The following is a 56,895-nucleotide window of genomic DNA, read 5'->3' as shown; positions in this document are numbered from 1 at the left end:
AGGGGCCGAACACGACCGGGGCGCGTACCACCGGCGCAGGTGGCGGCGTGCGACTGGCGCAGGCGCTGAGCAGCGCTGCGAAGAAGATCAAAGTGAGGCGTGCCGACATCGTCATAAGCAGAACATCCTGATCTGGCTGCGGCTTTTTCTGCCGATGGACAGAAAACAAAACCGCCTGCGTGAGCACGCAGGCGGTTTGCCATCAATATAGATACAGGATTCTAGCGGCTACGCGGCAAACTTCAAGTAAGACTTTAACTTCACCTTGTAAAGTCTACGTCTACTCCGTTGCCGGAAGCCTGATTGTCGCCGCGAACGCAGCGACAATGGGGATTACTTGCGAGCGGTGACAACCGTCGGAGCGTTGGCCAATGCGCGTTTCGCTTCGATGAAGGTCTTGCTCCAGTAGCTGTCACCCAGGCTGTCGATGCGAACACCGCCGCTGCGACGACTGCTGGAGTGGATGAACTGGTTGTCACCGAGGTAGATCCCGGCGTGACTGACACGACCGCGACGACCGTTGGTGGCGAAAAACAGCAGATCGCCCGGCTCAAGGTTGCTGCGCGATACCAGTGGAGCATCGACGTTAATCATTTCACGCGTGGAGCGTGGCAGGTTCATGCCAGCTTCTTCACGGAACAGGTAGCCGATGAAACCGCTGCAATCGAAACCGGCTTCAGAGGTACCGCCGAAACGGTAACGGGTACCGATCAGGGACATGCCGCGTTCGAGGATGCTGTCGGCCAGAACAGGAAGCTGATAAGGCTTCTTGCCATTGAATTCGTTGAGTTCTTTTTCGGTGTCCAGCTCTTCCTGATAAATAACGGAAGACTGAGCCGTGGCAGAATTTTTAACCTGTTGAGGCTGCTCTTGAACTGGAGAATGAGCAGCACAACCGTACAACAGGGTGACGAGTGCGAGAGGCACGAGGGGTGCGAAGCGCTTTAGCATGGGCACGACCGTGGCTGATAGTTGTAAAGAAGGCGAGACTATGCCCGCTATCAGCCTCATTTGCAAATTCAATCGATCTTTTTGTGACTTCTCGGTTTCTCGTTTACATCTAAGCGCTTAAGCCCATTTGAACCGATACGCGGCTTGCACACCGTGCAGGAAAGCGGATTTTCTGGCGCCTGAAATATGCCGAAATACGCTGAAAGCCGCAGAATCAAAGGGATAGCTACCAGCCCAGCGTTTCTTTCAGGAAGGGAATGGTCAGCTTGCGCTGAGCCTGCAATGAGGCCTGATCGAGCTGTTCAAGCAAGTCAAACAGCGCACTCATGCTGCGGGTGCCGCGAGTCAAAATAAAATGCCCGACTTCATCGGTCAGGTGCAGACCGCGACGCGAGGCGCGCAATTGCAGAGCACGCAGTTTGTCTTCATCGGAGAGCGGCCGCATCTGAAAAATCAGCGCCAGGGTCAGGCGCGATTTCAAGTCAGCCAGTTTGACCGGCAGCTCACGCGGAGAGGTGGAAGCGGCAATCAGCAAGCGCCGACCGCTGTCGCGTAGACGGTTGAACAGATGAAACATCGCCTCTTCCCAGTCAGCCTTGCCGGCAATCACCTGCAAGTCGTCCAGGCAAACCAGTTCGTACTGTTCGAGGTTGTCGAGGATTTCGACACCGCGATCCATCAACTCGGCCAACGGCAAGTACACCGCCGGCTCGCCCATCTGCTCGAATCGCAGACACGCCGCTTGCAACAGATGCGTACGCCCTACGCCGTGTTTGCCCCACAGGTAGATCAGGCTTTCTGTCCAGCCGGCGTCGGCTTCGCATAGACGCTCGACATAGCCGAGTGCAGCGGCATTGGCGCCTGGGTAGTAGTTGATGAAGGTGGCGTCGTCACGCAGACGCACACCTAGGGGCAGCTGAATCGGTTTCATGCTGACTGAACAGTTCTCAAGGAACCGTTAGTGGCCTCTGTGTAAAGTTTGCGAAGTTTATACCCGTGAAGCTGAGCGCACAATGCGACAGAGTCCAAGCAAAATCAAAGGTTTGCGATAACACACTGGATTTATGACAGATTCTTTGGCACCAACGCCTGCAGGACCCGGGCCAACCCGGCGATTCGCCGGGCCGTCCCTGTGCCATTACAACTGCGGATCGTCAACGCCACTATAGATGTCGGAGTCCTTGTACAAGTCGTGCACATGGCGCACCAGCACCATGATCACCGCCGCCACCGGCAATGCCAGCAGCACGCCGGTGAAACCGAACAGTTCGCCGCCGGCCAGAATCGCGAAAATCACCGCCACCGGATGCAGACCGATACGATCGCCCACCAATAAAGGCGTCAGCACCATGCCTTCCAGCGCCTGACCAACCATGAACACCGCGACGATCCCGACCATCGGATACAGATCGCCACCGAACTGGAACAACCCGGCAATCAGCGCCGCGCCAATACCGATCACGAAGCCCATATAAGGCACGATCGCCGCCAGACCCGCAATCAGGCCGATCAACAACCCCAGCTCCAGCCCAACGATCATCAGGCCCGCTGCGTAGATCACGCCCAACGCCACCATCACCAGCAACTGACCGCGAACAAATGCGCCCAGCACCTCATGACATTCACCGGCCAGCGATACGATGGTCTCTTCCCGATCACGCGGCAGGAGGCTGCGGATCTTGGCCATCATCACGTCCCAGTCGCGCAACAAGTAAAAGCTCACCACCGGAATCAGCACCAGATTGGCCAGCCAGCCGATCAGCGCCAGACTGGAGGCCGTTGCCTGACTGAGCACCACGCCGACAATGTCGGTAGTCTGCCCCATGTGCTCGCTGATCGCGGCCTTGACCTTATCGAACTTCCAGAAACCGTCCGACAACCCCAGCTTCGACTGCGCCCACGGCACCGCCGTGTGCTGCAGCCAATCGAGCATTTGCGGCGCCAGTTCGTACAGACGTAGCAACTGCTTGGCGAGCATCGGCACCAGCACCAGCATCAGTGCGGTGACGATCAAGGTGAACAGAGCAAACACCGCGATCACGCCCCAGGTTCGCGACAAACCGAGCCGCTCCAGTCGATCCACCAGCGGATCGAACAGATAAGCCAGCAGCAGCGCCACCAGGAACGGCGTGAGGATCGGATGCAGCAACCATACAAACGCGCAAAGCAGGACTACCCCACCGAGCCAGAACCAACGCCGCGTATCGGCCATGTACCACTCCTGCTTCTATATAAGGAAAGACTTACCAGCGAAACCGCAACGACGGTGCTGCCGGGGTCGGGGCTGGCGCCGCGACTGGCGCCGCACCTGCAACCGCAGGCTGTGGCGCAGCCAACGGAGTCGGCGCCTCGGCCGGCAACTCCTGCAACTTGGCCAGCGACAACTGCGCACGCATTTGATCGGCGCTGCCATTGACCCGATAAACGATGCGATCGCCGTCAACACTTTGCAGACGCACGCCAAACGGTTCGAGTAACCGCAACAGCGCCGCGTAATGCTCCAGATTCATACCTTGCACTTCCAGAGTCTGCTGCCCCGAAGCGCCGGGCTTGGCCACAAAACGTGGCGCCAGCCGCTCAGCCACCGCCAGCATCACTGCGTCAGCGACAGCAGCCTGATCGGCGCCCTGCACACTGCCCGCCTCTTTCTGATCGCCCAGCCACAAGTGCCATTTGGCCTGCCACTGCCCGCCCTCTTCACGGGCATGCACCGCCAGCAAGGCATCAGCGTTGTAGCGCTCCGAAGCACCGCGCAGTGGCGCCGGATCCGTGCCCTCAAGCGCTGGCGCAGTGGCAACCAACTGCTCACTCAAATCAGCCAGCGGCAAACGCAATGGCAAGCCGCGATGTTGTGCAGCCGTACGCAACGGCGCGGCAGCGGCCTGACCATCACCGACCAGACTCGAACCCTCGGCCGAATCATTCAGCCACCAACTCAGGATCGACGGGCGACTGGCGCCCCACAACGACAACCCGGCACGACGCAACGCCTGCTCGGTGGTCGCCGGATCGAAATCGACCTTCAGCACCTCCGGCGGCCCGGCATCGAAACCGAACTGACTGATGATTTGCTGCGGATCCTTGCGAATCGCCGCCAACCCCGGGTTTTGCGCAGCCTTCGGATCGCCGGTCAGGCGCAACACCAATGTATCGAGCGCCGCTTGCGTGGCGCGACCACGTTCTTCCGGCGCCTGGCCATTGACCGGTTCGCGCACTTGATAAAGACCTTTGAGGTTTTCGGCATGACTCGCCAGGCTGATCAGAGACAAACAACCCACAAACAACAATTTACACAAACGCATGGAGAATTCCCGTCGACAGGAGCGGCTGGAACAGGCCGCGTGAACCGGTTAAGCAAGGCTGTGACAATCTGCCAGCACTAAACATTCACACGACAGCGGTAAAATTTTGCACAGTGATAACGATAGACGGTTAATCGCCACACTTTATACAGACGTTCATACGGCTCAATTGCAAAAAATTTCCGCTGATATGGCCCTGCCCGTCGGTGCGAGGATGGCCGCTGCCCCTCAAGCCTGATAAAATCGCGCGCCTTCGCAGACCGGCAACAGCCGGGCACCTCGAAACTCGCGTGAGGCCATCGCCCCGTCGATTTCGAAGTTCCCGCTGAACTCGGTCGTTACCCCTGAATCCCCTCCCCTAAAGGCCTGGATCATGAGCAAGCAACCCTCCCTGAGCTACAAGGACGCCGGTGTAGACATCGACGCCGGTGAAGCATTGGTCGAACGCATCAAGAGCGTCGCCAAGCGCACTGCGCGCCCGGAAGTCATGGGCGGCCTGGGCGGTTTCGGCGCCCTCTGCGAAATCCCGGCCGGCTACAAGCAGCCAGTTCTGGTTTCCGGCACCGACGGCGTCGGCACCAAGCTGCGTCTGGCGCTGAACCTGAACAAGCACGACAGCATCGGTATCGACCTGGTTGCCATGTGCGTCAACGACCTCGTGGTGTGCGGCGCCGAGCCACTGTTCTTCCTCGACTACTACGCCACCGGCAAACTCAATGTCGAGACCGCGACCCAAGTGGTTACCGGCATCGGCGCTGGCTGCGAACTGTCGGGTTGCTCGCTGGTTGGCGGCGAAACCGCTGAAATGCCAGGCATGTACGAAGGCGAAGACTACGACCTGGCCGGCTTCTGCGTCGGCGTCGTGGAAAAAGCGGAAATCATCGACGGCTCGAAAGTTGCCACCGGTGACGCACTGATCGCCCTGCCATCGTCCGGCCCACACTCGAACGGCTACTCACTGATCCGCAAGATCATCGAAGTCTCCGGTGCCGAAATCGAAAACATCCAGCTCGACGGCAAACCGCTGACCGACCTGCTGATGGCCCCGACCCGCATCTACGTGAAGCCGCTGCTCAAGCTGATCAAAGACACCGGCGCGGTCAAAGCCATGGCCCACATCACCGGTGGCGGCCTGCTCGACAACATCCCGCGCGTTCTGCCAAAAGGCGCTCAGGCGGTGGTTGATGTGGCTAGCTGGACTCGCCCGGCCGTATTCGACTGGCTGCAAGAGAAAGGCAACGTTGACGAAACAGAGATGCACCGCGTACTGAATTGCGGCGTTGGCATGGTCATCTGCGTGGCTCAGGAACACGTAGAAGTTGCCCTGAACACCCTGCGTGACGCCGGCGAACAGCCTTGGGTCATCGGTCAGATCGCTGCCGCTGCCGAAGGCGCTGCTCAGGTTGATCTGCAGAACCTTAAGGCTCATTAATGTCCGCAACCTGTGATGTCGTGGTGCTGCTGTCCGGCACCGGCAGTAACTTGCAGGCTCTGATCGACAGCACGCGGACCGGCGACAGCCCGGCCCGCATCGCTGCAGTGATTTCCAATCGCGCCGACGCCTACGGCCTGCAACGCGCCAGTGACGCAGGTATCGCTACCCGCTCGCTGGATCACAAGGCATTCGAAGGTCGCGAGGCCTTCGATGCTGCTCTGATCGAACTGATCGACGAATTCAATCCGAAACTCGTGGTGCTGGCCGGCTTCATGCGCATTCTCAGCGCTGACTTCGTTCGCCACTATCAGGGTCGCCTGCTCAACATCCACCCGTCGCTGCTGCCCAAATACAAAGGGTTACACACTCATCAGCGCGCGCTGGAGGCCGGCGATACTGAGCACGGCTGCTCCGTGCACTTCGTCACCGAGGAACTCGATGGCGGACCACTGGTCGTACAGGCAGTATTACCGGTAGAGTTGCACGACACGCCGCAGACTCTTGCGCAGCGAGTCCACGTTCAGGAACACCTGATCTACCCGATGGCTGTTCGCTGGTTTGCCGAAGGCAGGCTGGCACTTGGTGAACACGGTGCTTTACTGGATGGCCAGTTACTCGCGGCCAGCGGCCACTTGATTCGACACTAGGAGATATTATGCGTCGCGCCCTGCTCTTCGCTTGCGCTCTGCTCGCCCTGCCCTTCGCGCAGGCAGCGGAACTTCAACCGTTCTCCGCCAGCTACACCGCCGACTGGAAGCAGTTGCCCATGAGCGGCACCGCCGAGCGCAGCCTGGTCAAGGAAGCCAGCGGCGTCTGGAAGCTCAGCTTCAAGGCTTCGATGATGATCGCCAGCCTGACAGAAGAAAGCACCCTGACCCTGGACAAGGACACTTTGCTGCCGCAGTCCTACCACTTTGAACGTGGTGGCCTGGGCAAGGCGAAAAAAGCTGATCTGGATTTCGACTGGAACAGCAAGATGGTCACCGGCACCGACCGTGGCGACGCGGTGAAGATCCCGCTGAACCGTGGCATGGTCGACAAGTCCACCTATCAACTGGCGCTGCAACATGATGTGGCTGCTGGCAAAAAGACCATGAGCTATCAAGTGGTCGATGACGGCGAAGTCGATACCTATGACTTCCGCGTGCTGGGTTCGGAAAAAGTCGAAACCAAGGCTGGCAAGATCGATGCGATCAAGGTCGAGCGCGTACGCGACCCGACACAAAGCAAGCGCACCACCGTCCTCTGGTTCGCCAAGGATTGGGATTACCTGCTGGTTCGCCTGCAACAGGTTGAAACCGACGGCAAGGAGTACAACATCATGCTCCAGGACGGCACGGTCAACGGCAAAACCGTTAAAGGCAGCTGATTTGCCGCAAGAACAAAGAGCCCCGCGAAATGCGGGGCTTTTTTTGCCTGCTGGATTGGAGACTTGTGCCTGGCTCGCCCCTCACCCCAGCCCTCTCCCGAGGGAGAGGGAGCCGCCCGAGGTGTCTTTCGCCATGCATCGACCTGAAAAATCGAGTCGATTATGGATTCTCCAAAGCCAGATCAGGTCGGTGTATCTCGCCAATCTCCCACGGTCAGTCCCCTCTCCCTTGGGAGAGGGCTAGGGTGAGGGGCTTTTGAAGGCGAAACTCAAACCGAAAACTTCGCCACCATGCTGTTCAGATCCACCGCCAACCGCGACAACTCCTGACTGGCCGCACTGGTCTGATTGGCCCCCGCCGAGGTCTGCATCGCCAGATCACGAATATTCATCAGATTGCGATCAACCTCACGTGCCACAGCCGCCTGCTCCTCTGAAGCACTGGCGATCACCAGATTACGCTCGTTGATCAGCGTGAACGCCGAGGCGATCTCTTCAAGTGCAGTCCCGGCCGCCTTGGCCAACTCGAGCGTCGAACGCGCGCGCACATTGCTTTGCTGCATCGAACTGACCGCCGAATCGGTGCCCTGCTGAATGCCGCCAATCATCTGCTCGATTTCCTGAGTCGATTGCTGAGTGCGATGCGCCAAGGCCCGTACCTCATCCGCTACCACCGCAAACCCACGTCCGGCATCACCAGCCCGCGCCGCCTCGATCGCAGCATTCAAAGCGAGCAGATTGGTCTGCTCGGCAATCGAACGAATCACGTCCAGCACTTTGCTGATGCTGTAAACCTTCTGCGCCAGATCTTCCACCTGACTTGCATTGGCTGTCACATCATCGGCGAGCGATTCAATAGACAACACCGTTTGATGCACCTGTTGACGGCCATGCTGGGCAATACGATCGGATTCACGAGAGGCCTCGGACGTGGCCACGGCATTGCTTGCCACCTCCTCCACCGCAGCCGTCATCTGATTGACCGCCGTGGCCGCCTGTTCGATTTCCAGGCTCTGCTGGTGCAAACCGCGCGTAGCGTCTTCCGTGACGCAACTCAGCTCTTCCGAGGCCGAGGCCAATTGACTGGAGGACTCGGAGATTTGCCGAATCGTGTCACGCAGGTTGTGTTGCATGCTCTTGAGCGCGTGCAGCAGTCGCGCCGGTTCGTCCTTGCCGCTGATGTTGATATCGCCGGTCAGATCACCTCCTGCCACCACCTCGGCGACACCCAACGATTGCGCCAGCGGCAGCACGATGCTGCGCGTCAGCAACAGGGCCAAGCCAATGGTGATCAGCGCAGTGATACCGACCATCACGCCGACCCACACCCGCGAACTGGTAAACACCAGCCGCGCTGCTTCGGTGGCGAGATTGGCATTGTGTTTATTCAGTTCGACCAGTTCGCGCAAAAGCACTGCAATTTCATCGGCCAAGGGACTCATCTGACCGTTGAGAATGGTCGCGGCCTCCTCGACCCGATTCTGCGCAGACAACTGCATGACCTGCGCCTGAAACTCCAGGTACTGGTGCTCGGCGACCTTGAAGCGGTCAAATAGCTTGCGCTCCTCGGGCAGTACGATCAGCACGTCATAACGCTGCTGGGCCTCACTGAGCACACCGCGTAATTCATTGAGCTTGGCAACGTTCTGTTCGAGTGCCTGCGGATCTCGATTGAGCAGCAGGCGCATGGTCAATGCGCGCAGGCGCAGCATGTCCTGGCTCATCTCACCGACCGCCATCACGCTCGGCAGCCAGTTGTTATCAACCTCGTCGGACTGCGCGCGCATGTTCGACATTTGCAATAAAGCGAACGCCCCGAGGGCAAATACCATCAACGCCAACAAGCCAAAACCGAGCCCGGCGCGCGGGGCAATATTGAGACTACGGATACTCATTGCTCTGGTTCCTTCCAAAAGCGCTGCATCAAACCTGCAGCTGGTTGCTTTAGAAGGTATCGGCCCGGCGGAAAAATGCGTAAGACGAAAAGGCGATATCAAAAGGCCTTGATCCATCGAACCGTTGGCATTAACGATTCAGCGTGCTTTTGCCGGACTTGAGCACCGTTCGCGGCAAGATCGCCAGGAAGTTATCCCGAGCGACTTTTTTCGCGACGTCCTCGGGCAATGCATCGAGGAATGGCTTGAAGCTGTGCATTTCCTCACCGAGTTTGTTGAATCGCCCGACTACGTCTGAACCCAGCATGAAGCGCTCCGGGTATTTCTCGACCAGCGCCAGCCATTCCGCTCGCGGCTTGCCCTGCTCGTCCAGCAGGTACGGCGTTAGCATGCTCCATGACAAGTCGATGAACAGATTGGGATACGCCTCAAGCATGCGCGTCAGCGTGGGCAACAGGAATGTCAGTTGCGTCTGATGCCGATGGATTTCTGCGCTGGTGCCCGCGTGCGCCCAGATAAACCGTGTGTGCGGGTGATTGCGCAGCGGCTCCTCGATTTCCTTCAAGTACAGCGGATTCTTCTCACGCTTGGAGGTGATATTGGAATGCAGCATCACCGGCAAATCGTTCTCGGCGGCCAAATGATAGATCTTGGTCATCGCTTCGTTGTTGGCGCGTGGCGTGTCGCCAGAGGTCAGCGCTGTCAGGTCGTCGTGGCGGGTGAACACCTCACCGATGCCCTGCCACAGCCCCGGATACAGATCGAGCATGCGCTGGATATGTGCGGCGGAGTTCTTGTCGTTGGGATTGAAGCCCGAGAGGAACGGATGAAAGTACGGGCGCTGCTCGGCGCTCAGTTTTTGCACCGCGTCGGCGACAATCACGTCGGTCGCGCTATACCAGTAAGCATCGGCGTCATCCCCGGCGTAATAGCGCGGGCGCTTGGGTTCGTCCTCATGCCACTTCTTAGCAACCGGAATACCGGAAATCATCACATGCTCGACGGAACCGCCCTTCATCGCCGTCAGCAATTTCGCCATGCCAGCACTTTCCTGGAAAAAATCCACGTAATGCAGGTGCGCATCGCTGTAGGTGTACTCGCGGGCGCTGACGTTGCCGGCAAATACCAACAAACAGGCAAGACTCAAACGATACAGGGACACAAGTAATCTCCAGGAAGTAGGCATAGCCTAGACCCTGCCCTGACGACAAGGGTTCATCCCGCAGGAAAGTGGAACGCGTACCGGTGGGAATACTCTATAACTGCAAGGTCTTTTTTGATCGAAGCGACTTTTCCTACTGCCAGTGAGGTTCCCATGACCGTTACCGTCAATACCGTCTCCGCTGAAGGTTTTCGTCACACCGTACAAATTGATGACCACGAATTGTTTGCCGACGTGCCGAAATCGGCAGGCGGCGAAGGCTCGGCACCTGAGCCGCACGACTATTTCGATGCAGCCCTCGGCGCCTGCAAAGCACTGACCCTGAAGATGTACGCGAAGAAGAAAGACATCCCGCTGACCGGTGTCGGTGTTGACGTCAAACGCGACAATAGCGAAGAGCAGAAAGGTAAATACGTCTTGCACGTCACCCTTACTCTCAAAGGCGTCCTTACCAATGCCCAGCGCGAGGAATTGCTGCGCGTTGCCGATCGCTGCCCGATTCACAAGCTGATGACCACCAGCGAAGTGACGATCGAAACCCACGCCCCACAAGGCTTCGACAGCCAGTAATCCTCCTCATGCCAGCGGCGGGTTATGCTTCTGGCATCACCCGCTCAGCCTGGAATGCACCATGGACACGCAACCTCTGATCATCCGTCCGCGCGCCGAAGACGTCGAAGGCCAGCCGATTCTGCGCCCATTGCCGTCAGCCAAATGCCGCAGCGTCGGGCCTTTCGTGTTTTTTGATCACATGCTCGAGACGGTTTATCCGACGGGCAAAGGTATGAACATCCGACAGCATCCGCACATTGGTCTGTCGACGCTCACGTATTTGTTTGAAGGGCAGATTCAGCACAAGGACAGCCTTGGCTCGGACCAGGTGGTCAGCGCTGGAGATGTCAGCTGGATGACCGCCGGCAGCGCGATTGCACACGTCGAGCGCACGCCGGAACCGTTGTGGGACCAGAGCTTCACCATGCACGGCTTGCAGATCTGGCTGGCCTCGCCCAAGGATCATGAACAAGGTCCCGGGCATTACAGCCATCACCCGGCGGCGACATTGCCGGTCAGCGATAACCTCGGCGTACAGATCCGCATGATTGCCGGGTCAGGCTTTTGCCTGGAATCGCCGGTGCCGGTGCTCTCTCCTACGTTGTATGCGGAAGTGAACATGCAAACCGCAACCACTTTGCTGATTCCGACCGAGCATGAAGAGCGGGCGGTTTATGTGCTGAGTGGGGATGCGCAATTGAACGGCGAAGCGATTGAGCCGCATGCGCTGGTTGTGTTGCCGGCTGGGGAAGAGATGAGTTTGTTTGCCGAAAGTGATGTGCACGCGGTGGTGTTTGGCGGCGCGCCGTTGGACGGGCCTCGGCGGATCAACTGGAATTTTGTCGCGAGCGATCCGGCGGCGATTGATCAAGCGCGGCGCAAATGGGCGGCCGGGGATTGGCCGACGGTGCCGGGAGAAGTTGAGCGGATCGAGTTACCGCGCTGAAAAGTACCCTCACCCCAGCCCTCTCCCAGAGGGAGAGGGAGCCGACCGAGATGTCTCAGGTTATACGCTGACCTGAAAAGTCTTGGCGACTATGGATTCAGCACAGCCCTTTCAAGTCGGCGTAACTCCCAAGCATCCCCCATTCAGTCCCCTCTCCCTCCGGGAGAGGGTTAGGGTGAGGGGCTTTTGATTTTCAGGCTTCAGCCCTTGAACACTTCATCCAGCAAATCATGCATCGACTTGAACGCGCGCTTCGCGGTCTTCGCGTCGTACATCATCTTGCCCGGCACATTGGCATGCGGATCAGTGAACGAGTGCACCGCACCGCCATAGCTGAGCAACTGCCAATCGACATTCGCCGCGTTCATCTCGTCTTCAAACGCCGGCAACTGCTCCTTCGGCACCAACGGGTCGGAAGCACCGTGCAACACCAGCACCGAGCCCTTGATGTTCTGCGCATCCGCCGGGTTCGGCGAATCCAGCGTACCGTGGAACGACACCGCCGCCTTCACCGGCGCCCCCGTGCGAGCCAGATCCAGCGCACAGCAACCGCCAAAGCAGAAGCCGAACACTGCCAGTTTCGACGTATCAACCGCCGCCTCACCCTGCTTCTGCAACTGCTCGAACGCCGCCTGCATCCGCGTGCGCAGCAACGCACGATCGTCCTTCAACGGCATCATCGCCGCGCCCGCTTGATCAGCATTCTGCGGACGCACGGCCTGACCGTAGACGTCAGCGATCAACACCACGTAGCCCTTGGCCGCCACCGATTTAGCGATCTCTTCGGCACCAGCACTGACACCCATCCAGTTCGGCGCCATCAACAAACCCGGACGCGCGCCTTTGTGCTCGGCGTCGAACGCCAGACGACCTTCATAAGGCTGGCCGTCAATCTGATAGACCACGGAACGTACTGTGACTTGGCTCATTTCTGACTCCTGATTTGTTAAACACCAGAATGAAAAAACCCGCCGAAGCGGGTTTTTCTACAACGTGATCAAGCTGACAGTTCAACCAGCAGCTTGTTCAGGCGGCGCACGTAGGCGGCCGGATCTTTCAAGCTGTCACCCGCCGCCAGCGCAGCCTGGTCGAAGAGAATGTGCGACAGGTCGCCAAAACGCTCTTCGCTCTGCTCGCCATCGAGTTTCTCGATCAGCGGGTGGCTCGGGTTGAACTCGAAGATCGGCTTCGAATCCGGCACTTTCTGCCCGCTGGCTTCGAGGATCTGACGCATTTGCAGACCCAGATCCTGTTCGCCGATGGCGAGGATGGCAGGCGAATCGGTCAGACGATGCGATACGCGAACTTCAGCTACGGAATCGCCCAGCGCGGTTTTCAGACGCTCAACCAGACCTTCTTTGGACTTGGCGACTTCTTCTGCGGCTTTCTTGTCCTCTTCCGAGTCCAGGTTGCCCAGATCAAGATCACCACGTGCCACGTCGACGAAAGTCTTGCCGTCAAACTCGCTGAGGTAGCTCATCAGCCACTCATCGATGCGATCAGTCAGCAGCAACACTTCGATGCCTTTCTTGCGGAAGACTTCCAGGTGCGGGCTGTTCTTGACCTGCGCGTAGGTTTCACCGGTCAGGTAGTAGATCTTGTCCTGACCTTCCTTGGCGCGTGCCAGGTAGTCGGCCAGACCGACGATCTGCTCGCCGTCGTCGCCGTTGGTCGATGCAAAACGCAGCAGACCGGCGATTTTCTCTTTGTTGGCGAAGTCTTCTGCCGGGCCTTCTTTCATGACCTGACCGAAGTTCTTCCAGAAGCCCTTGTATTGCTCAGGCTCGTTCTTCGCCAGTTTTTCCAGCATGTCGAGCACGCGCTTGGTCAGCGCGGTCTTCATCGAATCGATGATCGGGTCTTTCTGCAGGATTTCACGCGACACGTTCAGCGACAGGTCGTTGGAATCGACCACACCTTTGATGAAGCGCAGGTACAGCGGCAGGAACGACTCGGCCTGATCCATGACGAACACGCGCTGAACGTACAGCTTCAGGCCTTTCGGCGCTTCACGCTGGTACAAGTCGAACGGTGCGCGGGCCGGCACGTACAGCAGCGAGCTGTATTCAAGCTTGCCTTCGACTTTGTTGTGGCTCCAGGCCAGCGGGTTTTCAAAGTCGTGAGCGATGTGCTTGTAGAACTCCTGGTATTCCTCGTCCTTCACTTCAGTGCGCGGACGGGTCCACAGGGCGCTGGCGCGGTTGACGGTTTCCCACTCAACGGCCGGAGTCTCTTCGCCTTCGGCAGCAGCCGCTTCTTTCGGCAGCTCGATCGGCAAAGCGATGTGGTCGGAGTACTTCTTGATGATGTTGCGCAGACGCCAGCCATCAGCAAACTCGTCTTCTGCAGCTTTGAGGTGCAGAACGATGCGCGTGCCACGCTCTGGTTTTTCGATGGTGGCGACTTCGAACTCGCCCTCGCCTTTCGACGACCAGTGCACGCCTTCGCTGGCCGGGGTGCCGGCGCGACGGCTGTATACGTCAACCTGGTCGGCAACGATGAAGGCAGAGTAGAAGCCCACACCGAACTGGCCGATCAGGTGGGAATCTTTCTTTTGATCGCCCGAGAGATTCTTCATGAAATCAGCGGTACCGGATTTGGCGATGGTCCCCAGGTGGGTGATCACATCATCACGGTTCATGCCGATACCGTTGTCTTCGAGAGTGACGGTTTTGGCGTCCTTGTCGAAGCTCACACGGATTTTCAGGTCAGCGCCACCTTCGAGCAACTCTGGCTTGGCCAGGGCTTCGAAGCGCAGCTTGTCGACAGCGTCAGAGGCGTTCGAGATCAATTCGCGAAGGAAAATTTCCTTGTTGGAATACAGCGAATGGATCATGAGGTGCAGCAGTTGCTTTACCTCGGTCTGGAAGCCCAGGGTTTCCTTTTGAGTTTCCACACTCATGGTCATCAAACTCCAATCAGATGGCAGTGGCCGCGACCCGAAATGGTCGGCGGCGGGTTGTCTTGTGAGTTTGGGGCGCTGTTCAGGATTTCAAGGGCTCATCGATTTTGAAGTGCGCGCGGGCGGTGGCAATCGGTTCGCTTTCGGTGCTTTGCCAAGCAGTAATGGCGACGTTAGCCACGCGCCGGCCGTGGCGGCAGACCTGACACTTGGCCCAGGTATCGCGGAACTGCCCGGCGCGCAGGTAATCGAGGGAGAAATCAATGATCTTCGGCACGCCCGGCGTTTCGGTAAAGATCAGCAAATGAAGTGCCGCCGCCAGCTCCATGAATCCGGCGATCACCCCGCCATGAATTGCCGGCAATAAAGGGTTACCAATGTTGTCTTTGTTCGCTGGCAGCTTGAACAGCAATTCATCGCCGACGCGTGAGCATTCGATGCCGATCAGCCCGGCGTAGGGAATCAACTGCAACAGCGGCGCGTAGTCGCCCTCAGCGTGAGCCTGCTGCAACTGCTGTTTCAGATCATCGCTCATTGCCCTGCTCCCTTGATCGCGCCGCCGAAGCCTTTGGTGCCTTTAAGGCCCTTGCCCATGCGCATGAACGTACCGACGACGTGGGCGATGGGTTGTTCGGGATTGTCCTGATAGGCGAAACCACGAGCGAAGATCACATCGGTGGTTACCCGGTAGCACTGGGCGAAGCCATAGACGTCTTTGTTCGGTTCGGCGGCGTGCATATAGTCAATGCGCAAATCGAGGGTCGGGCAGACTTCGAATTCCGGCAACACACAGAGCGTCGACATCCCGCAAGCGGTGTCCATTAACGAGGTAATTGCGCCACCATGAATAACCCCGGTCTGCGGATTACCGACGATTTGCGGACTATAAGGCAGGATCACCGTGAGCCCTTCGCTGGAGGCTTCATGTACTCGCAAACCAAGTACCTGACAGTGTCTTAACGCTGAAAGAAATCTCGTCGCGCGCTCAAAAACGGGGTTTTCAGCCATATGATAATTACTCTCGTTAAAGCCATTGGCCAGTAGTAGCGAACAGACCAAAAGTTCCGTAGCAAAACAAACTTATATATCTGACACAAATGAGGAACTTAACCTGTAGCGCCAAGCTCTTAAGGCCAGTAGTTATTTTCCATAAGGAGAAACACCCCATGCGTAAGACTTTAGCTATTGCCTTGATGTTGACCGCTTCCCTCGGTCTCGCTGCCTGCGATAAAAAATCCGAGGACAAAGCTCAAGATGCCAACCAACATGCTGAACAAGCTCAGCAAGACATGAACAAAGCTCAGGATAAAGTGAACGACGCTGCGAAAGAAAACGCCGAAGCTGCCAAAGCTCAGGCTGAATCGAACGCCGCCGCGCAAGAAGAAGCTGCCAAGAAGCAATAATCCGCTTTTTGCTGCAGAAAAAAGAAAACCCGCCAAGCGCGGGTTTTCTTTTGCCTGTCATTTAGCGCCAGGCTCACCTTAGAGCAAGACAGTTCTAAAAGTCGGACTAATCATCAACAACAGCGAACAGACTAAACCAACTAGCCACACCAGACTGCGCAGCTTGGGCAGATCGGCCAGATAGAACCACAAGTAGAGGATCCGCGCGATCACGAAGATGATCGCCAATGTATCGATCAGCCAGCCTGCCGTTTGCGTGGTGTGCGCCATCAACACACCGACTGCGAACAGGATGAAAGCTTCGATACTGTTCTGGTGAGCCGCCAGCGCCCTCGCACCGTAACCGGTCAGCTGCGCCTGTTGCTGGCGCGGCAGGTGATTGTTGTACCCCCCCTGTTCTTTCATCGCTTTGCCCACCGGCATACGCGCGATATAGATCATCAGTGCACTGATAAACACACACCAGAACGGAATACTCATCAAGCAGCCTCTTTGTTCGCCTCGGGGATGGGCGCCTCTGTAGGGGTATAGACCATTACATCGAGAACGTCGGAATGAAACTCGCGGCGATACAAGACCAATACCACCCCGGCGCTCATGAGCATGAACAACCACGGGCTGACAAACCAGGCCAGCATGGTCATGCCGAAGTAGTAGGAGCGCAGCCCGAAGTTGAACTGGTTGGCCGCCATCGAAATCACCCGCGCCGCCCGCGCAGCGAAAGCCTTGCGCTCCTGTTCGGAGACATGTCGCTCACCGATCATTGGCGCCGAGCCGACCAACACGGCCGCGAAGTTGTACTGACGCATGCACCAACTGAAGGTAAAGAACGCGTAGACGAACACCATCGCCAGACACAGCAACTTGATTTCCGACATGCCCTGCGACGCCTGTTGCACCATCGGAATATCTGCCAGCAACGACACTGCCCGCTCAGATGCGCCAAGCACGGTGAGAATGCCGGCGAGGATGATCAATGTGCTGGAAGCGAAGAACGAGGCGTTGCGCTCAAGGTTACCGATCACACTGGCGTCGGCGATGCGGTTGTCACGCAGCAGCATGCGGCGCATCCAGTCTTCGCGGTACAGGTGCAGCACACTCGCAAGACATGCTGTATCGCGGCCCTTCCAAGAGGCATAACGGGTATAACCACCCCAGCAGATGACGAACCAGACGGCGGCGAGCAGGTGGATCAGGTTGGCTTGGATGAACGACATGCAATTCCTTGTGAGGTGTGTACACGCACTGATTACTTGTGGGAGCGAGCCTGCTCGCTCCCACATTGAGATTTCGGCAACCCTTCGACGTTAGCTCAGGGAAAAAGACACTGCCTGACGCGCATAAAAAATGCCCCGTATCGATTGATACGGGGCATTTCTGTTTAAGCGTTGAAGACCCGCTTATGACGGGTCAGACAACGTCAGGCAACGGCTTCGCTGCGCTTGCCCAGCAGGCGATCGCAAACCACCGCGACCACCAGGGTCATCACGCACGGCACCAGCCATGCCAGGCCCTGCTCGCTCAGCGGCAGGTGGGACAACTGCGATGGCATCCAGCCGGCCAGACCAGCGCCTTTCAGCGCGTCGATGGTGCCGAAGATGAACGACACCAGCATCACCGGACCGAGAATGCGGCCGTGCTCATGCCAGAAGTCTTTGCAGAAGCTCAGCGCCACCAGCACGATGCACGGCGGATAGATTGCGGTCAGCACCGGAATCGAGAACGCAATCAGCTTGGTCAGGCCCAGGTTGGACACCAGCAGCGAGAACGCCGCCAGAATGATCACCAGGGTCTTGTAGGACAGTGGCAGCACGCGGCTGAAGTATTCGGCGCAAGCACAGGTCAGGCCGACCGCTGTCACCAGACACGCCAGCGAGATCAGCACCGCGAGGAAACCGCTGCCCAGCGAACCGAAGGTGTGTTGCACATACGCGTGCAATACTGCCGCGCCATTGGTCGCGCCAACCGCCACTTCATGGCTACCGGAACCGAGACGGAACAGGCTGATATACACCAGCGCCAAACCGACGCCGGCGATCAGGCCAGCGATGATCGCGTAACGGGTGATCAACGCCGGCGACTCGACGCCACGGGAGCGGATCGCGTTAACGATGACAATGCCGAACACCAGTGCCCCGAGGGTATCCATGGTCAGGTAACCATTGATAAAGCCTTGGGAGAACGGTGCCGCGACGTATTCCGGCGTGCCGTGGCCGATGTCACCTGCCGGCAGGGCAAATGCAGCAATGCCGAGGACTGCCAGCGCGATGATCTTCAATGGCGCAAGGAAGCGGCCAACGGTGTCCAGCAAACGCCCAGGGTAGAGCGAGATGAAGAACACCAGCAGGAAGTACACCGAACTGTAAAGGAACAGTGCCAACGGGCTTTCGCCGGTCAGCGGCGCCAAGCCTACTTCAAAGGATACGGTCGCGGTACGCGGCGTGGCGAACAACGGGCCGACTGCCAGGTAGCAGGCAGCCGCCAGAATGCCGCCGGCAATCTTGCCGATCGGGCTGCTCAGCGCATCCATCGCCCCACCGACCTTGGCCAGTGCAACGACAGTGATCACCGGCAAACCCACCGCGGTGATCAGGAAGCCCAGCGCGGCCATCCAGACGTGAGGTCCGGCCTGCAAACCCACGATCGGCGGGAAAATGATGTTGCCAGCCCCGACGAACAGGGCAAATGTCATAAAGCCAAGTGCCAGGATGTCCTGACCTTTCAAAACTTTCATTAAGGTAATACCACACTACTGAATCGGAATTTAGAGGGGGATTGCCCTGTGTAATTAGGGAAATGCTGTCGATCCGTATGGGACTGACCCTTAAAGCGCGTTGCATGCCTTGTGGGCGGCAGACGCAAAAATGGCTGCTAGCCTAACGAATTTGCCGTGTAAACGCACTGTTAGAGGGCGAACTATCCGATACGCGACGTTTCCGTGTCGCGTTTACGTATTTATTTTTCGTTGGTACGGCAAAGATCAAAAGATCGTCCGATCGCGGCCCGAGCCTTCGGCAGCTCCTACAGGAGATTGCGTTCCTCTGTAGGAGCTGCCGAAGGCTGCGATCTTTGATCTTCTGATCTGCAGAAACGACAAAGGCCACCCGAAGGTGGCCTTTGTTTGGTGAAGCGTCAGCTAAGCGCGAGGCTTACTTGACAGCCCAACCGGTCAGCTCGGCCAGGGCCTTGCCGATGTCTGCCAGCGAACGCACGGTTTTAACGCCTGCGTCTTGCAGCGCAGCGAATTTCTCGTCTGCAGTGCCTTTGCCGCCAGAGATGATTGCGCCAGCATGGCCCATGCGCTTGCCCGGAGGAGCAGTCACACCAGCAATGTAGGAAACAACTGGCTTGGTCACGTGTGCCTTGATGTAGGCAGCCGCTTCTTCTTCAGCCGAACCGCCGATCTCACCGATCATGACGATCGCTTCGGTCTTCGGGTCTTCCTGGAACAGCTTCAGGATGTCGATGAAGTTCGAACCCGGGATCGGGTCACCACCGATGCCGACGCAAGTCGACTGACCGAAACCGGCGTCAGTGGTCTGCTTCACAGCTTCGTAGGTCAGGGTGCCGGAACGCGAAACGATACCGACCTTGCCTGGCAAGTGAATGTGACCTGGCATGATGCCGATCTTGCACTCGCCCGGAGTGATAACGCCTGGGCAGTTAGGGCCGATCAGGACTACGCCCAGCTCGTCGCACTTAACTTTAGCGTCCAGCATGTCCAAGGTAGGAATGCCTTCGGTGATGCAGACGATCAGCTTGATGCCGCCGAATGCCGCTTCCAGGATCGAATCTTTGCAGAAAGGAGCCGGAACGTAGATCACGGAGGCGGTAGCGCCAGTGGCTTCTACTGCGTCTTTAACGGTGTTGAACACTGGCAGACCCAGGTGCTCGGTGCCGCCTTTGCCAGGAGTAACGCCACCAACCATTTTGGTGCCGTATTCGATGGCTTGCTGGGTGTGGAAACTACCTTGCGAACCGGTAATACCCTGGCAGATAACTTTGGTGTCTTTATTGATCAGGACGCTCATTATTTGCCCTCCGCAGCTTTGACAACTTGTTGAGCAGCGTCGGTCAGGCTGGTAGCAGCGATGATGTTCAAACCGCTTTCTGCCAGTACTTTAGCGCCCAGCTCAGCGTTGTTGCCTTCAAGGCGAACAACAACCGGGATTTTCACGCCGACTTCTTTCACAGCGCCAATGATGCCTTCGGCAATCATGTCGCAGCGAACGATGCCGCCGAAGATGTTGACCAGTACTGCAGCGACGTTGGTGTCGGACAGAATGATCTTGAACGCTTCAGTTACGCGTTCTTTGGTAGCGCCACCACCTACGTCGAGGAAGTTGGCTGGCTTGCCGCCATGCAGGTTGACGATGTCCATGGTACCCATGGCCAGGCCAGCACCGTTGACCATGCAGCCGATGTTGCCTTCCAGTGCTACGTAGTTCAGTTCGAACTTGGCAGCGTGCGCTTCGCGCGGATCGTCTTGCGACGGATCGTGGAAAGTTTTCAGCTTAGGCTGACGGTACATGGCGTTGGCGTCGATGTTGATCTTGGCGTCCAGGCAGTGCAGATCGCCGTCAGCCTTGATCACCAGCGGGTTCACTTCCAGCAGAGCCAGGTCGTGATCCTTGAACAGCTTGGCCAGACCTACGAAGATCTTGGCGAACTGAGCAACCTGTTTGCCTTCCAGACCCAGCTGGAATGCCAGCTCGCGACCCTGGAATGGCTGAGCGCCAACCAGTGGATCGATAGTGGCCTTGAGAATTTTTTCTGGAGTGTCGTGAGCGATTTTCTCGATGTCCACGCCACCTTCGGTGGAAGCCATGAACACGATGCGACGGCTCGAACGGTCAACGACAGCGCCCAGGTACAGCTCTTTAGCGATATCAGTGCACGATTCAACCAGGATCTTGGTGACTGGCTGGCCATTGGCGTCAGTCTGGTAAGTCACCAGACGCTTGCCCAGCCATTGCTGTGCGAAGGCTTTGGCGTCTTCTTTGCTGCGAACCAGCTTGACGCCGCCCGCTTTACCGCGACCACCGGCGTGGACCTGGGCTTTGACAACCCACTCACTGCCGCCGATTTTGTCGCAAGCTTCTGCTGCTGCTTCCGGGGTGTCTACTGCGTAACCAGTGGAAACTGGCAGGCCGTATTCAGCGAACAGCTGCTTACCCTGATACTCGTGAAGATTCATGCTTTTTACCGTCTTCGTTAGGTACTGCGCATTCGGCGCTGCGCTCGTTTGAGTGCCGCGCCACCTGTGACTGCTGCTTGCGTAGCTGAGCTACGCAAGACTGCGTCCAGCGGACATTCCGCGGTGAGACTTGCTCGCAAGGCTCACGACGGGCCGTTACCGCCGTGGTTTCTTATTGTCTGTTAACGCTTTTTGCGGTTGGCAATGTGGATGGCACCGCCATTCACAGCCAGAGCAGCTTCGTGCAAGGCTTCAGACAGGGTCGGATGGGAGAAAACCATCATGCCCAGATCTTCAGCGCTGGTGCCGAATTCCATACCGATCGCGCCCTGCTGAACCAGTTCTGCAGCGCTCGGACCAATCACGTGCACGCCCAATACGCGGTCAGTCTTGGCATCAGCGATGACCTTGACGAAACCACCGGTATCGTTGGCAGCCATGGCACGGCCGGAAGCGGCGAACGGGAAGGTGCCGACGTTAACTTCAACGCCTTCAGCTTTCAAGGCCTGCTCGGTTTTGCCAACCCACGCGATTTCCGGGTGAGTATAAATAACCGAAGGGATCAGGTCATAGTTCATCTGGGCTTTGTGGCCCTTGATGCGCTCGACAACCATGATGCCTTCTTCCGATGCCTTGTGAGCCAGCATCATGCCGCGAACCACGTCACCGATGGCGAAAACGCCCGGTACGGTGGTCGCGCAGTGATCGTCAACGTGCACGAAACCGCGCTCGTCGAGGGTCACGCCGCTGTCGGAAGCCAGCAGATCAGTGGTCACCGGACGGCGACCAACGGCTACGATCAGCTTGTCGAAAGTGATGGTCTGTTCGCCGTTGGCATCGGTGTAGTTCACAACGACTTCGTCGCCGTTGACTTTCGAGCCGGTCACGCGAGCACCCAGTTTGATGTCCAGACCTTGTTTGGTCAGGGTTTTCAGGGCTTCCTTGGAAACAGCGGTGTCCGCTGCCATCAGGAAAGTGTCCAGTGCTTCCAGGACAACCACTTCCGAACCCAGACGCGACCACACCGAACCCAGTTCCAGACCGATCACGCCAGCGCCGATCACGCCCAGACGCTTAGGTACGCTTTGGAATTCCAGTGCGCCAGTCGAATCGACGATGACTTTCTGATCAACCGGAGCCGGTGGAATGTCGATCGGACGCGAGCCTGGAGCCAGGATGACGTTTTCAGCTTCGATGACTTCAACCGAGCCGTCTGGCTTGGTGACTTCGACTTTCTTGCCAGCCAGCAGTTTGCCGTGGCCCTGAATCGAAGTAACGCCGTTGGCCTTGAACAGAGTGGCAACGCCGCCGGTCAGGTTCTTGACGATGCCAGCCTTGCGGCCAACCATCGCAGCGACGTCCATTTTGACTTCGCCAGTCGAGATACCGTGAACGTTGAAGCTTTCTTTCGCTTCCTTATATTTCCAGGAGCTGTCGAGCAGCGCCTTGGAAGGAATGCAGCCCACGTTCAGGCAGGTGCCGCCCAAGGCTTGCTTGCCTTCTGCGTCGGTGTACTTCTCGATGCAGGCAGTGGTCAGACCCAGCTGCGCCGCCTTGATGGCAGCCACGTAGCCACCAGGGCCAGCACCGATCACTACTACGTCAAATTTCTGCGACATTCAAAAATCCTCTTTTTTGCAGCAAGCGTGAAGCCGCAAGCCTCAAGCCAAACTGCGGTTACTCGCAGCTTGCAGCTTGAGACTTGCAGCTGCTTCTATCAAATATCCAGCAACAGACGAGCCGGATCTTCCAGCAGGTTCTTGATGGTCACCAGGAAGGTCACAGCTTCTTTGCCATCGATCAGACGGTGATCGTAGGACAGTGCCAGGTACATCATCGGACGGATAACGACCTGACCGTTGATGGCCATAGGACGCTGGATGATGTTGTGCATGCCCAGAATCGCTGCCTGCGGCGGGTTGACGATCGGGGTCGACATCATCGAACCGAAGGTACCACCGTTGGTGATGGTGAAGGTACCACCGGTCATCTCGTCCATCGACAATTTGCCGTCACGGGCTTTCTTGCCGAAAGTGGCGATGCCGCCTTCGATTTCAGCCAGGCTCATCAGCTCGGCGTTACGCAGAACCGGAACAACCAGGCCACGGTCGCTGGAAACGGCAACGCCGATGTCCGCGTAGCCGTGGTAAACGATGTCGCCGCCGTCGATCGACGCGTTGACAGCCGGGAAGCGTTTCAGCGCTTCGGTGGCCGCTTTCACGAAGAACGACATGAAGCCCAGGCGTACGCCGTTGTGGGACTTCTCGAACAGGTCTTTGTACTTCGAACGCAGGGCCATGACTTCAGTCATGTCGACTTCGTTGAAAGTGGTCAGCATCGCCATGTTCGACTGAGCTTCAACCAGACGCTTGGCCACGGTGGCACGAACGCGGGTCATCGGTACGCGCTTCTCGATGCGGTCGCCAGCAGCGAACACAGGAGCAGCAGCCGATGGAGCAGCAGCCTTGGCAGGTGCGGCAGCCGGAGCGGCTTTCTTGGCAGCAACCGCTGCAACCACGTCTTCCTTGGTCACACGACCGCCCTTGCCGGTGCCGGCAACGGAAGCGATGTTGATGCCGTTTTCTTCAGCCAGCTTGCGCGCAGCCGGTGCAGCAACAGGATCATCTTCGCCTTCGGCAGCAGCCGGTGCAGCGGCAGCAGCGGCCGGAGCAGCAGCGGCGGCTGGAGCAGCGGCAGCAGCGCCGCCAGCTTCGATGGAGCCCAGCACTTCGTCGGACAGAACGGTGTCGCCTTCGTTCTTGACGATTGCGCCCAGCACGCCGTCGGCGGTGGCCAGCACTTCCAGTACGACTTTGTCGGTTTCGATGTCGACGATCAGGTCGTCACGCTTGACGGCGTCGCCCGGTTGCTTGTGCCAGGTGGCAACGGTGCCATCGGCAACCGATTCCGGGAAAGTGGGGGCTTTGATCTCGATAGCCATTATCTGTGGTTCCTTAAATTCGGTTTCAGGTGCGCGAAGGCATTAAATGGTAAACGCGGCTTGCAGGAGTTTTTCCTGCTGCTCGGCGTGCATCGATGCGTAACCACAAGCTGGGGCAGCAGAAGCCTCACGGCCCGCGTACTCAAGTACGAGAGACTTGTCGAGGTTCCCGATGCTGCGACGCAAGTGGTGCTGGCTGCAGTACCAGGCGCCCTGGTTCATCGGCTCTTCCTGACACCAAACGGCATTTTTGACGTTGGTGTATGGAGCCAGGACTTCTTTCAAGTCGTCCTCAGGGAATGGGTACAGCTGCTCGATACGCACGATGGCGATATCTTCACGGCCTTCGGCACGGCGTTTTTCCAGCAGGTCGTAGTAGACCTTGCCGCTACACAGAACAACACGCTCGACCTTTTTCGGGTCCAGGGTATCGATTTCCGGGATCACGGTCTGGAACGAACCTTCGGCCAGATCTTCCAGGGTCGAGATGGCCAGTTTGTGGCGCAGCAGCGACTTTGGAGTCAGCACGATCAGCGGCTTGCGCAGCGGACGAATCACCTGACGACGCAGCAAGTGGTAGATCTGTGCTGGCGTGGTCGGTACCGCTACCTGAATGTTGTGCTCGGCGCACAGTTGCAGGTAACGCTCAAGACGTGCCGAGCTGTGCTCAGGGCCCTGACCTTCGTAACCGTGTGGCAGCAACATGGTCAGACCGCAGAGACGGCCCCACTTGTGCTCGCCGCTGGTGATGAACTGGTCGATTACAACCTGTGCACCGTTGGCGAAGTCGCCGAACTGGGCTTCCCAGATCACCAGCGCATCCGGCGTGGTGGTCGAGTAACCGTATTCGAACGCCAGTACCGCTTCTTCCGACAGGAACGAGTCGTACAGGTCAAAGCGTGGCTGACCGTCGTACAGGTGCTGCAGCGGAATGTAGGTGCCCGCGTCTTTCTGGTTGTGCAGCACAGCGTGACGGTGCGAGAACGTACCGCGGCCGATGTCCTGACCGGTCATGCGGATCGGGTGACCTTCGAACGCCAGGGTCGCGTACGCCATGGTTTCGGCGTAACCCCAGTTGATCGGCAGGCCGCCGGCTTGCATCTTCTGACGGTCTTCGTAGATCTTCGAAACCTGACGCTGAACCACGAAGCCTTCTGGAATTTCCAGCAGCTTGGCGGACAGTTCTTGCAGGGTCTTCAGATCAAAGCGGGTGTCGTGACGCGCAGTCCAGGCGTGGCCCAGATACGGACGCCAGTCCACGAACAACTCTTTGTTCGGCTCTTTGACCAGCGATTTCACTACGTGCAGACCGTTGTCCAGCGCGTTGCGGTATTCGTCGACTTTCGCCTGAACACGCTCTGCGTCAAGCACACCGCCCTGGGTCAGACGATCAGCGTACAGCTCACGAGTGGTGCGCTGTTTGGTGATCTGCTGATACATCAGAGGCTGGGTGCCGCTTGGCTCGTCGGCCTCGTTGTGGCCGCGACGACGGTAGCAGACCAGATCGATGACCACGTCACGCTTGAACTGCATGCGGTAGTCGATGGCCAGTTGGGTCACGAACAACACGGCTTCCGGATCATCACCATTCACATGGAGGATCGGCGCCTGGATCATCTTGGCAACGTCGGTGGCGTACTCGGTGGAACGCGAGTCCAGCGGGTTGCTGATGGTGAAACCAACCTGGTTGTTGATCACGATGTGCACGGTACCGCCGGTCTTGAAACCGCGGGTCTGCGACATCTGGAAGGTTTCCATGACCACGCCCTGACCTGCGAATGCAGCGTCACCGTGGATGGAGATCGGCAGAACCTTCTCACCGGTCGGGTCGTTACGACGATCCTGACGGGCGCGAACCGAACCTTCTACCACCGGGGAAACGATTTCCAGGTGGGACGGGTTGAACGCCATGGCCAGGTGAACTTCACCGCCGGCGGTCATCACATTGGACGAGAAGCCCTGGTGATACTTAACGTCACCGGAACCCAGCTCGACCTTCTTCTTGCCTTCGAACTCGTCGAACAGCTCGCGCGGGTTCTTGCCGAAGGTATTGACCAGCACGTTCAGACGACCACGGTGGGCCATGCCGATGACAACTTCCTTGGTGCCGTAGGAACCGGAACGCTGGATCAGTTCGTCGAGCATCGGAATCAGGCTTTCGCCGCCTTCCAGACCGAAACGCTTGGTGCCCGGGTATTTGGTGCCCAGGTATTTTTCCAGGCCTTCACCGGCAGTCACGCGCTCAAGCAGGTGGCTCTTGATGTCGGCGGAGTACGTCGGACGACCGCGCACGCTTTCCAGACGCTGCTGGAACCACTGGCGCTGCTCGGAATCGGTGATGTGCGTAAATTCAGCGCCGATGGTGCGGCAATATGTCTGCTGCAACGCTTCGTGAATTTCGCGTAGGCTCGCTTCCTCTTTGCCGATGAACAGGTCGCCGGCACGGAAGGTCGTATCAAGATCGGCATTGGTCAAGCCGTAATGATTGATCGACAGGTCTGCAGGTGCAGGACGCTGCCACAGCCCCAGCGGGTCAAGCTGGGCTGCCTGGTGGCCACGCATACGGTAGGCCTGGATCAATCGCAGCACTTCAACTTGCTTCTTCTCGTGCTCACTGCTCACGCTGCCGGCGGAAACCGGTTGAGCGCGGCGCTGGTTCTTTGCCAGCAGCACGAAATGATCGCGAATTGTCGAGTGCGAAACATCAGTGGCAGAGTTGCCGTCGGCAGGCAACTTCTGAAAGTAGGTGCGCCACTCTTCTGGCACAGCGTTAGGGTCGTGCAGGTAGAGCTCATAAAGCTCTTCCACATAGGCAGCGTTTCCACCTGAAAGGTAGGCGCTGTTCCACATGCGCTGCATCACGCTTTCTTGCATGCTTGGTCACCCTCGGTTAGGGGAACACCATCGATGTCGACACCGAGCAAACTTGCAGAAGTCCGAATGCAGCGACTAAAACAAGCCACTTAGGATCACACTGATAGTCCGGGTACCAGCCCGGATGCCCCTGCTTGTCTCATTTCTTCAAAATAAGAGCCGCAGCTTATGGCTACTGCTCTGGTTATAGCCATGACGCGGGTTGAAGCCCGCGCCACAGCCTCTACGGTGCAGCGGTTACAGCAGCTGAATCACACGCCGCTCGAAAGCAGCATGTTACGGATGTGACCGATGGCCTTAGTCGGGTTCAGGCCTTTCGGACATACGTTGACGCAGTTCATGATGCCCCGGCAGCGGAAGACGCTGAACGGGTCATCGAGTGAAGCCAGACGCTCGTTGGTCTTGGTGTCACGGCTGTCTGCCAGGAAGCGATAAGCTTGCAGCAGTGCAGCTGGACCCAGGAACTTGTCCGGGTTCCACCAGAAGGACGGGCAAGAGGTCGAGCAGCAAGCGCACAGGATGCACTCGTACAGACCGTCGAGCTTTTCGCGCTCTTCTGGCGACTGCAGACGCTCGATGGCCGGAGCCGGCGTGTCGTTCTGCAGGTAAGGCTTCACCTTCTCGTATTGCTTGTAGAAGATGCTCATATCGACAACCAGGTCACGGATAACCGGCAAACCTGGCAGTGGACGAACAACCAACTTGTTACCTTTTACAACGGCAGACAGCGGCGTGATGCACGCCAGGCCGTTCTTGCCGTTGATGTTCATGCCGTCGGAACCACAAACGCCCTCACGGCAAGAGCGACGATAGGAGAAACCTTCGTCCTGTTCTTTGATCAGGGCCAGTACGTCCAGCACCATCAGATCTTTACCACCGGTATCGATCTGGAATTCCTGCATGAACGGCGCGGCGTCCTGATCAGGGTTGTAACGATAAACGCTGACTTGCAACATGGCGGCCACCCTTAATAAGTCCGAATCTTAGGTTCAAAAGTCGGAACAGTCTTCGGCGAGAAGTTCACGGCACGCTTGGTGACGCGCTTGTCACCCGGGAAGTACAGGGTGTGGCACAGCCAGTTTTCGTCGTCACGGTCTTCGAAGTCTTCACGGGCGTGAGCACCGCGCGACTCCTTGCGTACTTCAGCCGCGATGGCGGTAGCTTCAGCCACTTCCAGCAGGTTTTGCAGTTCCAGCGCTTCGATACGGGCAGTGTTGAACGCCTGCGACTTATCGTTGATTTTCACGTTGGCGATACGGGTACGCAGGTCAGCAAGCTGAGCGATACCTTTCTGCATGTATTCGCCAGTACGGAATACACCGAAGTAGTTCTGCATGCAGTTCTGCAGCTCGCGACGCAGGGTTGCCACATCTTCACCGTCGGTACGGCTGTTCAGCGCGTTCAGACGCGACAGGGCAGCTTCGATGTCGGCTTCGGTAGCGTCGTCGTATTCGATGCCGTCGGTCAGCGCCTTTTCCAGGTGCAGGCCGGCAGCGCGGCCGAATACCACCAGGTCGAGCAGCGAGTTGCCGCCCAGACGGTTGGCACCGTGAACCGATACGCAAGCCACTTCGCCCACAGCGAACAGACCAGGGATGATCTTGTCGACGCCTTCAGCGTCCTGGGTGATCGCCTGACCATGAATGTTGGTGGCAACGCCGCCCATCATATAGTGGCAAGTCGGAACAACCGGAACCGGAGCAACAACCGGGTCAACGTGTGCGAAAGTCTTCGACAGCTCGCAGATGCCTGGCAGACGGCTGTGCAGCACTTCCTCGCCCAGATGGTCGAGTTTGAGCAGTACGTGGTCGCCATTCGGACCGCAACCGTTGCCGGCGATGATTTCTTTAACCATCGAGCGAGCAACCACGTCACGACCGGCAAGGTCTTTGGCGTTCGGAGCATAACGCTCCATGAAACGCTCGCCGTGCTTGTTGATCAGGTAACCACCTTCACCACGGCAACCTTCGGTAACCAGTACACCGGCGCCGGCGATGCCGGTCGGGTGGAACTGCCACATTTCGATGTCTTGTACCGGCACGCCAGCACGCAGAGCCATGCCGACGCCGTCACCGGTGTTGATCAGGGCGTTGGTGGTGGAAGCGTAGATACGACCTGCACCGCCGGTAGCCAATACAGTGGCTTTAGCGCGAATGTAGGTGGTTTCGCCGGTTTCGATGCAGATCGCGATCACACCGACGAAGTCGCCTTCCTGGTTTTTCACCAGATCGACAGCGTAGTACTCGTTCAGGAACGTGGTGCCGGCTTTCAGGTTGCCCTGATAAAGGGTGTGCAGCAGCGCGTGACCGGTACGGTCGGAAGCCGCGCAAGTACGTGCAGCCTGACCGCCCTTGCCGTAGTCCTTGGACTGGCCACCGAACGGACGCTGATAGATGCGGCCTTGTTCGGTACGCGAAAACGGCATGCCCATGTGGTCCAGCTCGTAAACGGCAGCCGGGCCTTCCTGGCACATGTATTCGATAGCGTCCTGGTCACCGATGTAGTCGGAACCCTTGACGGTATCGTACATGTGCCAGCGCCAGTCATCATTCGGGTCAGCGGACGCGATTGCGCAAGTGATACCGCCCTGAGCGGATACAGTGTGCGAACGGGTCGGGAAAACCTTGGTGATCACGGCAGTCTTGTGACCGCCCTGTGCCAGTTGCAGCGCCGCGCGCATGCCGGCACCGCCACCACCAATAATGATGGCGTCGAAAGAAATCGTTGGAATGTTAGCCATGACTCAGATACCCCAGAGAATCTGCACACCCCAGACGAAGTAAGCGAACATCGCAACGCCGCATACTGCCTGGAAAAGGAAACGTACTGCAGTCGCGGACTTGCCCAGCGCCATTGGCGTCAGGTAGTCGGTCGCGATGGTCCACATGCCGACCCAGGCGTGAGCGCCAAGGGCAACGAGGGCCAGCAGACTGAAGATACGCATCCCGTTGTGAGCGAACAGGCCGTGCCACTGGTCGTAGCCAATGCCCGGATTCGCTGCAAGGTATCCGATCAGGAAGATGAAATAAGCCGCGAGAACAACCGCAGACACACGTTGCGCCATCCAGTCATAGAGGCCCGAACGCGAAAGGTTCGTAACGCTGGTTACCATATCCAAACTCCTGCCAGAACGATCAGCACCACGGAAACGGCGATGATAATTTTCGAGCCCAGGCGGCCGCCTTCCAGCGTCTCACCGATGCCCATGTCCATGATCAAGTGGCGCACACCGGCTACCAGGTGATACAGCAGAGCGGACAGGAGGCCCCATGCTACGAACTTGGCCAGCGGGCTGGTCAAGCATGCCTTCACCTCGGCAAAACCTTCCTCGGAACCCAGAGATTTGCCCAATGCATAAAGCATGAAGCCGATACCCAGGAAGAGGATGATGCCGGAAACACGGTGAAGAAACGACGTAACGCCGGTGATGGGGAGTTTGATGGTCCTTAGGTCTAGGTTTACAGGTCGTTGGCTTTTCACGGCTTTTTTTTCACACTGAAGAGCCCCTAACAATCAGGGCAAAGTTGTTGGGGAGTGCACTGGTCAGGTAACCACCACCCAGGGATGCGACCCCCAACAAAGCTGGCCCAAAAGCCCTTGGCGGTCGGTGGCCGAGTATAGACAGTTAGGTTACTAATGACAACGCAATCACCTACCCCCAATAGCTGATTGCACAAGTCGTATAAAAGGCGTAAATGGCAGTCAATTTCGAGGAAAAAGTGCGCTTAAAGCCTTCTGGAGCAAGACTTTAGGCAAATTGACATTCGAATTTATCTCACTATAGTGGTGCGGGCCCTGCGTGGGGGGTCTGTCTGATGGTTCAAGCATAAATAGGAGGCCACATGGCTGACAAAAAAGCGCAGTTGATCATCGAGGGCGCAGCCCCCGTCGAGCTGCCCATTTTAACCGGCACCGTTGGTCCCGATGTAATCGATGTTCGGGGCCTGACGGCCACGGGCCGCTTCACTTTCGACCCGGGTTTCATGTCGACCGCCTCGTGCGAATCGAAGATTACCTATATTGACGGCGACAACGGCATTCTGTTGCACCGCGGCTACCCGATCGAACAGCTGGCTGAAAAGTCGGACTACCTGGAAACCTGCTACCTGCTGCTCAACGGCGAACTGCCGACCGCAGAACAGAAGGCCCAGTTCGTCAGCACCGTGAAAAACCACACCATGGTTCACGAGCAGTTGAAAACCTTCTTCAACGGTTTCCGTCGCGACGCCCACCCGATGGCCGTCATGTGCGGTGTAGTCGGCGCCCTCTCGGCCTTCTACCACGACTCCCTCGACATCAATAACCCGCAGCATCGCGAAATCTCCGCGATCCGTCTGGTTGCCAAGATGCCGACCCTGGCAGCGATGGTTTACAAGTACTCCATGGGCCAACCCATGATGTACCCGCGCAACGACCTGACGTACGCGGAAAACTTCCTGCACATGATGTTCAACACCCCGTGCGAGATCAAACCGATCAGCCCGGTGCTCGCCAAGGCCATGGACCGCATCTTCATCCTCCACGCCGACCACGAGCAGAACGCGTCGACCTCCACCGTGCGTCTGGCCGGTTCTTCGGGTGCCAACCCGTTTGCCTGTATCGCCGCCGGTATCGCCGCACTGTGGGGCCCTGCCCACGGCGGTGCGAACGAAGCCGTTCTGACCATGCTTGACGAGATTGGCGATGTGTCGAACATCGACAAGTTCATCGCCAAGGCCAAGGACAAGAACGATTCGTTCAAACTGATGGGCTTCGGTCACCGCGTTTACAAGAACCGCGACCCTCGCGCGACTGTCATGAAGCAGACCTGCGACGAAGTACTGAAGGAACTGGGCATCAACAACGATCCGCAACTCGAACTGGCCATGCGCCTGGAAGAGATTGCGTTGACTGACCCGTACTTCATCGAACGCTCGCTGTACCCGAACGTCGACTTCTACTCGGGGATTATCCTCAAGGCGATCGGCATTCCGACCAGCATGTTCACCGTGATTTTCGCGTTGGCACGTACTGTTGGCTGGATTTCGCACTGGAAAGAGATGCTCTCCAGCCCGTACAAGATTGGCCGTCCGCGTCAGCTGTACACTGGTTACGAGTCGCGTGATATTTCCAAGCTGGAAGACCGTAAATAAGATTTGTCTTGCGATGAAGTCTTAAGTTGTACCGGGAACGGCCTCTATTTATATAGGGGCCGTTTTTGTTTGTCTGGGGATTGGGATTGGGGGCATATCCGTTTTTCGGGTGCTGCCGCTGGCGGTTTCGCTCTTACAGCGAGTCCCTTTTTCAAACGCCAAAAAGGAACCAAAAGGCTTTGCCCCTGGCGTACGGCACTTCGCTTAGGCTCAGTGTTCCCTCGCTACGGTGTCCATCCGGGGGGCATCGCCTACGGTTTGCTTCGCTGCACCTCCTCTCGATGTATGCGGCTGCGCCGCACGGCGCTGCGCGCCTCCCCCCGGATGAACACCTACGCTCGGCCTGCCGATGGGGCAAAAGATCAAGAACCAAAGCCAAAGCCAAAGCCAAAGCCAAAGCCAAAGCCAAAGCCAAAGCAAGATCACAAGCCAGATCAAGAGCCCCTCACCCTAGCCCCCTCCCAGAGGGAGAGGGGACTGACCGCGTGGACTGGAAGAGATACGCCGACTTGGATATCGAGTTGAACTCAGATGTTGAAAAGCGCAAAAATCGGCTCCCTCTCCCTCGGGAGAGGGCTGGGGTGAGGGGCAGCTCCAACACAAACCCCAAGCCGAATACCCGTGCTCTTCATCACTCAACAGGATGAGCGTTAGCTCGGCTGCAGCTCTTGATCTGTAAGGCGACGTCGGAAGGCTGAGTGGAGGGATTGATCCGGGGGTGGGAGCGCAGCGACCGTTTGGCGAAGCCAAACACAGCGAGAGGAGGTGCAGCGAAGCAAACCGTAGGCGCTGCGCCCGGATCGATCCCGCAGCGAAGGAACCCCGAGCCTCAGCGAGCGGGCCGCACGTAGGAGCAAGCGTTTTTTGCTTACTTTTTTTGGCGTTTGAAAAAAAGTGAGTCGCCGTAAGGGCGAAACCCTAAGAAGCCGTTACCGCAGCAACGGATATGTACACAGCTCTAGCAGATAACCGCCCACAAAAAATGCCCCGATCTCTCAACCGGGGCATTCAGCACAACATTACAAAACCATCAAGCGATCAATGCGAAACCGCCCCACTCGCCCCCAACCCCGTCTGCGAACGCACAAACTGCGGGAAGAACAACGCCCGCTCCTTGTCCGCAGCCGCCGACTTATCGGTAATCGAGAAGAACCAGATCCCCACAAAAGCAATGATCATCGAGAACAGCGCCGGATACTCGTAAGGGAAGATCGCCTTCTCATGATGCAGAATCTGCACCCAGATGGTCGGCCCAAGCACCATCAAACCAACGGCACTGACCAGACCCAACCAGCCGCCAATCATCGCCCCACGAGTGGTCAGCTTCTTCCAGTACATCGAAAGCAACAGCACCGGGAAGTTGCAACTCGCCGCGATGGAGAACGCCAAGCCAACCATGAACGCAATGTTCTGGCTTTCGAACAGGATGCCCAAGCCAATCGCCAGCACCGCCAAGGCAATGGTGGTGATCTTCGAGACACGAATCTCGTCCTTCTCGTTCGCCTTGCCCTTTTTGATCACACTGGCATACAGGTCGTGAGAAACCGCCGAAGCACCCGCCAGCGTCAGACCGGCAACAACCGCCAGAATGGTCGCGAACGCCACCGCCGAGATAAAGCCGAGGAAGATACTGCCTCCAACTGCGTTGGCCAGGTGCACCGCCGCCATGTTGTTGCCGCCCAACAGCGCGCCAGCAGCATCTTTGAAGGCCGGGTTAGTGCTGACCAGCAGGATCGCGCCGAAGCCGATGATGAAGGTCAGGATGTAGAAGTAACCGATGAAGCCAGTTGCGTAGAGCACGCTCTTGCGAGCTTCTTTTGCGTCACTCACGGTGAAGAAGCGCATCAGAATGTGTGGCAGGCCAGCCGTACCGAACATCAGCGCCAGACCCAGCGAGAAGGCCGAAATCGGGTCCTTGACCAGACCGCCGGGGCTCATGATTGCTTCGCCCTTGGCGTGCACCTTGATCGCCTCGGAGAACAGCGTGTTGAAGTCGAAGCCTACGTGCTTCATGACCATCAGCGCCATGAACGAGGCACCGGACAGCAACAGCACAGCCTTGATGATCTGTACCCAAGTGGTCGCCAGCATGCCGCCGAACAGCACGTACATGCACATCAGCACACCGACCAGAATCACCGCAACGTGGTAGTCCAGACCGAACAACAGCTGAATCAGCTTGCCGGCACCAACCATTTGCGCAATCAGGTAGAACGCCACGACCACCAGCGAGCCGCAGGCCGATAGGGTGCGGATCTGGGTTTGCCCGAGGCGGTAGGACGCCACGTCGGCAAAAGTGTATTTACCCAGGTTGCGCAGACGCTCGGCGATCAGGAACAGAATGATCGGCCAGCCCACCAGGAAGCCGATCGAGTAGATCAGGCCATCGTAGCCGGAGGTGAACACCAGCGCGGAAATCCCCAGGAAGGACGCCGCCGACATGTAGTCACCGGCAATTGCCAGACCGTTCTGGAAACCGGTGATCTTGCCGCCCGCCGCATAGTAGTCGGCCGCCGAGTTGTTTTTCTTCGAGGCCCAGTAGGTGATGTACAACGTCGCGCCAACGAAGGCGACGAACATCAGGATCGCCGGAATGTTAAGCGGCTGTTTGGCCACTTCCCCCGTCAACGCGTCAGCCGCCCAGACACTCGGCGCGAAAGCCGCAACACTCAATAAAGCCAGTAGACGCCGGATCATTGCTGAGCCTCCTTGAGAATCGCATTGTTCAGGTCGTCAAACTCGCCATTGGCGCGGCGCACATAGATAGCGGTGAGGATGAATGCCGAAAGAATCAGTCCGACACCGATCGGAATACCCCAGGTAATCGAGGATTCCGGACTGAGTTTCGCGCCCAGAATATGCGGCCCGTAAGCGATCAGAAGGATGAAGCCAGAGTAAAGCCCGAGCATGATCGCCGAGAGTATCCAGGCGAACTTTTCCCTTTTTCGCACCAGCTCCTTGAATCGGGGACTGTTTTGAATCGAGAGGTAAATGCTGTCGTTCATTGTTTTTATCCTCGCAGCACAGATTATTGTTGGAACATAGCTAATGTATGCGGCTGCGGGAGCGGTAACAGACGACCTTAGTAGTAGAACGCCATGACACTTTTGCCAATTTCCGGTACACACAAAACAACTGTAGGAGTGAACCTGCTCGCGATGGCGTCGTATCAGTCGACATTTTCATCAACTGACAGGACGCTATCGCGAGCAGGCTCACTCCTACAGGGGTACAGCGGTGTTGCGGTTATTTGGTCCAGTCAGCCACGCGATCCGGGTGCTTGGCGACCCAATCTTTCGCCGCTGCGTCAGGCTTGGCACCGTCCTGGATTGCCAGCATGACCTCGCCGATTTCGTCTTTCGACGCCCACTGGAAGTTCTTCAGGAACTTGGCCACTTCCGGTGCTTTGGTCGCGAGTTCTTTACTGCCGATGCTGTTCACGGTTTCAGCCGCGCCATACACGCCTTTCGGGTCGTCGAGGAAGCGCAGTTTCCACTTGGCGAACATCCAGTGCGGCACCCAACCGGTGACCGCGATGGATTCGTTTTTCTTCTCGGCACGGGTCAGCTCGGCAATCATGCCGGCGCCAGAACTGGCTTTGAGGCTGTATTTGTCGAGGCCGTAATCCTTGATCGCCTGATCGGTTTTGAGCATAACGCCCGAACCGGCGTCGATACCGACGATGCGATTTTTGAAGGTGTCATCGGTTTTCAGGTCTTCGATCGACTTGGCTTTCACATACTCCGGCACGATCAGGCCGATTTTCGCATCCTTGAAGTTCGGGCCGTAGTCGACGACCAGATCCTTGTTCTTCGTCCAGTACTCGCCATGGGTCACTGGCAGCCAGGCGGAGAGCATGGCGTCGAGCTTGCCGGTGGCAACACCCTGCCACATGATCCCGGTGGCAACGGCTTGCAGTTTCACGTCGTAGCCGAGTTTCTGTTTGATCACCTCGGCCGCCACGTGGGTGGTCGCGACGCTGTCGGACCAACCGTCAACGTAACCGATGTTCAGGGTCTGTTTTTCTGCACTGGCGAACGTGGAACTCATCGCAAGCACCAGAGCAGCACTTGCGCCTAAAAGTCGTCGCATCTTCATCGTTACTTCCCCGAAATGCTGCGCCCGACGGATGACGGGCGGCGTCAACGTATTGTTATGGTGCACGGCGCCCCCATCACGCCTGACCGCAAACTCGTTAGAACATCAGCGGAGCACTGATGGCTTGATCATCAACCTCACGCGGCAGTCGACCTGCTCTGCCAGCGACCTCAAGACAACGAGAAACGACATCACAAGGCCATTAATGGCGCCCGAATATTTGACGCCAGACAATCCGCCCGAACTTTGCATGTACAAATCATGCGGGCCACCAACCCCTCTATAAATGCAGGTAACATGCGTCGCTTTGCAGCCACTCGGCCTGACCATGTCCGCGACTTCCCGTTTTCCCTTTCTGCCTTATCTCTTCGCCTGCCTGCTTGGGCTGTTTGCCCTCGGGGGCTTCTGGTACGGCCTCGGCCAACCGGTGATCCTGCCCGACGCTGCGACCCCGACGCATAAATTGCAGTGCGCCTCCTACACCCCGTTCGATAAAGACCAATCACCGTTCGACGTGCCGTTCAAGCTGCGCCCGGAGCGCATGGACGCCGATCTCGCATTGCTGGCGACACGCTTTGAGTGCATTCGCACTTATTCGATGACGGGCCTCGAAGCCCTGCCGGATCTGGCGCGCAAACATGGTCTCAAATTGATGATCGGCGCATGGGTCAACAGCAATCCGGTGGACACCGAGAAAGAAGTCGACCTGCTGATCAAATCGGCCAACGCCAACCCGGACGTGGTCAGCGCGGTGATCGTCGGCAACGAGGCGCTGCTGCGCAAGGAAGTCACCGGCGCGCAACTGGCCCGATTGATCAACAAGGTCAAAAGTCAGGTCAAGCAATCGGTGACGTACGCCGATGTCTGGGAGTTCTGGCTCAAGCATCCGGAAATCGCGCCGGCGGTGGACTTCCTGACCATTCACCTGCTGCCGTACTGGGAAGATGATCCGTCAAACATCGACGTCGCCCTGCAACATGTCGCGGATGTGCGCCAAGTGTTCGGCAATAAGTTCGCACCGAAGGACGTAATGATCGGCGAAACCGGCTGGCCGAGCGAAGGCCGTCAGCGCGAGACCGCCCTGCCGAGTCGGGTCAATGAGGCCAAATTCATTCGTGGTTTTGTCGCGATGGCCGAGAAGGAGGGCTGGCATTACAACCTGATCGAAGCGTTTGACCAGCCGTGGAAGCGCGGCAGTGAAGGCGCGGTCGGCGGTTACTGGGGGCTGTTCGACGCGGATCGTCAGGACAAAGGCGTGCTCGCCGGGCCGGTGACCAACGTGCCGTACTGGAAGGAATGGCTGGCGGTCGGTGGTTTGATTTTTCTTGGCACACTGATGCTCGGCGGTCGCGTTCGCACGACGCGCTCGGCGCTGGTGTTGCCGCTGCTGGGCGTCCTCGCCGCCTGCTCGATTGGCGCTTGGGGTGATCTGGCGCGGGTGACTACGCGGTTTGCCAGTGAGTGGTTGTGGGTCGGTTTGCTGACGGCGTTGAATCTGTTGGTGTTGGCACACGCTGCGCTGACGCTGAGCGCGCGTGCCGGCTGGCGTGAGCGGGCGTTCAATCTACTGGAGCGCCGCGCGGGCTGGCTGGTCGCGGCAGCAGGCTTTGCCGCTGCGGTGATGATGCTGGAGATGGTGTTCGATCCGCGTTATCGCAGCTTTGCGAGCATGGCGTTCGTGCTGCCGGCGCTGGTTTATCTGTGCCGTCCGGTCAGCGTGCCGCGCCGGGAAATTGCCCTGCTGACGTTTATTGTCGGCGCGGGGATTGCGCCGCAGCTGTATCAGGAAGGGTTGCAGAATCAGCAGGCGTGGGGTTGGGCGTTGGTCAGCGGGTTGATGGTGGCTGCTTTGTGGCGCTGCCTGCGCGTTCGAAAAGACTGATCAAAAGCAAGATCAAAAGATCGCAGCCTTCGGCAGCTCCTACAAGGTGTACGCCATTTCAATGTAGGAGCTGCCGAAGGCTGCGATCTTTTCCATCAGTCGCTACGGGACTCGCGGACCAGTCGCAACCCGGCAATCACCAACGCAAACACCGCCAACGTGGTGTTGTACAACGCCAGTGCCGGCACGCCGAACACCAGCGCCAGCACCGCCAGCCACCACCCTGCCCGCCCGGGCAACACGAAACCGATCAGCGCCGCGCCGAGCGCCGTCCAGCCCAACACCTTGAAATGAATCATCAAGCCCAGGTTCGAACGCACCTGACATTCCCAGCGGCTGGCCTCATCCACGCAGATACCGACCCACTGCCCGTCTTCCATAAAGCCATAACGCGCGCCATAACTGGCGGCCAGCCACAACGGCAACAGAACGAGCAGCAAAATCACGGGAAAACGGTGGGACATGAAACACTCCAATCTTCGGAAATCGGCGGCCAGCTTAATCTGCCGCCAGCCGTGTGCAAGAACTAACAACTGTTAACTGTTCATTCAGGGCGTGCAAAGTGTATCGTCCAGCTACTATTACTCCGAATTCTGCCTGTTTGGTGCCGCAGCATGGCACTTTGGCGCAACCCCGGTGGTCATAGCCTGCGAACTTCATTCGGCACCTTCCTCTAAGGGATCTAGTCATGCTCCGTTCCTTGCGCTTCGCCGCGCTGTTCAGCGGCCTTATTTTGAGTGCGTCCGCACTGGCGGTGGATATCGATGCCGCCAGTTATGGCTATCCCCTGACCAACCCGTTCGAGGCGACCATCGCCACGACGCCGCCGGACTTGCGCCCGGAATTGCCGCTGGACGACGACATCAATCAGTCGGACCGCAGCTTGACGTTGCGTCCGGAACGAGAGTTCATCCTGCCGGACAACTTCTGGGCGGTGAAAAAGCTCACCTACCGCATCGCCACCCAGGACAAGCCGGCACCGCTGATCTTCCTGATCGCCGGCACCGGCGCGCGCTATGACAGCACGCTCAACGAATACCTGAAAAAGCTTTACTACAAGGCCGGCTACCACGTTGTGCAGCTGTCGTCGCCGACCAGTTTCGACTTCATCAGCGCGGCCTCGCGTTTCGCCACGCCGGGCGTGACCAAGGAAGACGCCGAAGACATGTACCGGGTGATGCAAGCCGTTCGCGCGCAAAATCCCAAGCTGCCAGTCACCGAGTATTACCTGACCGGTTACAGCCTCGGCGCTCTGGATGCCGCGTTCGTTGCGCATCTGGACGAGACGCGCCGCAGCTTCAACTTCAAGAAAGTGCTGTTGCTCAATCCGCCGGTCAACCTCTACACCTCGATCACCAATCTCGACAAACTGGTGCAAACCGAAGTTAAAGGCATCAACACCAGCACGACATTCTATGAGCTGGTGTTGTCGAAGCTGACCCGCTACTTCCAGCAGAAAGGCTACATCGACCTCAACGATGCGCTGCTCTACGACTTCCAGCAGTCCAAGCAGCACCTGACCAACGAACAGATGGCGATGCTGATCGGCACCTCGTTCCGCTTCTCGGCGGCCGACATTGCGTTCACCTCGGACCTGATCAACCGCCGTGGCCTGATCACCCCGCCGAAATTCCCGATCACCGAAGGCACCAGCCTCACGCCGTTCCTCAAGCGTGCGCTGCAGTGCGACTTCGACTGCTACCTGACCGATCAGGTGATCCCGATGTGGCGCGCGCGCACCGACGGCGGCAGCCTGCTGCAACTGATCGATCAGGTCAGCCTGTATGCGCTCAAGGATTACCTGCACGACAGCCCGAAAATCGCCGTGATGCACAACGCCGACGACGTGATCCTCGGCCCGGGCGACCTCGGTTTCCTGCGCAAGACCTTCGGTGATCGCCTGACCGTTTACCCTCTGGGCGGCCATTGCGGCAACATTAACTACCGCGTCAACAGCGACGCCATGCTGGAGTTCTTCCGTGGCTAAATATCTCCTGCTGATGGCAGCGCTCCTCTGCGCAGGCGTGGCCCAGGCCGACAACAGTAAAGCCAACGCGCCGGTGGTCGTCGACAGCGACGGCTTCAAGGAACCGCTGTCCAAACTCAAGTTCAACCCGGGGCTGGATCAGCGCGAATTCGAGCGTTCGACGCTCAACGCACTGAACGTCTACGACCCGCTGGAATCGTGGAACCGCCGGGTTTACCACTTCAACTATCGCTTCGACCAATGGGTGTTCCTGCCGGTGGTCGATGGCTACCGTTACATCACACCCAGCTTTTTGCGCACGGGCGTGAGCAACTTCTTCAACAACCTCGGTGACGTCCCGAACCTGGTCAACAGCCTGCTGCAGTTCAAGGGCCAGCGCTCGATGGAAACCACCGCACGCCTGCTGCTCAACACCACCATCGGCATCGCCGGCCTGTGGGACCCGGCCACCGCCATGGGCCTGCCGCGTCAGAGCGAAGACTTCGGTCAGACGTTGGGCTTCTACGGTGTACCGGGCGGTGCCTACTTCGTGCTGCCGATCTTCGGCCCGTCGAACATCCGCGACACTGCAGGCCTTGCTGTCGATTACACCGCTGAATCGGCGATCAACTTCCTCAACGTCTCGGAAGTCAGCTCCAACCATCCAGAAGTCTGGGCCCTGCGTGCGGTCGACAAGCGTTATCAGACCAGCTTCCGTTATGGCCAGATGAACTCACCGTTCGAGTACGAGAAGGTGCGTTACGTATATACCGAGGCGCGTAAGTTGCAGATCGCCGAGTAGTTTTCGGCAGGTACAAAAAGGGCCATTCGATGCGAGTCGAATGGCCCTTTTTCATGTCGCAACAAAGATCAAACTGTAGGAGTGAGCCTGCTCGCGATAGCGGTCTACCCGCCACCATTTGCAGTGCTGACACACCGCTATCGCGAGCAGGCTCACTCCTACAAGGGTTTTGTGTTGAATGTCAGTTTTTCAGAGATTTCCAGATTTTGCCGACAACGGAAACCACCGCCAACACCACTGCCCCAGCGATAATCCCCGCGACACCATTGAGCAACATCGGCACCGCAAACCCGACACTGCCGGCCGCTGCGCCTACGCCTTCAATCCAGTCATGCACCACCGGCACGCCGTGGGTGAGGATGCCGCCGCCGACCAGGAACATCGCTGCCGTACCGACCACCGACAAGGTTTTCATCATGTATGGCGCGGCGCTGAGAATGGCGCTGCCGACTTTTTTCGCAAACTGCCCAGGCTTTTGCGTCAGCCACAGGCCGAGGTCGTCGAGTTTGACGATGCCCGCCACCAGGCCATAAACGCCCACCGTCATCACAATCGCAATGCCGGACATGACAATCACTTGCTGAGTCAGCGAGGCAGTTGCCACGGTGCCCAGAGTGATCGCGATAATCTCTGCCGAGAGGATGAAGTCGGTGCGAATCGCGCCTTTGATCTTGTCCTTCTCGTACGCCACCAGATCCGTCGCCGGATCCGCTACCGCCTCAGTCAGTTGCGCATGTTCGGCTTCATCTTCAGCCGCACTGTGCAGAAACTTGTGCGCGAGCTTCTCGAAGCCCTCGAAACACAGATAGGCACCACCGACCATCAACAGCGGCGTCACCAGCCACGGCACGAACGCACTGATCGCTAGCGCCGATGGCACCAGAATCAGCTTGTTGACGAACGAGCCCTTGGCCACGGCCCAGACCACGGGAATTTCCCGCTCGGCACGTACGCCGGAGACCTGCTGGGCGTTGAGCGCCAGATCATCGCCGAGTACGCCGGCGGTCTTCTTGGCGGCCATTTTGCTCATCAACGCCACGTCGTCCAGCACGGTGGCAATATCGTCGACCAGCACCAGCAAACTGCTTCCTGCCATGAATCCTGTTTCCTTTTATGTATGAATGTTGCGAAGCATAACGCGACCTTAGACCACGCGGGGCATTCTTGAGCGTCGCGCGAGGCCGGTGCTACCATGCGCAACCGCCAGAACAGGCAAGGAACCACCGGGTTTATGAGCACAATCCGCGAGCGCAACAAAGAACTGATCCTGCGTGCCGCCAGTGAGGAGTTTGCCGACAAGGGCTTCGCTGCGACCAAAACCAGCGACATCGCCGCCAAGGCGGGATTGCCCAAGCCCAACGTCTACTACTACTTCAAGTCCAAGGAAAACCTCTACCGCGAGGTATTGGAAAGCATCATCGTGCCGATTTTGCAGGCCTCGACGCCTTTCAATCCGGACGGCGTACCGAGCGAAGTGCTGAGCGGCTACATCCGCTCGAAGATCCGTATCTCCCGCGACCTGCCCTTCGCCTCGAAAGTATTCGCCAGCGAAATCATGCACGGCGCCCCGCACCTGAGCGCCGACCTGGTCGAGCAGCTCAACGGCCAGGCCAAGCACAACATCGACTGCATCCAGAGCTGGATCGATCGCGGCCAGATCGCCCCGATCGACCCCAACCACCTGATGTTCAGCATCTGGGCCGCGACCCAGACCTACGCCGACTTTGACTGGCAGATTTCTGCCATCACGGGGAAGGACAAGCTGGATGAAGCCGATTATGAAGCGGCGGCGCAGACGATTATCCGGTTGGTGTTGAAAGGCTGTGAGCCGGACTGAAACACTTTGGAGACGCCATCGCGAGCAGGCTCGCTCCTACATTTGGAATGCGTTCCCCTGTAGGAGTGAGCCTGCTCGCGATCGAGGCAACTTGGTTTCAGGTCAAACCCAGATGGCATCCCACAGCGGATAGTCGCCAAGCTTCTCCACCAGCCCGGCCCGCAACGGGTTGGCCACGACATAACGCGCCATCTTCACCAGATCTTCTTCCCGTCTCAGGGCGCGGTCATGAAACCCTCTCTGCCAGAGAACGCTGTTTCCACCGGAAGCTTGCCTGACAGCCTTGGTGCTCAGCGATTTGGTTTTTTGCATTACCTCACTCAATGAACCTCGTTGCAATTCAATCAACCAATGGAAATGATCTGGCATCACTACCCAGGCTAGTGAGCTCACCAGCCCTGAATCTTGCGCGTGTCGGAATTGATCAGCGACCAGTTTGCCCAAAGCAAAATTCGTGAAGATCGGCTTTCGTTGATAAGTGGTGCTGGTTAACAGGTAGATTCGACTGACTTCGGTATAGCGCCCGACTCGCAATTTATGTGCAGCAGGTAGATCCGGCATTCCTTTGCCCTCTGTGATCAGGTCATGACAAGGCTAGTACCGGGAAAGGCAGATGGAGCGGTCAACTGTTGGCAGGATGTGTCTGGTAGATAGCAATCGCGAGCAGGCTCACTCCTACAGGGGATCTGAGGTGTTCAAACATTTTGTGTCTGAACACAAATCCCTGTAGGAGTGAGCCTGCTCGCGATAGCGGTTATTCAATCAACGCAGATTCAAGCAGCCACCCCCGCATCCGCCCGCAACTCCAGCGCCTCCACCGCTTTAATAGCCACCTGCTCATCAATATCCGACAAATCCCCGCTGATCCCGATTGCGCCCAGCACATTCCCTGCCTGATCACGAATCAACACACCACCCGGTGCCGGCACGACGCTGCCCTGGCCCATGCTGTTCAGTGCGGCAATAAACGCTGGGCGTTGTTGCGCGTCGAGTGCGAGCAGGCGCGAGCCTTTACCCAAGGCGATCGCGCCCCAGGCTTTGCCGATGGCGATGTTCGGGCGCAACAGGCTCGCGCCGTCTTCACGTTGCAGGGTGATCAGGTGGCCGCCGGTATCAAGTACCGCGATGGTCAGCGGCGCGGCGTTGATGCGGCGCCCTGCATTGATGGCTTCGTTGACCAGGTTGACTGCGACTTTCAAGGTTAAAGCGCTCATGGTGCCGTCCTCATTTTGTTATAGGGAAAGTCGTGGGGCTGCGCTTTTCTGCCGCAGCTCGATGCAACAAATAGAACACAATGAGTTATTTTTTTGTATACAATAATTCTCGAAAAGCGCCACATGCGACGAAAAGCCACAGTCATAAAGGCTTCCGACGAATGAAACAGGCGCTTGAGAAAATGGATTGACCTGCGCCATCCGCCGTGAATACACTCTGCGCAAAGCCACTTGTATACAATTACAAAACGTAAAGAGGCACAAAACCATGAGCAAAATGAGAGCAATCGAAGCCGCCGTTCTGGTGATGCGCCGTGAAGGGGTTGATACCGCTTTTGGCATCCCGGGCGCTGCCATCAACCCGCTGTACTCCGCCTTGCAGAAGGTCGGTGGCATCGATCACGTCCTTGCTCGCCACGTTGAAGGCGCCTCGCACATGGCCGAGGGCTACACCCGCACCAAGGCCGGCAACATCGGCGTGTGCATCGGCACTTCCGGCCCTGCCGGTACCGACATGGTCACCGGGCTCTACAGCGCCTCGGCCGACTCGATTCCAATCCTCTGCATTACCGGCCAGGCACCCCGCGCCCGTATGCACAAGGAAGACTTCCAGGCTGTCGACATCACCAGCATCGTCAAGCCAGTCACCAAGTGGGCGACCACTGTTCTGGAACCGGGCCAAGTGCCGTATGCGTTCCAGAAAGCCTTCTTTGAAATGCGCTCCGGCCGTCCAGGCCCGGTGCTGATCGACCTGCCGTTCGACGTGCAGATGGCCGAGATCGAATTCGACATCGACGCCTACCAGCCGCTGCCATTGGCCAAACCGACCGCGACCCGCGTTCAGGTCGAGAAGGCATTGGCTTTGCTCGATCAGGCTGAGCGTCCATTGCTGGTGGCCGGCGGCGGCATCATCAACGCCGACGCCAGCGATCTGCTGGTTGAATTCGCTGAGCTGACCGGCATCCCGGTGATCCCGACCCTGATGGGCTGGGGCACCATCCCGGACGATCACCCGCTGATGGTCGGTATGGTGGGTCTGCAGACTTCGCACCGTTACGGCAACGCGACGATGCTGAAATCCGACGTGGTGTTGGGTATCGGTAACCGTTGGGCCAACCGTCACACCGGTTCGGTTGACGTCTACACCGAAGGCCGCAAATTCATTCACGTCGACATCGAAGGCACGCAGATCGGTCGTGTGTTCACCCCGGATCTGGGCATCGTGTCCGACGCCGCCGCTGCGCTGACCGTGTTCATCGAAGTCGCCCGTGAATGGCAAGCCGCCGGCAAGCTGAAAAACCGCAGTGCCTGGCTGCAAGACTGCCAGCAGCGCAAAGCCAGCCTGCATCGCAAGACCCACTTCGACAACGTGCCGGTGAAACCGCAACGCGTTTACGAAGAAATGAACCAGGTGTTCGGCAAGGACACCTGCTACGTCAGCACCATTGGTCTGTCGCAGATTGCCGGCGCGCAGTTCCTGCACGTCTACAAGCCGCGTCACTGGATCAACTGTGGCCAGGCAGGCCCGTTGGGCTGGACCATTCCGGCAGCGCTGGGCGTGGTGAAGGCCGATCCGAACCGCAAAGTCGTGGCCCTGTCGGGGGACTATGACTTCCAGTTCATGATCGAAGAACTGGCGGTCGGCGCTCAGTTCAAACTGCCGTACATCCACGTCGTGGTGAACAACTCGTACCTGGGTCTGATCCGTCAGGCCCAGCGCGGGTTCGAAATGGACTACTGCGTGCAGCTGTCCTTCGATAACCTGAACGCGCCGGAACTCAACGGTTACGGTGTTGACCACGTCGCAGTGGCGGAAGGCCTCGGCTGTAAGGCGCTGCGGGTGTTCGAACCCTCGGAAATCGCCCCGGCCCTGCGCAAGGCCGAACAAATGATCGAAGAGTTCAAGGTGCCGGTGATCGTCGAGATCATTCTGGAGCGTGTGACCAACATCTCCATGGGCACCGAGATCAACGCCGTCAACGAATTCGAAGACCTGGCGCTGGTCGGCAACGATGCGCCAACGGCGATTTCGCTGCTTGATTGATCGCTTTTAGCCCCCTCTCCCTATGGGAGAGGGCTGGGGTGAGGGAAAGGTTTTGCGGTGATCGCAAAATTCGGATCAGACTCAGGATCCCCCTCACCCTAACCCTCTCCCCCAGGAGAGGGGACTTGATCGCGTTCAGTCTGACCAACCGTGTCACATCCGTTTTTAGGAGACCACCATGCCGCGTTTCGCAGCCAACCTGTCCATGCTGTTCACCGAACAGGATTTCCTTGCCCGTTTCGACGCCGCCGCCAAGGCCGGTTTCAGCGGTGTCGAATACCTGTTCCCGTACGACTTCAGCTCCGCCGAAATCAAGGCCAAGCTCGACGCCAACGGTCTGACCCAAGTGCTGTTCAACCTGCCGGCCGGTGACTGGGCCAAGGGCGAGCGCGGTATCGCGTGCCTGCCGGATCGTGTCGAAGAGTTCCGCGCTGGTGTCGATCTGGCCATCGCTTACGCACAAGTGCTGGGCAACACCCAGATCAACTGCCTGGCCGGTATTCGTCCGCAAGGCGTTGACGATCCCACCGTGGAAAAGACCTTCGTTGCCAACCTGAAATACGCCGCCGACAAGCTGCAGGCAGCGGGCATCAAACTGGTGATGGAAGCGATCAACACCCGCGACATCCCGGGCTTCTACCTGAACAACACGGCGCAAGCCCTGTCGATTCGCGAACAGGTCGGCAGCGCCAATCTGTTCCTGCAATACGACATCTATCACATGCAAATCATGGAAGGCGATCTGGCCCGCACCCTGCAATCGCACCTGGGCGAGATCAACCATGTGCAGCTCGCAGACAACCCGGGCCGTAACGAACCAGGCACCGGTGAAATCAACTACCGCTTCCTGTTCGAACACCTCGATCGCATCGGTTATCAGGGTTGGGTGGGTTGCGAATACAAGCCGCTGACCACCACCGAAGCAGGCCTCGGCTGGCTGAAAACCCACAACGCAATCTAACGCAGCTCCCCTGTAGGAGTGAGCCTGCTCGCGATGAATTCACCTCGGTACACCTGATGTACCTCAGCGCCTGAATCGCGAGCAGGCTCACTCCTACATAAAAGCAACAGCTTCCCCCCTATTTGCTTGAGCAAGACAAAAACAAGAGGATTTTCTCATGGCTAAAATCGGATTTATCGGCACCGGCATCATGGGCCACCCAATGGCTTCGAACCTGCAGAAAGCCGGTCACAGCCTGTTCCTGTCGGCGCACCACGACGCCGCCCCGGCCGACCTGGTTGCCGCTGGCGCCGTCGCCCTGGCCAACCCGCGCGAAGTCGCGCAGGAAGCAGAATTCATCATCGTCATGGTGCCGGATACCCCGCAGGTCGACGATGTACTATTCCGCGCCGACGGCGTTGCCGCAGGCCTGAGCAAAGGCAAAATCGTTATCGACATGAGCTCGATCTCGCCGACCGCCACCAAGGCATTCGCTGCAAAGATCAACGAGAAAGGCGCGCAATACCTCGACGCACCGGTGTCCGGTGGTGAAGTCGGCGCCAAAGCCGCGACCCTGAGCATCATGATCGGTGGCGACGCCGATGCCTTCGAACGCGCGCTGCCGCTGTTCCAGGCCATGGGCAAGAACATCACCCTGGTCGGTGGCAATGGCGACGGTCAAACCGCCAAAGTCGCCAACCAGATCATCGTTGCCCTGAACATTCAGGCCGTCGCTGAAGCCCTGCTGTTCGCTTCGAAAAACGGTGCCGATCCAGCCAAGGTGCGTGAAGCACTGATGGGCGGTTTCGCCTCCTCGAAAATCCTTGAAGTGCACGGCGAGCGCATGATCAAAGGCACTTTCGATCCAGGCTTCCGCATCAGCCTGCACCAGAAGGACCTGAACCTGGCCCTGCAAGGCGCGAAAGAGCTGAACATCAACCTGCCAAACACCGCCAACGCCCAGCAAGTGTTCAGCACCTGCGCGGCGATCGGTGGCAGCAATTGGGACCACTCGGCGCTGATCAAGGGTCTGGAACACATGGCCAACTTCTCGATTCGCGACAACAAATAAGCCACTGCCCCACCGCTTAAAACCTGTGGGAGCGAGCTTGCTCGCGAAGAGGGCGTGTCAGTCGACATGGATATTGACTGATCCATCGCTTTCGCGAGCAAGCTCGCTCCCACAGGGATCTCTACCGCCCTTTCGAATAACAAGAATTCCGGGAGCCCGCCATGTCGGTCGATCCGCAACAACTGCTGCGCGAGCTGTTTGCCACAGCCATCGACGCGGCCCATCCGAACCAGGTCCTCGAAGCCCATTTGCCCACCGATCGTAGCGGCCGGGTGATCGTCATCGGTGCCGGCAAAGCCGCCGCCGCGATGGCGCAAGTGGTCGAGCGCTGCTGGGAAGGTGAAGTCTCTGGCCTGGTTGTGACCCGTTACGGTCACGGCGCTCCGTGCGAAAAAATCGAAGTGGTCGAAGCCGCGCATCCCGTCCCGGATGCTGCCGGTCTGGCCGTGGCCAAACGCGTGCTCGAACTGGTCAGCAACCTGAGCGAAGACGACCGCGTGATCTTCCTGCTCTCTGGTGGCGGCTCTGCCCTACTGGCGTTGCCGGCCGCAGGCATTACCCTCGCCGACAAGCAATCGATCAACAAAGCCCTGCTCAAATCCGGCGCGACCATCGGCGAGATGAACTGCGTGCGCAAGCACCTCTCGGCGATCAAGGGCGGGCGTCTGGGCAAGGCCTGCTGGCCTGCCACTGTTTATACCTACGCAATTTCCGATGTACCGGGCGACCTCGCCACGGTTATCGCTTCCGGCCCGACCGTGGCCGACCCAAGCACTTCCGCTGAAGCGCTGGCGATCATCAAACGCTACGGCATCGAGATTCCGGTTTCGGTGCGTAACTGGTTGCAAAGCCCTGAGTCGGAAACCGTCAAACCCGGTGATCCATCCTTGGCGCGCAGCCACTTCCAGTTGATCGCCCGTCCTCAGCAATCGCTGGATGCCGCTGCGGTGAAATGCCGTCAGGCCGGTTTCAGCACGCTGATCCTCGGCGACCTCGAAGGTGAGTCGCGCGAAGTGGCGAAAGTCCACGCCGGCATCGCCCGCCAGATCATCAACCACGGCCAGCCACTGGCAGCGCCGTGCGTGATCCTTTCCGGCGGCGAAACCACCGTAACCGTGCGCGGCAATGGCCGTGGCGGGCGCAACGCCGAATTCCTCTTGAGCCTCACCGACAATCTCAAAGGCCAGCCCGGCGTCTATGCGCTGGCCGGTGACACCGACGGCATCGACGGTTCGGAAGACAACGCCGGCGCGATCATGACTCCGGACAGCTACGCCCGCGCCGCCGCCCTCGGTTTGAGCGCCAGTGATGAACTGGATAACAACAACGGCTATGGCTATTTCGCGGCGCTCGATGCGCTGATCGTCACTGAGCCGACCCGCACCAACGTCAACGACTTCCGCGCCATTCTGATCCTTGAGAGCTGCAAATCATGACGCCTGATAAAAAGGTCAAAATCCTCGCCACCCTCGGGCCTGCTGTCGATGGCATCGAAGACATCCGTGAACTGGTCGAGGCCGGGGTGAATATCTTCCGCCTGAACTTCAGCCACGGCGATCACGCCGACCACGCCAAGCGCTATCAGTGGATCCGCGAAGTCGAGCGCCAGCTCAACTACCCGCTGGGCATTCTGATGGACTTGCAGGGGCCGAAACTGCGCGTCGGCAAGTTCGCTGACGGCAAGGTGCAACTGCATCGTGGTCAGGCCTTCCGTCTGGATCTGGACGCGACGCCGGGCGATGAGCGCCGGGTGAATCTGCCGCATCCGGAGATCATTGCCGCGCTGGAAGCGGGAATGGATCTGCTGCTCGACGACGGCAAACTGCGTCTGCGCGTGGTCAGCAAATACGCCGACGCGATCGATACCACCGTGCTCAACGGCGGCGAACTGTCGGACCGCAAAGGCGTCAACGTGCCGCAAGCGGTGCTCGACCTCAGCCCGCTGACCGCCAAGGATCGCCGCGATCTGAGCTTCGGTCTGGAACTGGGTGTGGACTGGGTCGCGCTGTCGTTTGTACAGCGTCCGCAAGACATCATCGAAGCCCGCGCACTGATCGGCGACAAAGCCTTTCTGATGGCGAAAATCGAGAAGCCTTCCGCCGTCGAGCAATTGCGTGAAATCGCTGAACTGAGCGACGCGATCATGGTTGCCCGTGGCGATCTCGGCGTTGAAGTACCTGCCGAAAGCGTGCCGCAGATTCAGAAAAACATCATCACCACCTGCCGCGAACTGGGCAAACCGGTGGTGGTGGCGACGCAGATGCTCGAGTCGATGCGCTTCTCTCCTGCTCCGACCCGCGCCGAGGTGACGGACGTTGCCAACGCCGTGGCCGAAGGCGCCGATGCGGTGATGCTGTCGGCGGAAACCGCCTCCGGTGAGTACCCGCTGGAAGCCGTGCAGATGATGAGCAAGATCATTCGCCAGGTTGAGAACGGTCCGGATTATCAGACCCAACTCGACGTCAGCCGGCCGAAAGCTGAAGCGACCGTTTCCGATGCGATCAGCTGTGCGATCCGGCGTATCAGCAACGTGCTGCCGGTGGCGGTGCTGGTCAACTACAGCGAGTCCGGTGCATCGAGCCTGCGTGCAGCGCGGGAACGGCCGAAAGCGCCGATCCTCAACCTGACACCGAACCTGCAGACCGCGCGGCGCTTGAGCGTGGCGTGGGGCATTCATTCGGTGGTCAACGATCGTCTGCGTCAGGTCGACGAAGTCTGCTCTACCGCCCTGGAAATCGCCCAGGCGCAAGGCATGGCAGAGCGTGGTGACACGTTGCTGATCACTGCCGGCGTGCCGTTCGGGCAGCCCGGATCGACTAACTCGCTGCGGATCGAGACATTGATTTAGCGCCTGTACCGGCCTCTTCGCGAGCAGGCTCGCTCCCACAGTTGATTTGTGTACATCACAAACTCAATGACTGAACAAAGATTCAATGTGGGAGCCAGCCTGCTGGCGAAGAAGGCAACCCGGTTTCTCTGACTTTCAGAACTGCCATGCCTGCCAATCATTTCAACACCCACTGCCCCGACTGGGCCGAGGCTTTGCTCAACGGTTTCAGTCAAATATTCCTCCAGCGTCATCCGCTGTGCGGCCTGTTGTGCCTGTTGGCGATCCTGCTGACGGCGCCCGTGCTGTTCGCCGGTGCGCTGCTCGGTGCCGTTGCCGGTTTGCTCACCGCGCAACGCCGCAACTACGCCAAGGCTGATCGCCAGGCTGGACTGTTCAGCTACAACGGCATTTTGCTTGGCCTGTTGCTGAGCCTGTATTTCCCTTGGTCGCCGCTGCTGCCGCCGCTGATTCTTGCCGCTGGCGGATTGAGCGCGATGGTCACGCAGCAATGGCTCAAACACGTATATCGCAGCCGAGCCATACCGGCCTACACCTCGCCGTTCGTGGCCATGAGCTGGGTATTGCTGCTGTTCGCCGAACCGTCAGCGCCGATGGCGCACATCGAAATGAACACGCTGAATGTGCTTGCCGCCGAATTGCGCGGTTTGGGCCAGGTGATGTTCCTCGGCCATCCGCTGGCCGGCGCGCTGATTGCCATCGGTTTGCTGGTCGCTGATCGCCGCGCATTTTGCTGGGCAATGCTCGCCTCGGTGATCGGCCTCGGCTCCAGCCTGCTGCATCACGAAAGCGGCTCCGCTTTGCTCGGTCTCGGCAGCTATAACGCCGTGCTCGCCGCCCTTGCATTCTCCGCGCAACGCCAGCAACCTTGGCTGCCACTGGTCGGCATCGTGCTGGCGCTGCTGGTCACTCCGCTATTTGCCGCTGTCGGCCTGGCCACCCTGACCGCGCCGTTCATCCTCGCCGGCTGGCTGATCCGCGCCGGTATTCAGATGCTCGGCAAAACGCCGGTCGAGCGTGCGCCTTGCGCTCATGGGGAGAATCAACCTAGGCTGCGCTGATCTTCGATTCAGGCGTTATCCATGGACAGCAGCAACAGTTGGCGCGAACGGCTTTACGTGATGATTTTCCAGAGCGACACCCTCGCCGGGCGTCGCTTCGACGGCATCCTGCTGTTGATCATCCTCGCCAGTCTGGTGATCGTGATGCTCGACAGTATCGACAGCATTCACCAGAACTACGCGAACGTGCTGGCCTACATCGAGTGGGGCTTCACGATCATCTTTCTCGGCGAGTACATCCTGCGTCTGTACTGCTCACCGAAGCCGTTACGTTATGCCTTCAGCTTTTACGGGCTGGTGGATTTGCTGGCGATCGTGCCCGGCATCCTCGCCCTGTATTACAGCGATGCGCAGTACCTGCTGATTATCCGGATCATCCGCATGTTGCGGATCTTCCGGGTGCTCAAGCTCAGCCCGTACCTCAAGCAAGCCAATTATCTGATGTCGGCGCTGCGTGGCAGCAAGCAGAAGATCGTCGTGTTTCTGGTCAGCGTCTGCACCCTGGTGACGGTGTTCGGCACCTTGATGTACGTGATCGAAGGCCCGGAACATGGCTTCACCAGCATTCCCAAAGGCATCTATTGGGCCATCGTCACGTTGACCACCGTGGGCTTCGGCGACATCGTGCCGAAGACGCCGCTGGGCCAGGTGATTTCGTCGCTGGTGATGATCACCGGTTATTCGATCATCGCCGTGCCGACGGGGATTTTCACCGCCGAACTGGCCAACGCCATGCGCGGCGAACAGCTGCAACACGACTGCCCGGTGTGTAAGAAAAACAGCCATGAACACGGCGCGGCGTTCTGCTCGCGATGTGGCAATGCGTTGTTCAAGAAACTGGAATAAGCACAGAGCTTTTTAATCTTTAAACGACTATGCGCGCCCCGTTATAGTCAGTGGCAATTGAACATCACTCCCTGCTTCTACACCGATAAAACAAGGAATGCGCAGTGAAAAAACTCTTTGGCGCCTCACTTCTCGCCGCCGGCCTGGCCTTGACCAACATCGCTCAGGCAGCCCCGACGCTGCTCAACGTTTCCTACGACGTGATGCGCGATTTCTACAAGGACTACAACACTGCGTTCCAGAAACACTGGCAAGCCGAGCACAACGAAAACATTACCGTACAGATGTCCTTCGGCGGTTCGAGCAAGCAAGCGCGCTCGGTGATCGATGGCCTGCCGGCTGACGTCATCACCATGAACATGGCCACCGACATCAACGCCCTCGCCGACAACGGCAAACTGGTGCCGGAGAACTGGGTCACGCGTCTGCCGAACAACAGCGCGCCGTTTACTTCAGCCACTGTGTTCATCGTCCGTAAAGGCAACCCGAAAGCCCTGAAAGACTGGCCGGATCTGCTCAAGGACGGCGTGCAAGTGATCGTGCCAAACCCGAAAACCTCGGGTAATGGCCGCTACACCTACCTGTCGGCGTGGGGTTATGTGCTGAAGAATGGTGGTGACGAGAACAAGGCCAAGGATTTCGTCGGCAAACTGTTCAAGCAGGCGCCAGTACTGGACACCGGTGGCCGTGCGGCGACCACCACGTTCATGACCAACCAGATCGGCGACGTGCTGGTGACCTTCGAAAACGAAGCGGAAATGATTGCCCGCGAGTTTGGTCGTGATCAGTTTGAAGTGATCTACCCGAGTGTTTCGGCTGAGGCTGAGCCGCCGGTGTCAGTGGTCGACAAAGTGGTCGACAAGAAAGGCTCGCGTGCGGCGGCGGATGAATATCTGAAGTACCTGTGGTCGCCGGAAGGTCAGGAGATCGCGGCGGCAAACTACCTGCGTCCGCGTGATCCGGCGGTGCTGGCGAAGTACACCGATCGCTTCCCGAAAGTTGATTTCCTTTCGGTGGAGAAGACCTTCGGTGACTGGCGTACGGTGCAGAAGACTCACTTCAATGATGGTGGGGTTTTCGATCAGATTTATAGCGGGCAGTAAGGTTTAAGCTGGCGTGAAAAAGGCGATCCACAGTGGTCGCCTTTTTTGTGGCCGCTTTACCCTCACCCCAGCCCTCTCCCAGAGGGAGAGGGGGCCGACCGTGGGATGCTCAAAAGATTTGCCGACCTGAAAGTGCTGCTGTGAATCCATAATCGCTGCAAGTCTTTCAGGTCGATGTATAGCGCCAGACACCTCGGTCAGTCCCCTCTCCCTCTGGGAGAGGGTTAGGGTGAGGGGCTTTTACATCGGTGGGGTGACGCCATCCTTCCCCGCAGAAATCGATTGCGCCGTCAGCGTGCCATCCGCACTCTGCGTGACGAACGTAACGATCTTCACCCCAACCTTCAGCAAGCTCCGATCCCCCGGCACCAAATTCACAATCGGCACATCCTCGGGCACCAGAATCTTCTGCTGCCCACCCTTGTAGTTCACCGTCAACACCCGCCCGTTGCTCACCACCAGATCGCCGACGCTGCCATTGGTCATGCTGCTGCCCTTGGCCAGATCGAACGGCCGATGCCCGTCGCCGCTACCCGCCAGTTCCGGCGGGAACACATGCACCTCCAGCGCCTTGAGCGTGCCATCCTCCTGCGGTATCGCCGCCGAACCGATGTAGCTGCCGGGTTTGATGTCTTCGATATTGGCCAGGGTGACGGCGCGAACCTTGGTGTCACCGGTTAACTGAATCACCACGCTCTCACCGCTGTTGACGTGGACTTTTAAGCTGTCGGGACTGACCCCGGTGATCTCGCCGCGCACACCCATGCGCATCCCCGGTGCGTCGGCGGCCTGCCCGCTCGTCGCGCCTAGCAAGCTAGTCAGGACAATCGTTGCGATAAGACGAAGCTTCATTGCAATCCTCCGGTCATCAATGTTGTACAAGCCAATGCAAACATAAGCACGCTATCGAACAGGATGTAAGTGAATGTATCATCGCCCCCAGACGGTCGGACGCAAGGTTCGCCGATGGATGACATGCGACAGCCACGGTCATTCCGCAACGGAATAACTGATATCGACCGAAGGCGCCTTCTGCCCATCGGGTTTGTCCCATAGCCTCACCGCATTCCCTTTCGCTGGATCGAGAAACCTTATGACCACCACCACTCACGCAATGACCCGAGGCATGGTGCTGCTGTTCGCCTTCTGCTGCGGCGCCATCGTTGCCAACATCTACTACGCACAGCCGATCATCGGCCTGATCGCTCCCGATATCGGCCTGAGCGACACCATGGCCAGCTTCATCGTCTCGCTGACGCAGATCGGTTATGCGCTGGGCCTGTTCTTCCTCGTGCCGCTGGGCGATCTGCTGGAAAACCGACGATTGATGATCACCACCACCGTGGTGGCGATTGCGAGCTTGCTGGCAGCGGCGTTTACCGATCAGCCGAATGTGTTTTTGCTGATCTCGTTGTTGGTGGGCTTCAGCTCGGTGTCGGTGCAGATCCTGATTCCACTGGCGGCGCATCTGGCACCGGAAGAATCCCGTGGCCGGGTGGTCGGCGGGATCATGGGCGGTTTGCTGCTGGGCATTCTGTTGGCGCGGCCGGTGTCGAGCGTGGTCGCTGACCATCTCGGCTGGCGGGCGATGTTCATGATTGCCGCCGCATTGATGGCAGCGATCAGCGTTGTATTGGCGCTGACCGTGCCCAAGCGCCAACCGGATCATAGCGCCACCTACGGCCAACTGATCGGTTCGCTGTGGACGTTGCTGCGCCAGCAACCGGTACTGCGTCAACGGGCGTTTTATCAGGGCTGCATGTTCGCTACGTTCAGCCTGTTCTGGACCGCCGTGCCGCTGGAACTGGCGCGTAACCATGGCCTGTCGCAAAGCGAAATCGCCATCTTCGCCCTGGTCGGCGCTATCGGTGCCATCGCCGCGCCGATCAGCGGACGCCTGGCCGACGCCGGCCACACCCGCATCGCTTCGTTGTTGGCCATGGTCTTCGCCAGCCTGAGCTTCCTGCCCGCCTTCATTCACCCGGCTTACAGCGTCATCGGCCTGGCCGTGACCGGCGTGGTGCTCGATTTTTGTGTGCAAATGAACATGGTCCTCGGTCAGCGCGCGGTCTACTCGCTGGACGCGAAAAGCCGTGGCCGTTTGAACGCGCTGTACATGACCAGCATCTTTATCGGCGGCGCCTTCGGCTCATCGGTGGCCAGTGCGGTGTATGAGCATGGCGGCTGGTTGTGGATCGTGATTGTGGGGAGTGTGTTTCCGCTGTTGGCATTGTTGCGGTTTTTGAGTGCTTCCCAGCGTGGTTCATTGGCAACGGCATAAGGCGCCAAAAGCTTCGCGAGCAGGCTCGCTCCCACAGGTTATTCACTGAGCCTGGGGGAGCGAGTAAGCTTAATAACGAACCAGTTTCTCCATGGCCGCATCCGCCAGAAAGGAGGAGCGACTTTTAACGTTGTGTTCACGCACATAACGGTCGATTCGCTGAATCACATAACCGGGCAGCGTTACGTTGACCTTCTCGGTCTTGCCGAGATAGGGCGAGATATCCAGCTCGAGCATGCCCCATCCCATGTCGGCAAAGTCCGGATTACTGCGATGAGCGGATGCCGAAGTCGGCATAGGAATCGACTCCCCGTCCGCCGCAATCTCCTGCAGCATGATGTGGGCGACTTCAACCGCAGCCTTGTAGGCATCTTCAAAGCTATCCCCTGCCGTTACTGCGCCGGGAATATCAGGGATCTGAATACCGATGGCGGTATTTTCATCACCCCATTCGATGCAGATTGGATATTGCATTACGGATCTCCTTGGTAGCTGGCTGGCGGGTTGTACAACCCGGCACGCCTCCTGATGCTTTTGACCGTCCCCAGTGGCAAATCCTTTTTCGGGTGAGGAACGGGAATCGTGTACGGGTTGTATCGGTGCCTGAAGATGTGATGACTGCCAGTGACCCGATCCAGCGTCCAGCCTGCCTCCTCCAACTCCTTGATCAATAGCCTGCTTTGCACCAACCGCCTCCTTGCCCTGGCCTTTTAAAAGTAACCCTAGAGTTATCTTTACTCAAGCACAGAAATCCTGGAAGCGACGCCCGGTTGTTTTACAGAGTGTGATTGAAACGCTAGACCCTGAGCTTTGCGCAGCACTTCCTTGAGCAATTTCCGT

The 56,895-nt window shown here is 58.3% G+C and carries 53 protein-coding genes and 1 pseudogene (1 of these 54 only partly in view); 20 read left to right on the top strand and 34 right to left on the bottom strand.

Translation table 11 applies throughout. The features are described from left to right. The 5 genes from PspR84_RS08775 to PspR84_RS08755 form a co-directional block, all read right to left on the bottom strand. A protein-coding gene (locus PspR84_RS08775; protein ID WP_034156233.1) for a C40 family peptidase crosses the window boundary here: on the bottom strand, nucleotides 1-115 show its 5' portion. It extends 422 nt beyond the left edge of the window; the window shows 115 of its 537 coding nt (coding positions 1-115); the start codon lies at nucleotides 113-115; the stop codon falls past the left edge of the window. Nucleotides 116-333: 218 nt separating this feature from the next. Beyond that, nucleotides 334-951: an NlpC/P60 family protein gene (locus PspR84_RS08770; protein WP_007919826.1), complete on the bottom strand. Its 618-nt coding sequence runs from the start codon at nucleotides 949-951 to the stop codon at nucleotides 334-336. Nucleotides 952-1,177: 226 nt separating this feature from the next. Next, a complete protein-coding gene (hda, locus tag PspR84_RS08765) occupies nucleotides 1,178-1,882 on the bottom strand; it encodes a DnaA regulatory inactivator Hda (protein ID WP_007919828.1) in 705 nt (234 codons plus the stop codon). Nucleotides 1,883-2,089: 207 nt separating this feature from the next. Then, complete coding sequence (locus tag PspR84_RS08760; RefSeq protein WP_102900818.1) at nucleotides 2,090-3,163, bottom strand: AI-2E family transporter; 1,074 nt, start codon at nucleotides 3,161-3,163, stop codon at nucleotides 2,090-2,092. A gap of 31 nt (nucleotides 3,164-3,194) precedes the next feature. Continuing rightward, nucleotides 3,195-4,253, bottom strand: coding sequence for a DUF2066 domain-containing protein (locus PspR84_RS08755; RefSeq protein ID WP_160056896.1), 1,059 nt, complete (start codon nucleotides 4,251-4,253; stop codon nucleotides 3,195-3,197). Nucleotides 4,254-4,626: 373 nt separating this feature from the next. Between PspR84_RS08755 and purM the strand changes: the two genes are divergently transcribed. From purM to PspR84_RS08740, 3 genes are read left to right on the top strand one after another with little or no spacing between them, the layout of a single operon-like run. Then, a complete protein-coding gene (gene purM, locus PspR84_RS08750) occupies nucleotides 4,627-5,685 on the top strand; it encodes a phosphoribosylformylglycinamidine cyclo-ligase (protein WP_160056894.1) in 1,059 nt (352 codons plus the stop codon). Next, nucleotides 5,685-6,335, top strand: a complete 651-nt coding sequence (gene purN / locus PspR84_RS08745; protein ID WP_160056892.1) for a phosphoribosylglycinamide formyltransferase — start codon at nucleotides 5,685-5,687, stop codon at nucleotides 6,333-6,335. Before purM ends, purN begins: the two co-directional genes overlap by 1 nt. Before the next feature lie 8 nt (nucleotides 6,336-6,343). After that, the gene (locus PspR84_RS08740) at nucleotides 6,344-7,057 is read left to right on the top strand and encodes a DUF3108 domain-containing protein (protein ID WP_160056890.1); all 714 of its coding nucleotides are present in this window, start codon (nucleotides 6,344-6,346) and stop codon (nucleotides 7,055-7,057) included. Nucleotides 7,058-7,326: 269 nt separating this feature from the next. Here PspR84_RS08740 and PspR84_RS08735 read toward each other — a convergent pair whose 3' ends face one another. Then, a complete protein-coding gene (locus PspR84_RS08735) occupies nucleotides 7,327-8,952 on the bottom strand; it encodes a methyl-accepting chemotaxis protein (protein ID WP_160056888.1) in 1,626 nt (541 codons plus the stop codon). A 130-nt stretch (nucleotides 8,953-9,082) separates the two neighbouring features. Next, on the bottom strand, nucleotides 9,083-10,114 hold the full coding sequence (locus PspR84_RS08730; RefSeq protein ID WP_174244438.1) for an amidohydrolase family protein: 1,032 nt from the start codon (nucleotides 10,112-10,114) through the stop codon (nucleotides 9,083-9,085). A 153-nt stretch (nucleotides 10,115-10,267) separates the two neighbouring features. Here PspR84_RS08730 and PspR84_RS08725 point away from each other — a divergent pair, with 153 nt between their 5' ends. Beyond that, nucleotides 10,268-10,684, top strand: coding sequence for an OsmC family protein (locus PspR84_RS08725; protein ID WP_160056884.1), 417 nt, complete (start codon nucleotides 10,268-10,270; stop codon nucleotides 10,682-10,684). Nucleotides 10,685-10,745: 61 nt separating this feature from the next. Beyond that, entirely contained in the window at nucleotides 10,746-11,612 is an 867-nt protein-coding gene (locus tag PspR84_RS08720) for a pirin family protein (RefSeq protein WP_160056882.1), read from the top strand. A 200-nt stretch (nucleotides 11,613-11,812) separates the two neighbouring features. On the opposite strand, the gene PspR84_RS08715 is transcribed toward PspR84_RS08720, so the two are convergent. From PspR84_RS08715 to PspR84_RS08700, 4 genes are all read right to left on the bottom strand, one after another. Continuing rightward, nucleotides 11,813-12,541, bottom strand: coding sequence for a dienelactone hydrolase family protein (locus PspR84_RS08715; protein ID WP_160056880.1), 729 nt, complete (start codon nucleotides 12,539-12,541; stop codon nucleotides 11,813-11,815). A gap of 68 nt (nucleotides 12,542-12,609) precedes the next feature. Then, nucleotides 12,610-14,514, bottom strand: coding sequence for a molecular chaperone HtpG (gene htpG, locus PspR84_RS08710; protein ID WP_160056878.1), 1,905 nt, complete (start codon nucleotides 14,512-14,514; stop codon nucleotides 12,610-12,612). A gap of 82 nt (nucleotides 14,515-14,596) precedes the next feature. Beyond that, nucleotides 14,597-15,049: a PaaI family thioesterase gene (locus tag PspR84_RS08705; protein WP_160056876.1), complete on the bottom strand. Its 453-nt coding sequence runs from the start codon at nucleotides 15,047-15,049 to the stop codon at nucleotides 14,597-14,599. After that, nucleotides 15,046-15,522, bottom strand: coding sequence for a PaaI family thioesterase (locus PspR84_RS08700; protein WP_160056874.1), 477 nt, complete (start codon nucleotides 15,520-15,522; stop codon nucleotides 15,046-15,048). The genes PspR84_RS08705 and PspR84_RS08700 overlap by 4 nt, the downstream gene beginning before the upstream one ends. Before the next feature lie 158 nt (nucleotides 15,523-15,680). Here PspR84_RS08700 and PspR84_RS08695 point away from each other — a divergent pair, with 158 nt between their 5' ends. Then, the gene (locus PspR84_RS08695) at nucleotides 15,681-15,917 is read left to right on the top strand and encodes a hypothetical protein (protein WP_007959016.1); all 237 of its coding nucleotides are present in this window, start codon (nucleotides 15,681-15,683) and stop codon (nucleotides 15,915-15,917) included. 78 nt (nucleotides 15,918-15,995) lie between these two features. Here the strand turns inward: PspR84_RS08695 and PspR84_RS08690 are convergent, their stop codons facing one another. The 12 genes from PspR84_RS08690 to sdhC all read right to left on the bottom strand — a co-directional run bounded on the left by PspR84_RS08690 (nucleotide 15,996) and on the right by sdhC (nucleotide 30,409). Further along, the gene (locus PspR84_RS08690; RefSeq protein ID WP_095119944.1) at nucleotides 15,996-16,397 is read right to left on the bottom strand and encodes an MAPEG family protein; all 402 of its coding nucleotides are present in this window, start codon (nucleotides 16,395-16,397) and stop codon (nucleotides 15,996-15,998) included. Beyond that, on the bottom strand, nucleotides 16,397-17,134 hold the full coding sequence (locus PspR84_RS08685; RefSeq protein ID WP_095119943.1) for a DUF599 family protein: 738 nt from the start codon (nucleotides 17,132-17,134) through the stop codon (nucleotides 16,397-16,399). Before PspR84_RS08685 ends, PspR84_RS08690 begins: the two co-directional genes overlap by 1 nt. Nucleotides 17,135-17,337: 203 nt before the next feature. Then, nucleotides 17,338-18,651 carry a branched-chain amino acid transport system II carrier protein gene (gene brnQ, locus PspR84_RS08680; protein ID WP_141126766.1) on the bottom strand — a complete coding sequence of 438 codons (1,314 nt, stop codon included), beginning with the start codon at nucleotides 18,649-18,651 and terminating at the stop codon, nucleotides 17,338-17,340. 415 nt (nucleotides 18,652-19,066) lie between these two features. Continuing rightward, nucleotides 19,067-19,948: a succinate--CoA ligase subunit alpha gene (gene sucD, locus PspR84_RS08675; RefSeq protein ID WP_008082972.1), complete on the bottom strand. Its 882-nt coding sequence runs from the start codon at nucleotides 19,946-19,948 to the stop codon at nucleotides 19,067-19,069. Further along, a complete protein-coding gene (sucC, locus tag PspR84_RS08670; RefSeq protein WP_007919879.1) occupies nucleotides 19,948-21,114 on the bottom strand; it encodes an ADP-forming succinate--CoA ligase subunit beta in 1,167 nt (388 codons plus the stop codon). The genes sucD and sucC overlap by 1 nt, the downstream gene beginning before the upstream one ends. 182 nt (nucleotides 21,115-21,296) lie before the next feature. Next, a complete protein-coding gene (gene lpdA / locus PspR84_RS08665; RefSeq protein ID WP_077571707.1) occupies nucleotides 21,297-22,733 on the bottom strand; it encodes a dihydrolipoyl dehydrogenase in 1,437 nt (478 codons plus the stop codon). A 98-nt stretch (nucleotides 22,734-22,831) separates the two neighbouring features. Beyond that, complete coding sequence (gene odhB, locus PspR84_RS08660) at nucleotides 22,832-24,055, bottom strand: 2-oxoglutarate dehydrogenase complex dihydrolipoyllysine-residue succinyltransferase (RefSeq protein ID WP_077571706.1); 1,224 nt, start codon at nucleotides 24,053-24,055, stop codon at nucleotides 22,832-22,834. Nucleotides 24,056-24,097: 42 nt separating this feature from the next. Next, nucleotides 24,098-26,929, bottom strand: a complete 2,832-nt coding sequence (locus PspR84_RS08655) for a 2-oxoglutarate dehydrogenase E1 component (RefSeq protein ID WP_160056872.1) — start codon at nucleotides 26,927-26,929, stop codon at nucleotides 24,098-24,100. 251 nt (nucleotides 26,930-27,180) lie between these two features. Further along, a complete protein-coding gene (locus PspR84_RS08650) occupies nucleotides 27,181-27,885 on the bottom strand; it encodes a succinate dehydrogenase iron-sulfur subunit (protein WP_008077942.1) in 705 nt (234 codons plus the stop codon). Between the two features lie 11 nt (nucleotides 27,886-27,896). Further along, nucleotides 27,897-29,669 (bottom strand): succinate dehydrogenase flavoprotein subunit, encoded by a 1,773-nt coding sequence (sdhA, locus tag PspR84_RS08645; protein WP_008077944.1) that lies wholly within the window; start codon nucleotides 29,667-29,669, stop codon nucleotides 27,897-27,899. Between the two features lie 3 nt (nucleotides 29,670-29,672). Next, nucleotides 29,673-30,041, bottom strand: a complete 369-nt coding sequence (gene sdhD / locus PspR84_RS08640) for a succinate dehydrogenase, hydrophobic membrane anchor protein (protein ID WP_007977503.1) — start codon at nucleotides 30,039-30,041, stop codon at nucleotides 29,673-29,675. Continuing rightward, nucleotides 30,035-30,409 (bottom strand): succinate dehydrogenase, cytochrome b556 subunit, encoded by a 375-nt coding sequence (gene sdhC, locus PspR84_RS08635; protein ID WP_034156251.1) that lies wholly within the window; start codon nucleotides 30,407-30,409, stop codon nucleotides 30,035-30,037. Before sdhC ends, sdhD begins: the two co-directional genes overlap by 7 nt. 362 nt (nucleotides 30,410-30,771) lie before the next feature. Here sdhC and gltA point away from each other — a divergent pair, with 362 nt between their 5' ends. Continuing rightward, nucleotides 30,772-32,061, top strand: coding sequence for a citrate synthase (gene gltA / locus PspR84_RS08630; protein WP_141126761.1), 1,290 nt, complete (start codon nucleotides 30,772-30,774; stop codon nucleotides 32,059-32,061). Between the two features lie 1,038 nt (nucleotides 32,062-33,099). Here the strand turns inward: gltA and PspR84_RS08625 are convergent. From PspR84_RS08625 to PspR84_RS08615, 3 genes are all read right to left on the bottom strand, one after another. After that, the gene (locus tag PspR84_RS08625) at nucleotides 33,100-34,758 is read right to left on the bottom strand and encodes a cation acetate symporter (protein ID WP_122600285.1); all 1,659 of its coding nucleotides are present in this window, start codon (nucleotides 34,756-34,758) and stop codon (nucleotides 33,100-33,102) included. Continuing rightward, nucleotides 34,755-35,066 (bottom strand): DUF485 domain-containing protein, encoded by a 312-nt coding sequence (locus PspR84_RS08620; protein WP_007919908.1) that lies wholly within the window; start codon nucleotides 35,064-35,066, stop codon nucleotides 34,755-34,757. Before PspR84_RS08620 ends, PspR84_RS08625 begins: the two co-directional genes overlap by 4 nt. Nucleotides 35,067-35,307: 241 nt before the next feature. Beyond that, complete coding sequence (locus PspR84_RS08615) at nucleotides 35,308-36,159, bottom strand: glycine betaine ABC transporter substrate-binding protein (protein ID WP_016987515.1); 852 nt, start codon at nucleotides 36,157-36,159, stop codon at nucleotides 35,308-35,310. Between the two features lie 286 nt (nucleotides 36,160-36,445). On the opposite strand from PspR84_RS08615, the gene PspR84_RS08610 reads away from it, so the two are divergent. Beyond that, the gene (locus tag PspR84_RS08610; RefSeq protein ID WP_160056870.1) at nucleotides 36,446-38,041 is read left to right on the top strand and encodes a beta (1-6) glucans synthase; all 1,596 of its coding nucleotides are present in this window, start codon (nucleotides 36,446-36,448) and stop codon (nucleotides 38,039-38,041) included. A gap of 95 nt (nucleotides 38,042-38,136) precedes the next feature. Here the strand turns inward: PspR84_RS08610 and PspR84_RS08605 are convergent, their stop codons facing one another. After that, nucleotides 38,137-38,505 (bottom strand): hypothetical protein, encoded by a 369-nt coding sequence (locus PspR84_RS08605; RefSeq protein WP_160056868.1) that lies wholly within the window; start codon nucleotides 38,503-38,505, stop codon nucleotides 38,137-38,139. Nucleotides 38,506-38,729: 224 nt separating this feature from the next. On the opposite strand from PspR84_RS08605, the gene PspR84_RS08600 reads away from it, so the two are divergent. Further along, nucleotides 38,730-40,028, top strand: a complete 1,299-nt coding sequence (locus PspR84_RS08600; RefSeq protein WP_160056866.1) for a serine/threonine protein kinase — start codon at nucleotides 38,730-38,732, stop codon at nucleotides 40,026-40,028. Next, nucleotides 40,021-40,809 carry a VacJ family lipoprotein gene (locus tag PspR84_RS08595; protein WP_008087290.1) on the top strand — a complete coding sequence of 263 codons (789 nt, stop codon included), beginning with the start codon at nucleotides 40,021-40,023 and terminating at the stop codon, nucleotides 40,807-40,809. Before PspR84_RS08600 ends, PspR84_RS08595 begins: the two co-directional genes overlap by 8 nt. A 181-nt stretch (nucleotides 40,810-40,990) precedes the next feature. Here PspR84_RS08595 and PspR84_RS08590 read toward each other — a convergent pair whose 3' ends face one another. Then, a complete protein-coding gene (locus PspR84_RS08590) occupies nucleotides 40,991-41,905 on the bottom strand; it encodes a DUF808 domain-containing protein (protein ID WP_160056864.1) in 915 nt (304 codons plus the stop codon). Between the two features lie 135 nt (nucleotides 41,906-42,040). Between PspR84_RS08590 and PspR84_RS08585 the strand changes: the two genes are divergently transcribed. Further along, a complete protein-coding gene (locus PspR84_RS08585; RefSeq protein ID WP_077571699.1) occupies nucleotides 42,041-42,646 on the top strand; it encodes a TetR/AcrR family transcriptional regulator in 606 nt (201 codons plus the stop codon). A gap of 102 nt (nucleotides 42,647-42,748) precedes the next feature. On the opposite strand, the gene PspR84_RS08580 is transcribed toward PspR84_RS08585, so the two are convergent. Both PspR84_RS08580 and PspR84_RS08575 read right to left on the bottom strand, forming a co-directional pair. Beyond that, nucleotides 42,749-43,207 carry a transposase gene (locus PspR84_RS08580; protein WP_110720784.1) on the bottom strand — a complete coding sequence of 153 codons (459 nt, stop codon included), beginning with the start codon at nucleotides 43,205-43,207 and terminating at the stop codon, nucleotides 42,749-42,751. Between the two features lie 212 nt (nucleotides 43,208-43,419). Then, entirely contained in the window at nucleotides 43,420-43,860 is a 441-nt protein-coding gene (locus PspR84_RS08575) for a heme-binding protein (RefSeq protein ID WP_160056862.1), read from the bottom strand. A gap of 268 nt (nucleotides 43,861-44,128) precedes the next feature. On the opposite strand from PspR84_RS08575, the gene gcl reads away from it, so the two are divergent. The 3 genes from gcl (at nucleotide 44,129) to PspR84_RS08560 (ending at nucleotide 47,916) form a co-directional block, all read left to right on the top strand. After that, nucleotides 44,129-45,904, top strand: coding sequence for a glyoxylate carboligase (gene gcl / locus PspR84_RS08570; RefSeq protein ID WP_008083509.1), 1,776 nt, complete (start codon nucleotides 44,129-44,131; stop codon nucleotides 45,902-45,904). A gap of 178 nt (nucleotides 45,905-46,082) precedes the next feature. Then, complete coding sequence (gene hyi, locus PspR84_RS08565; protein WP_160056860.1) at nucleotides 46,083-46,865, top strand: hydroxypyruvate isomerase; 783 nt, start codon at nucleotides 46,083-46,085, stop codon at nucleotides 46,863-46,865. 157 nt (nucleotides 46,866-47,022) lie between these two features. Then, nucleotides 47,023-47,916, top strand: coding sequence for a 2-hydroxy-3-oxopropionate reductase (locus tag PspR84_RS08560; protein ID WP_007919937.1), 894 nt, complete (start codon nucleotides 47,023-47,025; stop codon nucleotides 47,914-47,916). A 20-nt stretch (nucleotides 47,917-47,936) separates the two neighbouring features. Here PspR84_RS08560 and PspR84_RS29580 read toward each other — a convergent pair. Further along, nucleotides 47,937-48,059: pseudogene (locus PspR84_RS29580) on the bottom strand (metal ABC transporter ATP-binding protein); the annotation flags it as partial. Nucleotides 48,060-48,077: 18 nt separating this feature from the next. Here PspR84_RS29580 and PspR84_RS08555 point away from each other — a divergent pair. The 5 genes from PspR84_RS08555 to PspR84_RS08535 all read left to right on the top strand — a co-directional run bounded on the left by PspR84_RS08555 (nucleotide 48,078) and on the right by PspR84_RS08535 (nucleotide 53,774). Then, entirely contained in the window at nucleotides 48,078-49,352 is a 1,275-nt protein-coding gene (locus PspR84_RS08555) for a glycerate kinase (protein WP_160056858.1), read from the top strand. After that, nucleotides 49,349-50,764: a pyruvate kinase gene (gene pyk, locus PspR84_RS08550; RefSeq protein ID WP_160056856.1), complete on the top strand. Its 1,416-nt coding sequence runs from the start codon at nucleotides 49,349-49,351 to the stop codon at nucleotides 50,762-50,764. Before PspR84_RS08555 ends, pyk begins: the two co-directional genes overlap by 4 nt. A 146-nt stretch (nucleotides 50,765-50,910) precedes the next feature. After that, entirely contained in the window at nucleotides 50,911-51,825 is a 915-nt protein-coding gene (locus tag PspR84_RS08545) for an urea transporter (RefSeq protein WP_160056854.1), read from the top strand. 21 nt (nucleotides 51,826-51,846) lie between these two features. Next, entirely contained in the window at nucleotides 51,847-52,671 is an 825-nt protein-coding gene (locus PspR84_RS08540) for an ion transporter (RefSeq protein WP_160056852.1), read from the top strand. 104 nt (nucleotides 52,672-52,775) lie between these two features. Continuing rightward, nucleotides 52,776-53,774, top strand: coding sequence for a sulfate ABC transporter substrate-binding protein (locus PspR84_RS08535; protein ID WP_160056850.1), 999 nt, complete (start codon nucleotides 52,776-52,778; stop codon nucleotides 53,772-53,774). 240 nt (nucleotides 53,775-54,014) lie between these two features. On the opposite strand, the gene PspR84_RS08530 is transcribed toward PspR84_RS08535, so the two are convergent. Further along, nucleotides 54,015-54,626 (bottom strand): DUF5666 domain-containing protein, encoded by a 612-nt coding sequence (locus tag PspR84_RS08530; RefSeq protein WP_160056848.1) that lies wholly within the window; start codon nucleotides 54,624-54,626, stop codon nucleotides 54,015-54,017. A 241-nt stretch (nucleotides 54,627-54,867) separates the two neighbouring features. Between PspR84_RS08530 and PspR84_RS08525 the strand changes: the two genes are divergently transcribed. Beyond that, a complete protein-coding gene (locus PspR84_RS08525; RefSeq protein ID WP_160056846.1) occupies nucleotides 54,868-56,055 on the top strand; it encodes an MFS transporter in 1,188 nt (395 codons plus the stop codon). 69 nt (nucleotides 56,056-56,124) lie between these two features. Here the strand turns inward: PspR84_RS08525 and PspR84_RS08520 are convergent, their stop codons facing one another. Beyond that, entirely contained in the window at nucleotides 56,125-56,529 is a 405-nt protein-coding gene (locus PspR84_RS08520) for a type II toxin-antitoxin system HicB family antitoxin (protein WP_064390887.1), read from the bottom strand. Continuing rightward, the gene (locus tag PspR84_RS08515) at nucleotides 56,529-56,741 is read right to left on the bottom strand and encodes a type II toxin-antitoxin system HicA family toxin (RefSeq protein WP_160056844.1); all 213 of its coding nucleotides are present in this window, start codon (nucleotides 56,739-56,741) and stop codon (nucleotides 56,529-56,531) included. Before PspR84_RS08515 ends, PspR84_RS08520 begins: the two co-directional genes overlap by 1 nt. Between the last annotated feature and the right edge of the window lie 154 nt (nucleotides 56,742-56,895).

This window comes from Pseudomonas sp. R84 (genome assembly GCF_009834515.1).
Taxonomy (GTDB): Bacteria; Pseudomonadota; Gammaproteobacteria; order Pseudomonadales; family Pseudomonadaceae; genus Aquipseudomonas.
This window is presented reverse-complemented; position numbering and strand designations above follow the sequence as displayed.

Bases quoted from the DNA above. Each gene is read 5' to 3' on its own strand.
- PspR84_RS08770 (WP_007919826.1), bottom strand. From the start codon at position 951: ATGCTAAAGCGCTTCGCACCCCTCGTGCCTCTCGCACTCGTCACCCTG.
- hda (WP_007919828.1), bottom strand. From the start codon at position 1,882: ATGAAACCGATTCAGCTGCCCCTAGGTGTGCGTCTGCGTGACGACGCC.
- PspR84_RS08760 (WP_102900818.1), bottom strand. From the start codon at position 3,163: ATGGCCGATACGCGGCGTTGGTTCTGGCTCGGTGGGGTAGTCCTGCTT.
- PspR84_RS08755 (WP_160056896.1), bottom strand. From the start codon at position 4,253: ATGCGTTTGTGTAAATTGTTGTTTGTGGGTTGTTTGTCTCTGATCAGC.
- purM (WP_160056894.1), top strand. From the start codon at position 4,627: ATGAGCAAGCAACCCTCCCTGAGCTACAAGGACGCCGGTGTAGACATC.
- purN (WP_160056892.1), top strand. From the start codon at position 5,685: ATGTCCGCAACCTGTGATGTCGTGGTGCTGCTGTCCGGCACCGGCAGT.
- PspR84_RS08740 (WP_160056890.1), top strand. From the start codon at position 6,344: ATGCGTCGCGCCCTGCTCTTCGCTTGCGCTCTGCTCGCCCTGCCCTTC.
- PspR84_RS08735 (WP_160056888.1), bottom strand. From the start codon at position 8,952: ATGAGTATCCGTAGTCTCAATATTGCCCCGCGCGCCGGGCTCGGTTTT.
- PspR84_RS08725 (WP_160056884.1), top strand. From the start codon at position 10,268: ATGACCGTTACCGTCAATACCGTCTCCGCTGAAGGTTTTCGTCACACC.
- PspR84_RS08720 (WP_160056882.1), top strand. From the start codon at position 10,746: ATGGACACGCAACCTCTGATCATCCGTCCGCGCGCCGAAGACGTCGAA.
- PspR84_RS08715 (WP_160056880.1), bottom strand. From the start codon at position 12,541: ATGAGCCAAGTCACAGTACGTTCCGTGGTCTATCAGATTGACGGCCAG.
- htpG (WP_160056878.1), bottom strand. From the start codon at position 14,514: ATGAGTGTGGAAACTCAAAAGGAAACCCTGGGCTTCCAGACCGAGGTA.
- PspR84_RS08705 (WP_160056876.1), bottom strand. From the start codon at position 15,049: ATGAGCGATGATCTGAAACAGCAGTTGCAGCAGGCTCACGCTGAGGGC.
- PspR84_RS08700 (WP_160056874.1), bottom strand. From the start codon at position 15,522: ATGGCTGAAAACCCCGTTTTTGAGCGCGCGACGAGATTTCTTTCAGCG.
- PspR84_RS08695 (WP_007959016.1), top strand. From the start codon at position 15,681: ATGCGTAAGACTTTAGCTATTGCCTTGATGTTGACCGCTTCCCTCGGT.
- PspR84_RS08690 (WP_095119944.1), bottom strand. From the start codon at position 16,397: ATGAGTATTCCGTTCTGGTGTGTGTTTATCAGTGCACTGATGATCTAT.
- PspR84_RS08685 (WP_095119943.1), bottom strand. From the start codon at position 17,134: ATGTCGTTCATCCAAGCCAACCTGATCCACCTGCTCGCCGCCGTCTGG.
- brnQ (WP_141126766.1), bottom strand. From the start codon at position 18,651: ATGAAAGTTTTGAAAGGTCAGGACATCCTGGCACTTGGCTTTATGACA.
- sucD (WP_008082972.1), bottom strand. From the start codon at position 19,948: ATGAGCGTCCTGATCAATAAAGACACCAAAGTTATCTGCCAGGGTATT.
- sucC (WP_007919879.1), bottom strand. From the start codon at position 21,114: ATGAATCTTCACGAGTATCAGGGTAAGCAGCTGTTCGCTGAATACGGC.
- lpdA (WP_077571707.1), bottom strand. From the start codon at position 22,733: ATGTCGCAGAAATTTGACGTAGTAGTGATCGGTGCTGGCCCTGGTGGC.
- odhB (WP_077571706.1), bottom strand. From the start codon at position 24,055: ATGGCTATCGAGATCAAAGCCCCCACTTTCCCGGAATCGGTTGCCGAT.
- PspR84_RS08655 (WP_160056872.1), bottom strand. From the start codon at position 26,929: ATGCAAGAAAGCGTGATGCAGCGCATGTGGAACAGCGCCTACCTTTCA.
- PspR84_RS08650 (WP_008077942.1), bottom strand. From the start codon at position 27,885: ATGTTGCAAGTCAGCGTTTATCGTTACAACCCTGATCAGGACGCCGCG.
- sdhA (WP_008077944.1), bottom strand. From the start codon at position 29,669: ATGGCTAACATTCCAACGATTTCTTTCGACGCCATCATTATTGGTGGT.
- sdhD (WP_007977503.1), bottom strand. From the start codon at position 30,041: ATGGTAACCAGCGTTACGAACCTTTCGCGTTCGGGCCTCTATGACTGG.
- gltA (WP_141126761.1), top strand. From the start codon at position 30,772: ATGGCTGACAAAAAAGCGCAGTTGATCATCGAGGGCGCAGCCCCCGTC.
- PspR84_RS08625 (WP_122600285.1), bottom strand. From the start codon at position 34,758: ATGATCCGGCGTCTACTGGCTTTATTGAGTGTTGCGGCTTTCGCGCCG.
- PspR84_RS08620 (WP_007919908.1), bottom strand. From the start codon at position 35,066: ATGAACGACAGCATTTACCTCTCGATTCAAAACAGTCCCCGATTCAAG.
- PspR84_RS08615 (WP_016987515.1), bottom strand. From the start codon at position 36,159: ATGAAGATGCGACGACTTTTAGGCGCAAGTGCTGCTCTGGTGCTTGCG.
- PspR84_RS08610 (WP_160056870.1), top strand. From the start codon at position 36,446: ATGCAGGTAACATGCGTCGCTTTGCAGCCACTCGGCCTGACCATGTCC.
- PspR84_RS08605 (WP_160056868.1), bottom strand. From the start codon at position 38,505: ATGTCCCACCGTTTTCCCGTGATTTTGCTGCTCGTTCTGTTGCCGTTG.
- PspR84_RS08600 (WP_160056866.1), top strand. From the start codon at position 38,730: ATGCTCCGTTCCTTGCGCTTCGCCGCGCTGTTCAGCGGCCTTATTTTG.
- PspR84_RS08590 (WP_160056864.1), bottom strand. From the start codon at position 41,905: ATGGCAGGAAGCAGTTTGCTGGTGCTGGTCGACGATATTGCCACCGTG.
- PspR84_RS08585 (WP_077571699.1), top strand. From the start codon at position 42,041: ATGAGCACAATCCGCGAGCGCAACAAAGAACTGATCCTGCGTGCCGCC.
- PspR84_RS08580 (WP_110720784.1), bottom strand. From the start codon at position 43,207: ATGCCGGATCTACCTGCTGCACATAAATTGCGAGTCGGGCGCTATACC.
- PspR84_RS08575 (WP_160056862.1), bottom strand. From the start codon at position 43,860: ATGAGCGCTTTAACCTTGAAAGTCGCAGTCAACCTGGTCAACGAAGCC.
- gcl (WP_008083509.1), top strand. From the start codon at position 44,129: ATGAGCAAAATGAGAGCAATCGAAGCCGCCGTTCTGGTGATGCGCCGT.
- hyi (WP_160056860.1), top strand. From the start codon at position 46,083: ATGCCGCGTTTCGCAGCCAACCTGTCCATGCTGTTCACCGAACAGGAT.
- PspR84_RS08560 (WP_007919937.1), top strand. From the start codon at position 47,023: ATGGCTAAAATCGGATTTATCGGCACCGGCATCATGGGCCACCCAATG.
- PspR84_RS08555 (WP_160056858.1), top strand. From the start codon at position 48,078: ATGTCGGTCGATCCGCAACAACTGCTGCGCGAGCTGTTTGCCACAGCC.
- pyk (WP_160056856.1), top strand. From the start codon at position 49,349: ATGACGCCTGATAAAAAGGTCAAAATCCTCGCCACCCTCGGGCCTGCT.
- PspR84_RS08545 (WP_160056854.1), top strand. From the start codon at position 50,911: ATGCCTGCCAATCATTTCAACACCCACTGCCCCGACTGGGCCGAGGCT.
- PspR84_RS08540 (WP_160056852.1), top strand. From the start codon at position 51,847: ATGGACAGCAGCAACAGTTGGCGCGAACGGCTTTACGTGATGATTTTC.
- PspR84_RS08530 (WP_160056848.1), bottom strand. From the start codon at position 54,626: ATGAAGCTTCGTCTTATCGCAACGATTGTCCTGACTAGCTTGCTAGGC.
- PspR84_RS08525 (WP_160056846.1), top strand. From the start codon at position 54,868: ATGACCACCACCACTCACGCAATGACCCGAGGCATGGTGCTGCTGTTC.
- PspR84_RS08520 (WP_064390887.1), bottom strand. From the start codon at position 56,529: ATGCAATATCCAATCTGCATCGAATGGGGTGATGAAAATACCGCCATC.